This window comes from Nocardioides sp. Z50_6 (assembly GCF_058215755.1).
The window spans coordinates 224,229-280,709 of sequence record NZ_JBZAJB010000005.1; the positions used below are offsets into that span (position 1 = coordinate 224,229).

The window sequence follows — 56,481 nt, forward strand, 5'->3', positions numbered from 1 at the left end:
GCCTGCTCGACGCCGGGGACGGCGAGGTACTGGTGCTGCCGATGACCTGGGGCCGAGACCCGGGCATGGTGGCCGACACCGCCAAGACGCTCGGCTGGCTGGCCACCGGGCCCGCGGCCGGCCGGGTGGCTCTCTGCGACGGCTTCGGGACCGCCGACCACCTCGTGGCCCACCTGCGCCGGGCCGTCCTGGAGACCGGGGCGCGCAGTCCCGAGGCGGGGGTGCTCGTCACGGCTCAGGCCAGCAACCCCTTCGACGACGCCGAGCTGCACCGGCTGGGCCACCTCGTCCGCACCCACGGGGCGGGAGCCGGGGTCGAGGTCGCCTGCGTGCGTGACGCTGCCGACCTCGAGCAGGCCGTGGACCGTTGCCGGCGGCTCGGGACGGCGCAGGTGGAGGTCGTGCCGGCCGGGTTCGCCCGGTCGTGCGCCCCGGCCGGCGAGGCCGGTGGCCTGCCGGACGGCGTCACCTTCCACGGCCCCCTGCTCTCGCTCGCGGCGGCCACCCAGGTGGTGCGTCAGCGGGTGGCGGTGGCCCTGCACCTGCTCGACCACGGCCACGACGGCATCGAGGCGGGGCTGCTGGCCGACCACGGGCACGGCTACGCCCACTCCCACGGGACCGAGGGTCACGACGCAGAGCACGGCCACGGGCACGGGCACGCACACAGCGCCCCGTCGCCCCCCGCACAGCAGATGAGAAACCCATCCGAGAGCTTGGAGGCGCAGCGATGCTAGGCAGCCCGAAGTACCACCACACCGGCGACGACATCGAGATCAACGCCGGCCGGCCCACCGTCACCCTCAACGTCACCAACACCGGTGACCGGGGGATCCAGGTCGGCTCCCACTTCCACTTCTTCGAGACCAACCGCGCCCTGCTGTTCGAGCGTGAGCTCGCCTACGGCATGCACCTGGACATCCCCGCCGGCACGGGGGTCCGCTTCGAGCCGGGTGACACCCGCGAGGTGAGGCTCACCGCCTACGCGGGGTCGCGGCGGGTCATCGGCTTCAACAGCCTCGTCGACGGCGGCCTCGACGCCAGCCACACCCGGGAGGCGGCGATGGTCCGGATGGCCGAACGGGGCTTCCAGAACGGGAAGCCCGCCGCGGCGTCCCGCAAGTCGTCGGCCAAGTCGTCGGCCAAGTCGTCGGCCAGTTCATCCGCCAAGGGATCCGCCAAGGGATCCGCCAAGACCAAGAAGGGCAAGAGCTGATGGCCATCATCTCGCGCAAGGAGTACACCGACCTCTACGGCCCCACCACCGGGGACCGACTCACCCTCGCCGACTCCAACCTCGTCATCGAGGTCGAGATGGACTACAGCGAGGGGAGCTACGGGGACGAGGTCGTCTACGGCGGCGGCAAGACCGCCCGGGACGGCATGGCGGCGGACCCGGAGACCACGAGCGCCCGCGGCGGCCTCGACCTCGTCATCACCAACGTGGTCGTCCTGGATCCGATCCTGGGCGTGGTCAAGGGCGACATCGGCGTCAAGGACGGCAGGATCGTCGGGATCGGCAAGTCCGGCAACCCGCACCTGCAGAAGAACGTCGACCCGCGCCTGGTGGTGGGTGCGGTCACCGAGGTGATCGCGGGGGAGCACCTGATCGCGACGGCCGGGGCCATCGACACCCACGTCCACTACATCTCGCCGCAGCAGGCCATCCACGCGCTCTCCAACGGCATCACGACCCTCTTCGGCGGTGGTACCGGCCCCACCGACGCCACCAACGGGGTGACCACCACGCCGGGCGCGTGGCACATCCACCGGATGCTCGAGGCAGCCGAGCAGGTGCCCGTCAACATGGGCTTCCACGGCAAGGGCAACGGGTCCCTGCCGACGGCCCTGGTGGAGCAGATCGAGGCGGGTGCCTCCTCGTTGAAGGTCCACGAGGACTGGGGGACCACGCCGGCGGCGCTCAGCAACGCCCTCACGGTGGCCGACCAGTACGACGTCCAGGTCTCGGTCCACACCGACAGCCTCAACGAGGCGGGGTTCGTGGAGGACACCATGTCCGCGATCAACGGCCGGACCATCCACACCTACCACACCGAGGGCGCCGGGGGCGGGCACGCGCCGGACATCCTCAGGGCCGCCAGCCACTCCAACGTGCTGCCGTCCTCCACCAACCCGACGCTGCCCTACACGGTCAACTCGATCGACGAGCTGCTCGACATGGTGATGGTCTGTCACCACCTCTCCCACGACATCCCCGAGGACGTCGCGTTCGCCGACTCCCGGGTCCGCGCGGAGACGATCTCGGCCGAGACGGTGCTGCACGACGAGGGCGTGCTGTCCATGTTCTCCTCGGACTCCCAGGCGATGGGCCGCATCGGGGAGAGCGTGACCCGCGCCTTCCAGACCGCGCACCACAACAAGGACAAGCGGGGCAAGCTGCCGGAGGACGCCGAGGCCAACGACAACTTCCGGGTGCTGCGCTACCTGGCCAAGGTCACGATCAACCCCGCCATCACCCAGGGCATCTCCGACTACGTCGGCTCGCTGGAGGACGGCAAGATCGCCGACATCGTGCTGTGGCGGGTCGACTCCTTCGCGGTGAAGCCGAAGATGGTGATCAAGGGAGGGCTCATCAACTGGGCTCTGATGGGGGACCCCAACTCCTCGCTGCCCACGCCTCAGCCGGTCTACTACCGGCCGATGTTCGGGATGTACGGCAAGGCGCTGCAGAGCACGAGGGTGACCTTCATGTCGCAGGCCGGGGTGGACAACGGCGTCCCCCAGCAGCTCGGCCTGGAGAGCCAGGTGCTGCCGGTCAAGCGCTGCCGCACCATCGGCAAGGACCACATGGTGCGCAACGACCGGACTCCCGTCATCGAGGTGGACCCCGAGACCTACCGGGTCACCTTCGACGGTCAACCGGCCCACATCGAGCCGGCCCAGAGCCTGCCCATGAACCAGCTCTTCTACCTGGCGTGAGCCCGGTGATCGAGGTTGCTGACGAGACCCGGACGGCGAGCACCAGTCTCCTGGCCAGTCTCCAGCTCTCCGACTCCGCCTTCCCGAGCGGCTTCTACACGATGTCGCACGGGTTGGAGGGGTTCAGCCAGGCCGAGCTGGTGGAGCGCGAGGGCGTGGAGGACCTCCTCCGGGGCCTCCTGCTGCACTCGGTGGGGCCGGGTGACGCCACCGCGCTGGCCCGTGCCCACGACGCGGCCCGCGAGGGCGACTGGGACCGGGTGGTCCTCGTCGACCAGATGCTGCACGCCGCCAAGCTCAACACCGAGATGCGCAAGGCGTCGGTCCGGAGCGGCCACCAGCTCACCAGCCTCACCCAGGAGGCCTTCGGGGGGCCGGAGCTGGAGGAGTGGGCCCGCCTGGTCGGCACCAAGGAGACCCCGGGGTGCCAGCCCGTGGCCTCGGCGGTGGCCTACCTGGCCGCCGGGGTCGACGCCCGCCAGGCGGCGCTGTCGGACATGTCGGCGTTCGCCGTGAGCTTCCTGGGGGCGGCACTGCGGCTCCGGCTCACCGACCACCGGCACATGCAGGTGGTGCTGCACGCCGTGGCGTCCGACATCGCCCGCGCCGCGGAGGAGGCGGTGACGCGCCCCCTGGCCGACATGGGGGGCTTCGTCCCGATGTCCGACGTGATGTCGGCGCAGCACGAGCGCGCGGAGGCACGGCTCTTCGCGAGCTGAGACACCTCCTGGCACCGACCGGCGCCAGAGAGCAAGACACCGACGACAACGACGACAACGACGAGAGGTTGGCATGACCGAGAACATCTTGAGGATCGGGATCGGGGGCCCGGTGGGGTCCGGCAAGACCGCGCTCACCGAGGCCCTGGTCCCCAGGCTGATCGCAGCGGGCCGACAGCCGGCCGTGATCACCAACGACATCTACACCCAGGAGGACGCGCAGCACGTGCGTCGGGAGCTGGCCGGGATCCTCGACCCCGACCGGGTGGTCGGGGTGGAGACCGGCGCCTGCCCGCACACCGCGGTCCGAGACGACCCCACCATGAACCTGGCGGCGGGGGCCGAGATGGTGGAGCGGTTCCCCGCGGTCGACACGCTGATCTACGAGTCGGGGGGAGACAACCTCACCTTGACCTTCTCGCCGGTGCTGGCCGACGTCTTCGTCTTCGTGCTCGACACCTCCGAGGGCGAGAAGATGCCGCGCAAGCGCGGGCCGGGCATCACCGACTCCGACATCCTGGTCATCAACAAGATCGACATCGCCCAGTACGTGCGCACCGACCTGGCGGTGATGGAGTCCGACGCCCACCGGGTGCGCAACGACAAGCCGGTGGTGCTCACCAACTCGCTGACCGGAGTGGGCGTGGACGAGCTCCAGGACCAGATCATGGCCTGCTGGCACCGCCGTACCGGGGCCCTGGTCACGTGAGAGCCCCGAGATGAGCCGGATGCCGGTGCGCGACCCCGCCGTCGGCTACGGCGGCCCCAGGCTCCAGCCCCTGCACTACGAGCCGGAGCGGGTTCCGGGTGTCGTCGCCCGCCACCGTGGGGTGCCCGACACCCTGCCGACCGGCAGCCCCGGCAAGATCGGGCTGCTCCAGCTGGCGTACGCCCGGTGCGGCGAGCAGACCCAGCTGGTGGGGCACTACCAGAAGGCGCCCCTGCAGATCATGCACCCGCTCTACTACGACCAGCTCCGGCCCGACATGCCCTACACCTACCTGATGTCGACCGGCGCGGGCATCCTCCAGGGGGACAGGCTGCGCACCGACCTGGCCTTCGGCCCCGGGTCGTCGGCCCACATGACCACCTCGGCCTACACCAAGGTGCTCAAGATGGAGCACGACTACGCGGTGGCGCAGGTCAACCTCGACATCGAGCCGGGCGCCTACGTCGAGTACCTCCCGGACCCGATGATCGCCTTCGCCGGTGCCCGGCTCTACCAGCGCACCCGGGTGCGCCTCGCGGAGTCGGCCACCCTCCTGGCCGGGGAGACGGTCATCGCCGGCAGGCTGGGCCGGGGGGAGCGGCACCAGTACACCGTGCTGGCCGCCGACTTCGAGGTGCACCGCCCGCACGGCCGGGTGGTCGCCCTCGACCGGGTCCGGCTCACCCCCGAGGGCGGATCGACCGGCGGGGCGGCGGTCCTGGGCGACCACGACGTGCTGTCGATGCTCTACTGCTTCACCCTGACCGTCCCGGCGGCCGAGCTCCTCGAGCTCCTTCACGACGCCGTCGTGCCGGCGTACGGCGCCCGGCTCCACCTGGGCGTCAGCGAGCTGCCGGACCGGGCCGGGGTCTGGGCCCGGATCGTGGGGGACGACTCGATGTCGGTGGCCCGGGCCAACACCGCCGCCTGGCGGGCACTGCGCCTGCGGCTCACCGGGACCGAGGCTCCGGCCATCCGCAAGTCCTGAGCCGACGGCCACGGGCGCCTCGCACCACACCTAGGAGAAGCCATGTCAGGGATCAACGCCTCCACCGACGTAGCATCCAGCCTGCACGCCGTGACCTGGCGCTCGCTGTGCCACGGCATCTCGCAGATCTTCTTCCAGGCCAACCCGTGGACGGGCCTGCTCATCTTGGCGGCGTTCGCCGTTGCCGACTGGCAGATGGCGCTGCTGGCCGCGATCGGCACCGTGCTGTCGACGCTCGCCGGGTGCGCCCTGCGGGTCTCCACCGACAACGTCGCCCTCGGGATGCAGGGGTTCAACGGCTGCCTGGTCGGCGCGGCGGTCTTCGCCGCGTGCGGGGGACAGGCGTGGTCCTACGTGCTGACGGTGGTGGGAGCGCTGCTCTGTGCCCCCGCCACCGCCCTGTTCGGGTGGCTGCTGGCGACCCCGGCGCTCAAGGCGTTCAACCTGCCCTCGACCACCGCGCCGTTCTGCACCGTCGCCTCGATCCTCTACGCGGCGTCCACCTCCGTGCACGTGACCTCCTCGACGAAGCACGTGACCGACGGGACGGGTGACGCGCTGCTGCGCTCGGTGCTCACGAACGTCTCCGAGGTGGTGCTGGTCAACAGCGTGTGGGGCGGGGCACTGATCCTGCTCGGGCTCTTCATCGCCTCCTGGCAGGTCGGCCTGGCCGCCGTGATGGGGAGCGTGGTCGGGAGTGCCTGCGCGCTGGCGCTGGGGGAGAGCGCAAGCACCATCGAGGAAGGGCTGGCCGGATACGCCGGTGTACTGACGGCGATCGCACTGGCGGTCGTCTTCCACCACAGCAGCGTGGCGTCCTGGTGCTACGCCGTCGTGGGCACCGCGGTGACCGCGGTGGTCACGCTCGCCATGAACGACCTCACCACGTTCCCGCACTACACGTGGCCCTACATCCTCACGACCTGGGTGTTCCTGGTGGTCGGCGCCTCGATCGCCGCCCTGCGGCGCACGTGAGGCAGACCAACGTGCCCGCTCGCCCGCGCTCCGCTAGTTTCCTGGCATGGACGAGCCTCGCACGCCTGACCGACCGCACCCGGCGGACACCCACGACCTGATCCGGGTCCACGGAGCGCGGGAGAACAACCTGCGCGAGGTCAGCCTCGAGATCGCGAAGCGGCGCCTGACCGTCTTCACCGGGGTCTCCGGCTCCGGCAAGAGCTCGCTCGTCTTCGCCACCATCGCGGCGGAGTCGCAACGGCTGATCAACGAGACGTACAGCGCCTTCGTCCAGGGGTTCATGCCGACCCTGGCCAGGCCCGACGTCGACCACTTGGAGGGCCTGACCACCGCGATCATCGTCGACCAGGAGCGCATGGGTGCCAATCCCCGTTCCACGGTCGGCACGGCGACGGACGCCAACGCGCTGCTCCGCATCCTCTTCAGCCGTCTCGGGGACCCCTACGTCGGTCCGCCGCCGGCGTTCTCCTTCAACATCCCGACGCGTCGCGCGGGTGGGGTGATGACCACCGAGAAGGGCGGCCGGGTCGAGAAGAAGGTGGTGCGCGACGCCGTCTACCTGGGTGGGATGTGTCCCCGGTGCGAGGGGATGGGCAAGGTCAACGACATCGACCGCAGCGCGCTCTACGACGACTCCAAGTCGTTGAGCGAGGGTGCGCTCACCGTCCCCGGCTACTCGATGGACGGCTGGTACGGCAGGCTCTTCGAGGGCGCCGGGCTCCCCATGGACAAGCCTGTCCATGCCTTCACCGCCAAGCAGCTCGACACGATGCTCTACGCGGAGCCGACCAAGATCAGCGTCGACGGCGTCAACCTGACCTTCGAGGGGATCATCCCCAAGATCCAGAAGTCGATGCTCTCCAAGGACCCCGAGGCGATGCAGCCGCACGTGCGCCGCTTCGTCGAGCGAGCCGTGACCTTCCAGGTCTGCCCGGAGTGCGAGGGGACGCGGCTGAGCCCGGAGGCTCGCTCCTCCCGCATCCGCGGCAGGAGCATCGCCGACCTGTGCCAGATGCAGATCAGCGACCTCGCCCGGTGGGTGGAGGAGCTGGACGAGCCGTCCGTGGCGCCGCTGCTCAACGGGTTGGGCCACCTGCTCGACTCCTTCGTGGCCATCGGCCTCGGCTACCTCTCGTTGGACCGGCCGGCCGGCACCCTGTCCGGGGGAGAGTCCCAGCGCACGAAGATGATCCGCCACCTCGGCTCGCCGCTGACCGACGTCACCTACGTCTTCGACGAGCCCACCATCGGCCTGCACCCGCACGACATCGAACGGATGAACCGGCTCCTGCTGCAGCTGAGGGACAAGGGCAACACGGTGCTGGTCGTCGAGCACAAGCCGGAGACGATCGCGATCGCCGACCACGTGGTCGACCTCGGACCCGGCGCGGGGGACGACGGCGGCACCGTCTGCTTCGAGGGCACGGTCGAGGGACTGCGCGAGAGCGGCACCGTCACGGGTCACCACCTCGACGACCGGGCGCAGCTGAAGCCGACCGTGCGCCCGCGCACCGGAGCACTCGAGGTCCGGGGCGCCTCGACGCACAACCTGAAGGACGTCGACCTCGACGTGCCGCTCGGTGTGCTCTGCGTCCTGACCGGCGTGGCCGGGTCGGGGAAGAGCTCACTGGTGCAGGGGTCCGTCGCACCGCGCGAAGGGGTGGTGGTGATCGACCAAGGGGCGATCAAGGGGTCGCGCCGGAGCAACCCGGCCACCTACACCGGGCTGCTGGAGCCGATCAGGAAGGCCTTCGCCAAGGCCAACGGGGTCAAGCCGGCGCTCTTCAGCGCGAACTCCGAGGGGGCCTGCTCGACCTGCAAGGGAGCGGGGGTCATCTACACCGAGCTGGGCGTGATGGAGACCGTCGCCACCACCTGCGAGGAGTGCGGCGGCAAGCGGTTCCAGGCCGCTGTCCTCGACTACAAGCTGGGCGGGCGCGACATCGCCGAGGTCCTGGCGATGTCGGTCTCCGAGGCGCTCGGGTTCTTCGCCGCGGGGGAGTCCAAGGTGCCGGCCGCACACAGGATCCTGGAGCGGCTCCAGGACGTGGGCCTTGGTTATGTCAGGCTGGGACAACCCCTCACCACGCTCTCCGGGGGAGAGCGGCAGCGACTCAAGCTCGCCACCCAGATGGCCGAGAAGGGCGACGTCTACGTCCTGGACGAACCCACCACCGGACTCCACCTGGCCGACGTCGAGAACCTGTTGGGGCTGCTGGACCGGCTGGTGGACTCGGGCAGGTCGGTGATCGTCATCGAGCACCACCAGGCCGTGATGGCCCACGCCGACTGGATCATCGACCTCGGACCCGGGGCGGGACACGACGGCGGCCGGATCGTCTTCGAGGGCACACCGGCCGACCTGGTGGGCGACCCCAAGACCCTCACGGGCCAGCATCTCGCCGCGTACGTCGGGGTCTGAGGCGCCGCCCACCGGGGATCCTCAGCCCAGGGACCTCAGCCCAGGGACCTCAGCCCAGGGACCTCAGCGCAGGGTCGCCTTCAGCTTGACCTTGCCCGAGGGGCCACCGGCCACCTTGATCTCGGCCACGCCCTTCACCATGCTGCCGATCTCGTAGATGTTCCCCTCCAGGAAGAAGGGGTCGCGCCAGTAGCCCGGACCGCCGATCCCACCGCTCGAGCCGAGATTCCCCTGGGCGTCGTAGTCCTTCCACTTCAGGCCGGCCAGGGTCGAGTTGGTGCGCAGCCTGGGCACGGGGGTGATCCGGATGCAGAAACCGAGCTCGTCGCCGTTGCGGGACCCGAACGCCTGGACCGTGCCGAGCTTGGCCCCGCTGCGGGCGCGGATGGCCTTCTTCTTGCTCAGCGCCCCGCTCAGGCACTTCCCAGCCGCCCGGGCGGCGGACGAGGACGCAGCCTCGGCCGTCTCCTGGTCGGGCACCGTTGCGGCGGTGGACGGGGCGGAGGCGAGGAGCGCCAGGACGAAGGCGGCCACGGGGGCGGAGGTGCGCAGGGTCATGGAGGGGAGGGTAGCGAGGGGAGCACCCCGGCCCTCTGCTGTCTCGCCCTGGTGTCGCGGAGCCACGACGAGCATCATGGGGGAATGATCCGCGCCTCGGCCGCATCCGCGGCGCCCGCCCACCGCCTGTGGCTGGTCGCGAGCGAGATCGAGCGCTGGGGGGAGCGGCTCTCCACCGTCGACTCGGTGCGCGCCCTGGGTGAGGGGCCCGTCGCCGTGGGATCGAAGTTCGAGGTGCGTCAGCCCGGGTTGCCCAAGGCGCTTTGGACGGTCACGCAGTGGGAGCCGGGGACGTCGTTCACCTGGGTCTCGGCCAGTCCCGGCGTCCGCACCCGAGCGGTGCACTCGGTGCGCGACGACGGCGACGGCGCCACGCTCGAGCTGGTGCTCGAGTGGTCCGGCCCGCTGCGCCCGGTGGTGGAGCGGCTCCTCGGACGCAGGACCCGGGAGATGGTCGCAACCGAGGCGGAGACCTTCGCCCGGCTCGCGGAGCAGACCGGCCCCACCGCCTGACCGGTCTGCCCACATCCGCACGCGCGCGTGGCGGGCCGGCTACCAAGGGTGCCGGCGCATCTCCTCGGCGAGGGCGGGATTGCTCTCATCGAGCTGATCGACGATCTCGGCGACGACCTCGGGGGGCTTGTTCTGGCTCAGCTTGGCGCGGGCATCGAACCGGACGACCTTCATCCTGAGGCCCCGGGTGCCCCGTGCGGCTCTCCGGGTTCCTTCCGGGTCCTCGTCCAGGCTGCGACCGTGCGGGTAGTGGCGCTCGAAGTGCTCGGTGAGCTGCCGCAGGGCGGCGTAGTTCTCGGCCTCCGTCAGGATCTGCGGCGTGCCGTAGAGATGGGCCGTGACGTGGTTCCAGGTCGGGATCACCTCGCCGGGCGGGTACCAGCTCGGTGAGACGTAGTCGTGCGGTCCTTGGATGATGACGAGCACCTGGTGCTCGCCGAGCTCGTGCAGCTCGTCGTCAGGTCTGCCGAAGTGACTCAGGATGGTGATGTCCGATCCCGCCGAGGCCGCTTCGTCCAGGATGACGGGGTAGTGGGACGCGACGAGCTCGCCGTTCACCGGTGACACGAAGGGCGCCCAGGGGTGCCGCCTGATCAGCCGCTTGACCTCGTCCGGGTCAGTCATCAGGAAGGACGGTGTGTGACGCATCCTGCTACTTCACCACATCCTCTCCGGTTGCGACATCGTGGACGAAGCGCTCACGACCTCCGGCTCGAGTGGCTGCGCGCGTCGTACCGGGCCTGGCGTCGTGCCTGTCGATGTCGTCGGCGTCGCAGGGTCGCTGGGAGCACGAGCACCAGCGTCAGGGCGATGCCGATCAGACCGCCGGCCGTGTTGGCCAGGATGTCGCGCTCGTCCGGGACACGACCAGGAATCTGCCGCTGGGCAGTTTCGATGAAGGCCGTGAGGACGAGCGAGCCGATGGCCGCCAACCACCAACCCCCGGCGCCGAAGAGGAGAAGCAGGAACATCCCGATGGGCACGAAGAGGGCGATGTTGGCCAGGAACTCGACGCGGGAGTAGTCGAGCGACTCGGCGACCCCGCGACGGTGCAGGGCGTCGAGCACCCGGTTCACCAGCCTGGTCTCACGGTCGCCGATCGGTTGGGGCGTCAGGGTCAGCCAGGCGACGAAGACCAGGTAGCCACCGCTGAGGAGGCTGAGGAAGGGATGTCGGTGGAACATCCCGCAAGTCTGCCCGTCCCGTCCCGTCCGCAGCGGCAGGCACGGGCGCGAGGCGACGAGCCTTGACGACCGGCGATCACGTCCGTGTGCCCCAGCAAGCGCTGGCTGATGAGCATCGACGCCCGGCTGGATCGACTTGCTAGTAGGTTGTGACGCAGGACACATTCGCCGGCGAGCGGCGATGAATGGGGGAGTGACATGGGACGTCAGCAGAGTGGCACGTACGCGAAGTCGTGGACACCGCCCGCGTACTCGGTGGACGAGGATGGGAAGGTCCGCGGGGGGTACACGCCGGGACCGGTGAACAACTGGGGTCGCTGGGGCGACGACGACCAGCGTGGGACCGCGAACCTCATCACCGAGGCGGCCGTCCAGCAGGCTGCTTCCTCGGTGAGTCGCGGCAAGGTGTTCTCCCTGGCGATCCCGATCGACGCCGCAGCACCGGTCTTCCCCGGGCGAGCCACCCCGAAGCACTACTTCTCGATGTCGGGGTCCGACATCGTATCCGGCACCCCCTGGAACGAGCAGGCGCCCGGCTTCACCTGGAACGACGACAACCTCGACATGTGCACCCAGAGCTCGACGCAGTGGGACGGGCTGGCGCACGTCGCCGTGGAGGATACGCACTACAACGGCTACTGGTGCGGAAACACCACGGCGCACGGGGGCGCCCGCCGCCTGGGCATCGAGCACCAGCGGAAGAGCTTCGTCGGGCGTGGCGTGTTGCTGGACGTCGCAAGACATCTTGACGTGACCTGGCTCGAGGCCGGTTTCGCGATCGGCCCCGACCTGCTCGACGAGGTCGCCGCGGCCCAGCAGGTGGAGCTGAGGACGGGGGACATCGTGCTCCTGCGCACGGGCTACCTCGCCAAGTGGTGGCGGGCCGAGACGGCCGCAGAGAAGGAAGCCTGGCTCATGGGTGGCGAGCCGGGACTGGGGCAGGAGAGCATCGCCTGGCTGCGCCGCCACGACATCGCCGCGGTGGCGGCCGACACCGTCGGTCTCGAGGTCATGCCGAACGAGGACCCGAGCGACAGGCCGCTGCCGGTGCACCGAGCCGGCCTCGTCGACCTCGGCATCACCCTCGGCGAGCTGTGGGAGCTCGACGAGCTCGCAGCCGACTGTGCCGCCGACGGCACCTACGAGTTCCTGCTCGTCGCGCCGCCCCTGGTCATCACCCATGGCGTCGGCTCCATGCTCAATCCCATCGCCATCAAGTAGGGGCCCGCGGAGTCGCCGACTGTCGGCTCGGGCTCCAGGATCGGCACCCCGCTGCCGATGGAATCAAAGCGCCGATAATCTACATTATGTCACTATGCATGTTGCGGGGCCGCGGAGGGGGCTACCCCTTGCGCGCTACCACCATGTAGTTCTCCGCCTCGAGGTCGAACGTGCTCCGCTCCACCCGGAGTCCGACCCGGTGCAGCTCGGCTACGAGCTCGTCGTACCGGTAGGGCCAGCTCGACAGCAGCTCAGAACGGACGAGTACCGAACCGGCCGCGTCGACCTGCGCGACCGCGATCTCGATGTGGTGCTCATCCTCCCACCGTGGCGCGATCTCCCAGCGGTAGACCACGAGGCCGTCACGACCGCCCCGGCGGACGAGTCGGTCACCGATCTCCAGCCGGGAGCCTCTGGCCCTCACGAGCTCCCAGGTGCGCGAGGTGAGCACCAAGCGACCGCCGCGGCGCAGGAGGCGTGACATCGACTCAAGGGCAGCGACCCTGCCGCTCACGCCCACGGCATGGTGCAACGAGTTGCCGACGCAGAACACCATGTCGAAGCTGGCGTCGTCGAAGTGGTCGGGCAGCTCCTGCCAGTCCGCCCGCACTGGCCGGACAGGTGCGCTGAGCTCCTCGGACAGGTCGGCCGTCCGACGCACCATCGCCCCGCTCGCGTCGGTGGCGACCACCCGGATGCCACGACCGGCGAGACCCACAGCCAGCTGGCCGGTGCCGCACGAGCAGTCGAGGACGTGCGCGTCCGACGGCAGGAGGCTGAGGACGTCGTCGAAGGACGCGGCGAACTCGGCCGGAGACAGCTTCGCATCCGAGACGAGCCACTCGTACACCTCGGCAAGCTCGTCGTAGCCACCCACAACCCACTACCTCCGTCACGCGACAGACTCCTCGTGGCGCGCCAGTACATCAGCGGAGCACGCCGGTCCACCACCGATTTCCCGCAGGGGCAGCCCCACCCCGCACGGCCCTGTTCGGCACATGCTGTTGCTGCTCGGGTGAATCTCCCACGCCGGGCTCACTGCGTCAGGGATACCTCGGCATCGGGGAGGGTCTGTGCCACAGTTCATGCCGGATCGCCGCATCGCGTGCCGGTCGAATCTCAAGCCAGCACTGTTGCAAGGGGCTCCCCACCATGAACGGTGGAGATACGCCTTCGTCGACTACTCGTACAGGGGGAATCTCGTGGATCTGATGAACCGTGCCACCAGAGTCGTCATGGCTAGCGCTCTCGCAGCCGCAGCAGTTGTTCTCGGTGGCGGGTCGGCGAGCGTAGCCGCACTCGATGAGGCACGGGTGCCCGGAGAACTTCGACTCCTCAGCCCCATCAACGCGGCCGTGGACGACGACTCCTACATCTGGTCCTCGTGGCGAGCCAAGAAGATCATCAAGGGCACCACGCTGATCGTGAAGGTCAAGCGCTGCGACGGATCGTGGGACACCCGCCGCGTCCCTTACGTGACCGGCTCCTTCACGATGAACGTTTCGTACTCTCTTGCGCATCGCTACCCCAAGTCGGCCCCCGTGAAGGGCATCCTCGTGCACCATGACTACGCGCGCACCGTGACCCACTCGGGGCGCCTGCCCTTCGGGCGCCGCTTCGGCAAGTGCTGACGCCATGCTCGACCTGGGGCGGGGCAGCGCAACTGACACCACCTCGGCACTCGCACCCCCGCCAAGCACAGCATCTGCCGAACAGGCGCCCGGCTAGGGGGGTACTCCCCCGCTGGGCCCGGGCATCTCTTCGCGCGAGCGGCGAGGCGCTCCTGCGGGACCGGCGGACTCCGGGCTACGGTGACGGCCCGAGTCAAGAGGAGTCCCACGCGTGGAGCCGTTCTCGGTCGAGGTCCGGGAGGACGAGCGCGGCCGTACCGTGGTCGTCCCGCAGGGCGACCTGGACCTGGCCACGCAACGGATCCTCCGCGACACCATTCGCGAGCTGCTGCTCCAGGGGCGGGTGGACCTCGTGGTCGACCTCGACCACACCACCTTCCTGGACTCCACGGCCCTCGGTGCGCTGATCAGCGCCCGCCGGCGCGCTCACGCACTCAAGGGCAGCTTCGTGCTGCGCTGCCACCGCCCGCAGCTGCTCGCGGTGCTGAGGGTGACCGCGCTGGACCGTGTCTTCAGCATCGAGCAGGGCGAGGCCTGAGGCGCCGTCCGTCGGCTACGGCTCGGTGATCGGGGCCTGGAGCATCCCAGCGATCGCGTCGCAGAGGAACCGGCCCGCCTCGTGCCAACGCGCCGGGACGCCGGTCCGCTCGGCACTCCCCTCGATCTCGGCGCACGACGAGCTGATCAGGTGGGTGGTTAGGCGCGCCCGGGCCTCGACGATGACTGGGTCGAGGTGGGCGAGCCGCGTCACGATCGACCGGACGATGTCGGCCGAGACCGACTCGGAGTCTCCGGTCCTGCGGATCAGTGCCGCGGTGGGCGGATCGTGCAGCGCCTGGTCGAGGAACCGTGCCCGCCAGGTGGGGCTCGGCAGCGCAGCGAAGGTCGACGTCATCGGGATCACCAGCGCCCGGACGTCTCCCACCAGCGAGTCCGACTCCCGGAAGAGCCGCACGTTCTCCGGGGCCAGCCCTTCGCGGTGCCTGGCGACGAGCGCCAGCAACAGGCCGTCCCGTCCCCCGAAGTAGTAGCGCACGGCGGAGTGGTTGGTGTTGCCCGCAGCCTCGGCCACCTGACGGTCCGACACGGTGGGGATGCCGCGCTCGCCGAAGAGGCGCTCGGCGGCGTCGAGCAGGGCCGCCCGGGCGTCAGGACGCGCCATCCTCGCCGCCTCCTTCACGTGCTCCCTCACGAACCCCGGCGGTACGTGACGCAGGTGACCCTAGCGGAAGTACCACGTTAATAAGCCATGTGACTTACGCTGCTTCTCGGCCGTCGCTGAGGCGGACCACCGCGGACCGTCCGACCGAGGAGCCACGTGACCACCGCCAGCACGACGAAGTACCCCCCTCCCCCGCCCGAGACCCCGACCGAGCGCAAGGGGCGGATGGTCGCCCTCTTCGTGATGCCGTTCCTGATCGTCACGATGATGTACGCGACCTACGTGGGCACCATGCACGCGGCCCAGCCGCGCGACCTCCCGGTCGCCGTGGTCGGGCAGGGCGCAGCAGCGGAGCGGTTCGCCGCCGAGCTCGAGAGCGGCTCGGACGGCGCGCTGGAGGTCCGGCTGATCGATGACCTCGACGAGGTCACGACGCTCGTCGGCGGTGGCGAGCTCGCCGGCGCCCTCGAGCTGCCGGTCGACCAGAAGGGGTCGAAGGCCGGGTCGCGACCGGTCGCGACCGTGCACACCTCGATGGCCGCCGGAGCGTCGCAGGCCAGCATGCTCGGCACCCAGCTGGCGCCCGCGGCCATGGCGCAGGGCTGGGACGTGGAGACCGTCGACCTGGCGCCGCTGCCGCCGGGAGACAGCACCGGCACCATGGTGCTCTTCGCCGCGATGGGCATGATGCTGGCGGGCTACGTCCCTCTCAGCGGCATGCTGATGGGCACCCCCAACCTGCTGCGGGTGCGCCGGTTCCTGCCGCTGCTCGCCGGCTGGGGTGCGCTCACGAGCTCGCTGGTCTGGCTGATCCTGGGCCCGCTCGTCGGGGCGGTCGAAGGCCACTACCCCCTCTTCCTCGGGGTGGGCACGCTCGCAGTCGCCGCGGTCGGCACCGCCCAGCTCCTCTTCACCAAGGTGCTCGGTCCGTTCGCCGTGCTGCTGGGCATGCTGCTGTGGGTGGTCTTCGGCGTCCCGGCGTCCAACCTGGCTCTGTCGGTGCACTCGATGCCCGGCTTCATCGAGTGGCTCAACGGCGTGCTGCCACTGCCCGCCGCCGGAGGTGCCCTGCGCTCGGCCATCTACTTCGACGGCCAGGGGTTCTGGGGACACCTGGGCGTGCTGGCGGCCTGGCTGCTGATCGCCCTGGTGCTGGCCGTGCTCAAGGAGCGCCGCTCCGGGCACCTGATCATCGGCGGCCCCCTGTACACCGACCCCGACGCCCCGTTGCCCGCCCTCGCCGGCGGCCCGGTGGCTCCTTATCGTCGCCGGCTCGCCGCGGTCGCGCTCTTCCCGCTCACCATCGTCATCACCGTCGTCACCCTGATGAGCTTCTCGATGCACGAGGCCGACGTCAGCGACCTCCCGGTCGCCGTGGTCGGCCAGGCCGCTCAGGCCGAGGGGTTCGTCGAGGCACTGGAGCCGCAGCTGGGACAGTACGTCGACCTCAGCGTCGTGGAGTCCGTGGAGGAGGCGGCCGACGACCTCCGCAGCCAGGAGCTGGTCGCGGCCTACGTGCTCCCGACCAGTGCCGACGGAGACCCGACCCTGATCACTGCCGGCGGGGCCGGCGCCAGCCAGCAGACCGCCGTGCGCCAGATGTTCGGCTCGGTCGCCGAGGGCTCGGGAGCCGAGCTCACGCTCGAGGACATCGCCCCGCTGACCGGCGACGACATCGGCGGCAGCAACAGCATGTACGTCGGCATGGGCTGGATCATGGCGGGGTTCCTCTTCTTCGCGGTGATGCGCGGCGGCGCCCCCGACCTCACCCGGACGCGCCAGCTGCTCCCCCTGGTGGCCGGCTGGTCGGTGGGCATCGCGCTCTGGTTCTGGTTCCTGTACGACGTGGTCATCGGCGCGGTCAACGGTCACGCGTTCGAGCTGATCGGCTACGGCGCCTTCACCGTCTTCTGCGTCGCCTGGGCCAGCGCTTCGGTGATCCGGGCGGCGGGCCTCTTCGGGCTGATCCCGGTGATGGTCGTGGTGATGCTGGCCGGCGTCCCGGCGTCCGGCGGCGGACTCTCGATCTGGATGGTGCCGGAGGTCTTCCGGCCGCTCGCCGACGTGCTGCCGCTGCCGGCGGCGGTCGACATCGTCAGGTCGGTGGTCTACCTCGAGGGCGTCGGAGTCGGCCGCGACCTCCTGGTGATCGCGATCTGGGGCGCGGTCGGGCTGCTCCTCAACCTGCTCGTGGTCGACAGGTGGGTCAACCGACCCGGCGCCCCGGCGCCCGCGCCGATGGGCCCCCGGCACCAGCCCGACCGCTCGAAGTCGTCGGGCCCCGAGGACGACGAGGACGACGAGGACGACGAGGACGACGAGTTGGCTCCGGACCTTGCCACCCCCGGACGCTGAGGGTGGTAGCCCGGGCTCGTCGTCCGCGTCGTCCGCGCCTCAGCGGATCGGCGCGGCCAGCGGGAGGGACAGGTCGACCAGGGACCTGACCTTGGTGCCGCACGTGGAGACGACGTTGGCATCGGTGCAGTAGTAGGCCCCGGTGCGCGTCCCGGTGGCCAGGTCCTTGGCCCACGTCGAGCCGAAGTCACGCAGCCGGGCGGTCTGCGTGGCGTTGGCCGAGCAGCCGGCGCCGATCACGCCGATCGCGTCGCTGTTCTCTCCCTCGACGTCGATGTGGCAGCTGCCGCCCGTGGGCACGCCCAGGGTGTAGCGACTCCACACGAGCTGGATGCCGACGAAGGGGTTGTCCAGACCGGCCAAGGCATCGTGGGAGTTGTTGAAGAGATTGGTGAGGCTCGGGCGCGCAGTGACCGCGAGGACCGGACGGGCACCTGAGTCGGAGATCGCCTGCAGGTTCGCGGTGAAGCCTCCGGCCGCGACGGGGTCGAAGAGGATCGCGCCGGCGAAGTCCCGGTAGCCGTTGGCGTCGAGGCGACGGCCGAGCTCGCTGGCGAAGTGGCCGCCCGCCGAGTGGCCGCCGACGATGTAGCGCTGGGGCAGGGACCGGCCGGCCGGCGGGGTCAGGGCACGCCGCGTCATCAGGTCGCCCAGGGCGGAGGCGAGTGCCGGGTTGCCGGCACTCATGTCCCCGTTGACGCACAGGACCATGACGCCCTTCTCGGCGATCGCCTTGCTGGTGCCGCGCAGGTTCCCACAACCGCGGCTGAAGCCGTGGTTGAGCACCATCAGTGCAGTGGCGCCGCCCTGGGGCAGGTACCAGTCGACGCTGTGGCTCTGGCCGGCGATCACGAGCTGTGAGTTCACACAGGTGCTCGTCGAGGAGCTGTAGCTGCGACAGGCGACGTCCGCGGCCTGGGCGCCCGGCGCCACGGCGAGCAGCCCGCCGGACAACGTGACTGCGGCGAGGAGGCCGGTGATCGCGGTCTTGATCTGCTTCTTCATGCGCACTCCCGAGAAGTCGTGACGCGGCGTGATCCGCGCCACCTCGCAACCTAGGACTGCGCAACGTATAACGATATATGTGGCATCTGTCTCGGCTCGACTGTGATCCAACCGTGATCTTGGCTCGCGAGGGGTGCGGCGAGGGCCGCGTGCGCGGCTCGCCGGCGCTCTGAGGAGGACTCTCGGGACCCGTCAGACGACGACGATCTTGTCCCCGTCGGGCTCGTGGTCGGCCATCGCGGCCCTCTGGATGGCCGGGTCGTCGTAGGTGTTCCAGTAGTACGTCGCGGTCCGCCCCGAGTAGAGGCCGGTGTAGATGGTCTTCTCGAACCCGCCGTCGCCCATGGCAGCACTGCCGTCCACCATGGCGACCTGCTGCAGCGTGTGGAACGCCCGGCTGACGTTCTCCTCCTCGCTCCCCTGCTCCGGGTAGTGCGCGTTGACGTAGGCCGCCCGCACGAAACGCGACGGCGAGTAGTAGTCCCCCGGGATCCCCCGCATGTGCGATCCGGAGCCGAAGGGGCCCAGGTGCGCGCGACCGAGCACCGTCTCCTCCGGGAAGTCGGGCGAGGTGTTGAGGTAGTTGCGCAGGTTCTCGTGGTGCCACGAGAAGCCCGGCTGGTTGGCGAGGACGTCGACGTCGTCGTCGAAGACCTGCATGCCCTCGCTCGTGTGCTCCACCACGATGGCGCGCGTCGAGTCGCCGATGATCCAGTGCAGCAGCGAGCTCGGGAACTTGTCGTTGATCGGCTTGTCGACGATCACGACGTCGCGGAGCGCGGACTCGACCTCGTCGACGCTGGAGAACTGCGAGGCCACCCAGAGCGGGAACTCGAAGGCGGCGACGTTCGTCGCCCCCTCGACCGGCTCCGGTGCATAGCTCGCGTAGCCGGGGAAGTTGAGACCCGCCACGGCGAGACCGGCGGCGTTGCCGCAGTCGAAGTAGAGCGGGGTCTCCTCCTCCACGATGCCCATGCCGATGACGGCGTGCTGGATGCGAGGGACCGCACCGAACGGCGACCTGGTGTCGTAGCCGGTGGGCGTCACCACCACCCGTTCGCCGTACCCGACCGTCCAGTCGAGGTTGCGGGCCAGATAGAGATGGTCGCTTCCGTCGGAGAACCTGATGCTCGTGCACATGGCGGGCCCCTGCCTCTGGTCGTCTTCTGCAGCGTACGCCGGGAGCTGGGTGACCGACACCCTGACGAAGGACTCGGGCACGCTCGCGCGCCTCCGGCAGCGCCACGCGCGAGGCTGCTCGTCGGCGCCCTTCACGTGTGGTCTCATTGGGTCCCACATTCCAGCCGTTCCCGGGAGTCATCCGTGCGTCACCTGCTCACTTCACTCGCCCTCCTCGCCGGCCTTCTGGCGCCGGCCGCTGCCGGCTCGGTCGCCAGCGCGGAGCGCGCTCCCTCCCCGTCGACCTCGGCGTCGTCGTCCGGTGCGGCCGCGGACCAGCAGGTCGCGGCACGGCCCAAGAAGAAGAACAAGGGCAAGAAGAACCGGACCAAGGTGCGTGCCACCTGGAGCGCCGGCACCGTCCCGTTCCAGGGACTCGCCGCCGTGACCGGCACGGTCAAGGACAAGGGCAAGCTCAAGCGCAAGGTGGTGCTCCAGATGAAGCACGCCGACGGGTGGAAGAAGGTCGCGAGCACCAAGACCAACCGGAAGGGCGAGTACGCCATCCAGATCCCCACGCACTGGCTGTACTCCATGAAGGCGCGGGTGGTGACCAAGAAGAAGAAGCGCAGCCCCGGCGCCAGGTCGAAGACGCAGCGGGTCAACGTGGCCCCCGACTTCGTCCCCGCCGGCAGCCCCGACAGCTGGTCCTACCTGAACCCCTCGACCCGTCTCCGCTGGAACCCGTGCCAGTCGATCAGCTACCGGGTCAACGTCACCCAGGCCCCGGCGGGCACCGAGGACGCCATCCACAACGCCTTCGCCGCCATGGGCGCCGCCACCGGCATGCGGTTCAAGTTCAAGGGCTACACCGAGGCGATCTACCGCGGGCTCCCCGGGACCGGCCGGTGGGAGCGCGACACCGACATCGTCGTGGCGTGGGCTCGTCCGGAGCAGACCACTCTCGACTTCTCGGCCGCCCACGCCTGGGGGGGCGTGCAGGACGCCGTCTGGGGCCGCGACAAGAAGGGCAAGCTCGGCAAGGTCGTCAAGGGCGGGACCACCTTCGACGCGCTGACCCCCGGTGGCTGGCCCTACATGAAGGCCTTCGACGTCCTCCTGCACGAGCTCGGGCACGTGGTCGGCCTCGGACACGTCGAGGACCCCACGCAGATCATGGCGACCGGCGTCGAGGGTCCCTACATCTACGGGGCCGGTGACCTCAACGGGATGCGGCAGATGGGCAAGCAGAAGGGCTGCGTCAAGAAGCTCCGCGGTCGCGGCGCCGACCTCCCCTCCGCGCAGGAGTCGGGCTTCCTCGTCGCCCTCCCCTGACCCCCTCTAGCATCGGGGCATGCCCTCGATGACACGCAGCCGTCGCCTCCTGGTCGCCCCCGTCCTGCTGCTCCCCCTCCTCGCCGCCTGTGGCGAGGAGGAGGAGCAGCCCGAGGCGGGCGGCGGCACGGAGTGCACCTACGCCTCCGACGGGCGCGAGCCCTCCCGGGACGTGACTCCCCCGCCCGGCACCCCGGACGTGACCGGTGAGGTGCCGGTGACGCTGGAGACCAGCGCCGGCAACGTCGGCGCGACCCTGGACGCGGACGCGGCTCCCTGCACCGTCAACAGCTTCGTCTCCCTGGCCGAGCAGGGGTACTTCGACGACACCGAGTGCCACCGGCTCACCACCTCCCCGCCGGGACAGGCCTCGAGCCTGTCCGTGCTGCAGTGCGGAGACCCCACCGCGTCGGGCACCGGCGGGCCGGGCTACACCATCCCCGACGAGCTGGGCCGGGCCGAGTCCGACGGCTACCCCGCCGGGACGCTCGCGATGGCCAACACCGGAGCACCCAACACCGGCGGCTCGCAGTTCTTCATCGTCTACGAGGACTCCCAGCTGCCCCCGCAGTACACGGTCTTCGGCGAGATCGACGACAAGGGCCTCGAGGTGGTCCGTGAGATCGCGGCCAAGGGCACCGAGACCGGCGGCCCCGACGGCCCGCCGGCCGACCCGGTGACCATCACCTCGGTCGTCGTGGACTGAGCGTCGGTCGTGGACTGAGCGTCGGTCGCGGGCCGTGGCCCGCGACCGGCCCGGTCACGAGCCGGCTTCGCGGAACTCGACCGGCGTCCCCAGCGCCACCGTCCGGCTGACGCTGCACAGCCTGTCCCGGGTGAGCCGCAGGGCGGTCTCCATCTCGGCACGGGCGCTGCGCCCGGCCTCGTCGTCGGGGAAGGTCACGTCGAAGGTCACCCGGAGGTCACGCAACCGGTTGCCGCCCTCGTCGCGGACCTTCTCCCCCTCGCACGTCACCTCGAACGAGGTCGCCGGGGAGCGCCGCCGGGTGATCAGGTCGACGTCGATGGCGCTGCACCCCGCCAGGGCCGCGAGCAGGAGCTCGACCGGGGTGAAGTCGGGGTCGAGGCCCCCGGCGCCCATGAACGTCTCTCCCCCGCGTCCGTTGTCGGCCCGGAACCTCTGCTCGCCGATCCGGGTCAGGGTGATGGCACGGTGCGCGCTCTCGGCGGCGGGCGTGGTCGTCGTGAGGTCGGTCATCGCACGAGCATAGATCCGGGCCCGCACCGGCGACCGGGGTGCCGGGTCTACGCTCGACCGGGTGATCCCCCTCCACCAGAGCCTGCGCCGCGTCGAGGCCGAACGGCGCCACCACCTGCTCGACGTCACCTCCTACGACGTCACCCTCGACCTCGCGAGCGACGAGGAGACGTTCGGCTCGCGCACGCTCATCCGGTTCGAGAGCGCGGGCGGGCCGACGTTCCTCGACCTCAAGCCCCAGCGTCTGCTCGCCATCCGCCTCAACGGCAGTCCCCTGGACCCCGACCGGCTCGACCGTGGCCGCTTCCCCCTCGAGACCGCCCCGGGGGCGAACGAGCTGGTGGTGGAGGCCGTGATGGCCTTCCGCAACGACGGGGAGGGCCTCCACCACAGCGTGGACCCGGCCGACGGGCGCCGCTACGTCTACGGGATGTCCTTCATGGACGCCGCGCCCAGCATCTTCGCGTGCTTCGACCAGCCCGACCTGAAGGCGCCGTTCACCTTCCACGTGACCGCACCGCCGGAGTGGAAGGTGTTCGGCAACGGCGCCGCCGAGCAGGTGGAGCCGGGCCGCTGGGAGCTGACCACCACTCCCCCGCTCTCCACGTACTTCGTCACCCTGGTCGCCGGCCCCTACCACCTGCTGGAGGACGAGCACGACGGCATCCCGCTGGGTCTGAGCGCCCGGCAGAGCCTGGCCGCCGACCTGGAGCGGGACGCCGAGGAGCTGTTCACGCTCACCCGCTCGTGCTTCGACGAGTTCCACCGGCTCTTCGGGATCCGCTACCCGTTCGGCGCCTACCACCAGGCCTTCGTCCCGGAGTTCAACGCCGGGGCCATGGAGAACCCGGGCTGCGTCACCTTCCGCGACCCGATGATCTTCTCCAGCCGGGTCACGCGGGGCGTGCGCGTCCAGCGCGCCACAACGGTGGCCCACGAGATGGCCCACCAGTGGTTCGGCAACATCACCACGCCGAAGTGGTGGGACGACCTCTGGCTCAACGAGTCCTTCGCCGAGTACATGGGCAACCGCGTCACTGCCGACGTCACCGAGTACGACGACGCCTGGACGCACGTCGCCTACGCGCGCCGGCAGTGGGGCCTGGTCGCCGACCAGCGCCCCAGCACCCACCCGGTCGCCGGCAACGGAGCCGACGACGCGACCGCCGCGCTGCAGGACTTCGACGGGATCTCCTACGCCAAGGGCTCCAGCGTCCTGAAGCAGCTCAACGCGACGCTGGGCGACGAGGTCTTCTTCCGCGGCGTCATCGACCACTTCGAGACCCACCGCTTCGGCAACGCCACGATGCACGACCTCTTCGCCTCGTGGGAGCGCGCCGGCGCCGCCGACCTGAGCGGCTTCACCGACTCCTGGCTGCGCACGGCCGGGCCCGACACCCTCGAGGTCGACGCGGGCTGGACGCTGCGCCGCACACCTCCGGCAGAGCACCCCGCGGACCGGACCCACACCTTCCGCCTCGCTGTCATCGACTCCTCCGGCTGGGGGGCCCACCAGGTCCGCGTCGAGGGAGCCGAGACGCCGCTCGACCGGGCGCTCGCTCCGCAGCCGGGCAGCGCCGGCGCCGTGGTGCTGGACCCCTTCGAGGAGACCTGGGCGGTCACCCTGCTCGACGCCGAGAGCGTGCAGTCGCTCAAGACCCACCTCCCACGGCTCGACGACCAGCGGCTGCGCGCCGGGGTCTGGAACAGCGTCCGGAGCACCTTCCACCAGGGCCTGCTCTCCCCCACCGACGTGGTCGACCTCGTCGAGGCTGCCATGGTCGTCGAGGACAACGACGACGCGCTGCAGTACACGATGCCGTGGGCGATCAGCCGCGGCGCAGGCCTCAGTGACGACCCGGCGGCCGCCGGAGCCCGGATCCACCGCGCGATGCTGGCGCGCACCGCCGGCGCGGAGCCCGGGAGCACCCTCCAGCTGGCCGGCTTCCAGCCCGCTGTGGCGACGGCCCCGGACGAGGCCCAGCTCCGCGCCTGGCTGTCGGGGGACCTGCCCGAGGGGCTCGCCCTCGACACCGATCTCAGGTGGGCCCTGCTGGTCCGGCTGGCGACCCTCGGCGCGAGCGACGTCGAGGAGCTCGACGCGGCGCTGGAGAAAGAGCCCACCGCCCGCGCCCGGGTCGAGCACGCCCGGGCCCGGGCCTCCCTGCCCACCGAGGAGGCGAAGGCCTGGGCATGGGCCCGCTTCACCGGCGAGGTCGACGCGTCCAACTACGAGCTCGAGGCCGCGGGGCTGGGGATGTGGCGGGTCGGGCAGGAGCAGCTGACCGACGGGTACGCCGACCGCTTCCTGACCGCGCTGCCCTCGTTGCCCCAGGTGCACGCCGGCTGGGTGCTCGGCACGGCGGTCCGCTCGTTCTTCCCGCTCACCCACCTGTCCCAGGAGTGGGCCGAGCGGGCCGACGAGCTCACCCACGACGGGACGCTCGACCCGTCCGTGCGCCGCAACTTGGTGGACCTCGTCGACGAGCTCTCCCGGCGGATCGCGGTGCGCCGCACCTTCGGCAAGCACTGAGCGGCGAGCCCGTGCCTGCCGCCCCCGGCCCCCTCCCCCGCCGTCCCGGCCCCAGTGTCCGGACCCGGGTCACCGAGCACACCTCCGGCGAGGACCGTCCCGACCAGCGTCCCGGGGAGCGCACCCGCGAGGACAGGGTGGTCACCGAGGAGCCCCTGGAGCTGCGGCTGGCCTGGCCCTCCCGGCCGGCCGAGCGGGCCTGGGTGACGATGCGCACGCCGGGCCACGACTTCGAGCTCGCGGCCGGCTGGGCCACGCACGAGGGGATCCTGCTGCCCGGCACGCTGGAGCGGGTGGCCTACTGCACCGACCGGTCCCTGAGCCCCGAGCAGGAGTTCAACGTGGTGACCCTCACCCTCGGCTCGGCCCCGCCCGTGCTGCCCGGCCACACCCACCTGCACCCCGCCCAGGCCACCTCGGCCTGCGGGGTCTGCGGCAAGGAGAGCGTCGAGGAGGCGCTCAGGGCTCCCCAGGGCCGTCGGTGGGAGGGGGAGCTGCCCTCCCCGGCCGTCCTGCGCCGGCTGCCCGACCTGCTCAGGGAGCGCCAGCCGCTCTTCGACCGCACCGGCGGCGCGCACGCCGCCGGGCTCTTCACCGCGGAGGGCGACTGCCTGGTGGTGCGTGAGGACGTCGGTCGCCACAACGCCGTCGACAAGGTCACCGGCGCGCGGGTCCTGGCCGGCGAGGAGCCCGCGGCCGCGGTGCTGGTCGTGAGCGGGAGGGCGGGCTTCGAGCTCGTGCAGAAGGCGGTCGCGGTCGGCACCGGCGCCCTGGTCTCGGTCGGTGCCCCGACCTCTCTGTCGGTCGACCTGGCGCGCCACGCCGGCCTGCGCCTCTACGGCTTCACCCGGCCCCGGCGGGCCGTGCAGTACGCCTGAGGGCTCCCCGTGCGGCGTGGGTGCGCGAAGCTGTCGGTGGGTCGCTCTAGGTTCGTCCCGTGCGCATCCTCCACACCTCCGACTGGCACCTCGGGCGCTCCTTCCACCGCGAGGGGATGCTCGAGCACCAGGGCGTCTTCCTCGACCACCTGGTCGAGGTGGTGGAGTGCCACGAGGTCGACCTGGTGGTGGTGGCCGGAGACGTCTACGACCGGGCGCTGCCGCACGTCGACGCGGTCCGCCTCGCCGACGACGCGTTCGCCCGTCTGGCCGCCTCCCGGGCCAAGGTGGTGGTCACCAGCGGCAACCACGACTCCGCCCTGCGGCTGGGGTTCGGGTCCCGGCTGATCGACGCCGCCGGGGTCCACATCCGCACCGACGCCGGGATCGTCGGCACCCCCGTCGAGCTGCGCGACGAGCACGGTCCCGTCCTGGTCTACGGCATCCCCTACCTGGACCCCGACGCCCTGCGCGGGCCGTGGGGTCTCGAGCGACGCAGTCACGAGGCGGCCATGGCCGAGGCCATGCGCCGGGTCCGCGCCGACCTGGCCACCCGCGAGTCCGGCAGCCGGTCGGTGGTCCTGGCACACGCCTTCGTCGCCGGGTGCGCCCCGTCCGACTCCGAGCGGGACATCAGCGTCGGTGGGGTCTCGATGGTCTCCAGCGACCTCTTCGACTCCATCACCTACACCGCGCTGGGCCACCTCCACGGCGCCCAGCGGCTCAGCGACTCCGTGCGCTACAGCGGCTCCCCCCTGGCCTACTCCTTCTCCGAGGCCGACCACGTCAAGGGTTGCTGGCTGATCGACCTCGACGCCGACGGGATCGCCGACTCCCAGTTCGTCCCCGCGCCTGCGCCCCGGCCCCTGGTCCGGCTGGAGGGTGAGCTGGCGCGGCTCCTCACCGACCCGGACCTCGCCCGTCACGAGGGCTCCTGGGTCCAGGCCACCCTGACCGACCGGGTGCGCCCCCTGCGCGCCATGGACCAGCTGCGCGCCCGCTTCCCGCACACCCTGGTGCTCGCCTTCGCGCCCACCGGCGCCGACGACGAGGCCCGGCCCCGGGTCAGCACCGCGGGTCTCGCCGACCACGAGATCGCGCTCGCGTTCGTCGCGGAGCTGCGCGGGGAGCCGGCCACCGAGGAGGAGGCACGCCTGCTGCGCGACGCCTGCGAGGCCTCGCGCGACGACGTGGCCGACACCCTCGTGCCCGCGGGGGTCGAGGCCTGATGCGCCTGCACCACCTCTCCGTCGTCGCGTTCGGCCCCTTCGTGGATCCGGCCGAGGTCGACTTCGACGCGCTCAGCGCCTCGGGGCTCTTCCTGCTCACCGGTGCCACCGGCGCCGGCAAGACCAGCGTGCTCGACGCGGTCTGCTTCGCGCTCTACGGCGACGTGCCGGGCGAGCGCAGCATCGCCAAGCGGCTGCGCGCCGACCAGGCCCCCGCCCACGTCGCCCCCCAGGTGAGCCTCGACGTGACGCTCGCCGGACGCCGCTTCCGGATCGTCCGCTCCCCGGCCTGGCAGCGGCCGAAGAAGCGCGGGACCGGCACCACCACGCAACAGGCCTCGGTGACCATGACCGAGCTGGTCGGCGGCACCGAGGTCCTGCTCTCCAGCCGCCTCGACGAGGTCGGCGACCTCGTCGTGGGCCTGATCGGCATGACCATGCCGCAGTTCTGCCAGGTCGCGATGCTTCCCCAAGGGGGCTTCCAGGCGTTCCTGCGCGCCCGCGCCGACCAGCGTCAGGCGGTGCTCCAGCAGCTCTTCCACACCGCCCGCTTCTCGCGCGTCGAGGGGTGGCTCAAGGACCGCAGGCTCCAGCTGCACCGGGCGTCGCGCCGCCGCCACGACGAGGTCGTGGCCCGGGTCAACCGTCTCTCCGAGGCCGCCGGCGAGCCCCCGCCGGTCGAGTGGGACCTCGACGCCCTGGACTCCCCCGCCGCCGACGGGTCCCTGGCCGGCTGGGCGGGACGGCTGCGCGCCGACGCACGCCACCGGCTCGAGCAGGGCGTCACGACCCTGCCCGCCGCGGTCCAGGCCGAGGAGTCCGCCCGCCGGGAGCTGGAGGAGGCCACCCGGACCAGCCGTCTCCTGGTCCGCCGCGACGAGGCCCGGGAGGCTCACCGGCGGTTGCTGGCCTCCCAGCCGGCGCACGAGGAGCGCAGTCGCGAGCTGGAGGTCGCGGTGCGGGCCGCGGCGGTCGTGCCCCTGGCCACGGTCACCGAGAACGCCACCTGGGAGGCCAGCGGCGCCCGGGTGCGCCTCCAGGCGCTCCGCGACGAGCTGGGCGGCGTGCTGGTCGAGCCCCGGACCGTGACCTGCCTGGGCCTCCCCGAGGCGCTCGACCCCGACGCCCCGCTCCCCGTGCTCCGTGGGGCCGTGCGGGCGCGGCTGGAGTCCCTCGCACCTCTGAGGCAGCACGACGAGCGCTGCGGGTTGCTGGCCGACGCGGTCACCGAGGTCGACCAGGAGCTCGCGGCCGCCTCCGAGACCCGCGACGAGCGGGCCGAGCAGGTCGCCGCAGTGCCACCCCGCCTCGAGCGGCTGCGGCTGGCGCTGGCCTCCAGCACCGCCCTGGCGGAGTCCACGCAGGCACGACGGCGCGAGCTCGAGACGCTCCGTGCCCGGCTGGCCGCCCACCGCAGGGTCGAGGTGCTCCAGCGGCACCTGGAGTCGGCCGAGGAGCTGCGGCGCGGCAGCGTGGCCCGCGTCCAGGAGCTGACCGAGGTCTGGCTCGACCTGCGCGAGGCACGCCTGCAGGGCATGGCCGCCGAGATCGCCGGGGCTCTCGCCGTCGGCGGCTCCTGCCCGGTGTGCGGATCCTGCAGCCACCCCAGCCCTGCGGCCGCCGCGCCGGGAGCGCCCGACGCCGAGGCGGAGCGTCTCGCGCTCCGGGAGGTCGACGACGCCAAGGCCACCCAGCTCGTCCACGACGAGCAGGTCCAGCAGCTGCGCACCCAGCTCGAGGTGGTGCGCGCGGTTGCCGGCGAAGCGGACGAGGAGCGGCTCTCGGCCGAGCTGGAGGTCAGTGAGGCTGCGCTCCGCGAGGCGGAGGAGGCGGGCGACCGCGCCGCCGAGCTGCGCGCCGGCCTGGCCGACCTCGAGTCCCGTCTGGAGCGCGCCCGTGCCGAGCTGGAGTCCGCCACCGTCGAGGTCACTCGGCTCACCGAACGGCGCGACGGCCTTCGCCGCGAGCTGACCGATGTCACCGGTGCCCGCGCGGAGCTTCTCGCCGGGACGGGCCTGCCTGACATCGCCGGTCTGATCGGCCACGTCCAGGTCCTCGACGCCCTGGTCTCCCGGGCCGTGGAGGCCCAGGCCACCGCCGAGGAGGCCGGGCGGCGGGCCACCGAGCAGGAGCAGGCCCTGGCCCGCTGCCTGGCCGAGCACGGCTTCGACCGGGTCGACCGCGCCCGCTCCGGACACCGTGACCCGGCGACGGTGGAGCGGCTGCGCGCCCGGGTGGACGCCTACCGCGACGAGACGAGCCGCTGCCTGGCCGTCCTCGAGGAGCCCGAGGTGCTGGCCCTCGCCGACACGGACGCGCCCGACCTCGAGGTGCTGACGCGACGGCACCACGAGCTGCGCGAGGAGCTGCACCGCCTGCGCGCACGGCACGACGCGGACCAGACCCGCGCCGAGCGGATCAGCGTCCTGGTCGACGACCTGGAGGAGCTGCTGGCCGCCTGGCGGCCGCTGCGGGAGGAGCACCGGACGGTGGCCGACCTCGCCGCCTTCGTGGAGGGCAAGTCGGTCGACAACAGGCGCCAGATGCGACTCGCGGCCTACGTGCTGGCCTACCGCCTCTCCCAGGTGGTCGCGGCCGCCAACGCCCGCCTGACCACCATGAGCGACCGGCGCTACACCCTCGAGCACACCGAGGGGCGGGGCAACCGGGAGACCCGCGGCGGGCTGGGTCTGCTGGTGCGCGACGACTGGTCCGGCGAGGCCCGCGACCCGGCCACCCTGTCCGGCGGCGAGACGTTCGTGGTGTCCCTGGCCCTCGCGCTGGGCCTGGCCGACGTGATCACCGAGGAGGCAGGCGGGGCCGACCTCGACACGCTCTTCGTCGACGAGGGGTTCGGCTCGCTCGACGCCGACACCCTCGACGACGTGCTCGACACCCTCGACGCGCTTCGCGACCGGGGCCGGGTGATCGGCGTGGTGAGCCACGTCAGCGAGATGCGCGAGCGGATCCCGGCGCAGCTGCGCGTCCACAAGGGACGTGCCGGCTCGACGCTCTCCACGGCCGGGCTGTAGCCCGGCGGGCGTCGGCGCTCAGCTCCCGAGCGTCGTCGTCCAGTCCGAGACGTCCAGCTCCCACTCCTGGGCCAGTCGGGCGACCTGAGGCCGGTAGAGCACCTTCAACGACTCCACCAGCCCCTCCGGCGGGCTCCAGGACGCGTTGCTGCTGGACCGCGAGGGCCGGTCGACGTCCCGCAGCGGGATCGGGCCGAGCCCCAGGCGCGCCCAGACCGCCCCGACGGCCTGCTCCGGTGCGCGCCGGGCCTGCTCGTAGACCATCACGACCATCCGCTCGCGGCCCACCGCGTGCGCCCACATCGCCAGCTGGTCGGCGTAGAAGCCGCTGAAGGTCTGGACCGTGATCGGCACCGGGTAGGGCCACGGCGACTTGGCGCGGGTGGCGGCCAGCCGCATCGCCGACAGGAACCGCTCCACGGGGTCGCGGAGGATCACCAGGACCGGGGCTTCGGGTCCCAGCACCCGGGCGGCGGTGAACGGGGCCGAGGAGTGGCGCAGGTACTGCGGGGTCCACTCGCCCCGGGCCAGCGCGTCGGCGGGGAAGAGGTCGGCGTAGGCCGAGAGCGGCTCGACGCCGTCGCCGACCTTGTGCAGCAGGTGCTGCTCCTTCTTGCCGTTCACACCCAGCCCGACCCCGGGGTGCTGGCACAGGAGGTCGGTGAACCAGGTCGTCCCTGAGCGTTGGGCCCCGATGCCGAGCCAGGCCGGTGCGGTCATGGGCGAGACCCTACCGGGGGCACTAGGGTCCCCCCATGGACCCTGCGGAGATCGATCCGACGTTCGTGAGCCTGCCCCTGGAACGGCTCGGCCAGGTGGCCCTGGGGCGGGCGGCGGACCGGGGGGCGAGCCATGCCGACTTCCGTCTCGAGCGCACCCGCTACCAACACCTGGCCGTCAGAGACGCCGCGCTCCAGGGCGCCAGCGACGTGGAGGACCTCGGCTTCGCGGTCCGCGTCGTCCACCGGGGCGCCTGGGGGTTCGCCAGCGGCGTGGGGCTGACGGCCCAGGAGGTCCTCCGGGTCACCGACCAGGCGCTGGCCGTGGCCGAGCTCGCCTCCACCATGACCACCGTCCCGGTCGAGCTGGCACCCGAGCCGGTGCACGCGGACGCCACCTGGATCTCCTCCTACGAGATCGACCCCTTCACGGTGCCGACCCGCGACAAGGTCGACGTGCTGCGCGCCTGGACCGCGCGCCTCACCGCCCACCCGGTGGTCGACCACGCGGCTGCCGGCCTCCAGCAGGTGCTGGAGCTGAAGTACTACGCCGACCTGAGTGGCACCCGCACCACCCAGCAGCGGGTCAGGGTGATGCCCACCTTCGAGGCGATGGGCTCCGACGACCGCTCCGGCACCTTCGACTCGATGACCACCCTCGCCCCGCCGGTCGGTCGCGGCTGGGAGTACCTCACCGCCGGGGGCTGGGACTGGGACGCCGAGCTGGCCGAGGTGCCCGACCTGCTGGCCGAGAAGCTGCGGGCCCCGAGTGTGGAGCCGGGCTCCTACGACCTGGTCATCGACCCCTCCAACCTGTGGCTCACCATCCACGAGTCGATCGGGCACGCCACCGAGCTCGACCGGGCCCTGGGCTACGAGGCGAGCTATGCCGGCACCTCGTTCGCGACCTACGACCGGCTCGGTTCCCTGGTCTACGGCTCCCCGGTGATGCAGGTGACCGGCGACCGGACGGTGGAGCACGGCCTCGCCACCACCGGGTTCGACGACGAGGGCGTCCAGACCCAGTCCTGGGACCTCGTGCGCGACGGCATCCTGGTCGGCTACCAGCTCGACCGGGCGATGGCCCGGGCCAAGCCCGAGCTCAACGGCGGCCGGTCCAACGGGTGCGCCTACGCCGACTCCCCCGGGCACGTCCCCATCCAGCGGATGGCCAACGTCTCGCTGCAGCCGGCGCCGGACGGTCCCTCGACCGACGAGCTCATCGCCGGCGTGGAGCGCGGCCTCTACGTCGTGGGCGACCGGAGCTGGTCGATCGACATGCAGCGCTTCAACTTCCAGTTCACCGGCCAGCGCTTCTTCAGGATCGAGGGCGGACGGCTGGCCGGCCAGGTGCGCGACGTCGCCTACCAGGCCACCACCACCGACTTCTGGGGCTCGATGGAGGCGGTGGGCGGTCCCGGCACCTGGCGGCTCGGCGGCGCCTTCAACTGCGGCAAGGCCCAACCCGGGCAGGTGGCCGCGGTGAGCCACGGCTGCCCCAGCGCGCTCTTCCGGGGCGTCCGGATCCTGAACACCGCCGAGGAGGCCGGCGCATGACCCAGTCCTTGACCCCCCAGCAGCTCGTCGAGTCGGCACTCGCCGCGTCGACGGCCGACGACTGCACCGTCCTCGTCCAGGACACCACCAGCGCCAACCTGAGGTGGGCCAACAACACCCTGACCACCAACGGGGTGATGCACCGGGTGCAGGTCACCGTGATCTCCTTCGTGCGCTCCGGGGCGGGGACGGCCACCGGCTCGGCGTCCTCCACAGCGACCTCCACCGAGCAGGTCGCCGCCCTGGTGACCGCGGCCGATGCGGCCGCCCGCGCTTCCGGTCCCGCGGAGGACGCCGGCGAGCTGGCCGGCGGAAGGGTGTCCCCCGACTGGGACGACCACGCCCCGGGCACCGACGTGGGTGTCTTCGGCGCCTTCGCGCCGGCGCTCGGCGAGGCCTTCGGACGAGCCTCCTCCGACGGGCGCGTCCTCTACGGCTTCGTCGACCACCAGGTGACGACGACCTACCTGGGCTCCTCCACCGGGCTCCGGCTGCGCCACGTGCAGCCGACCGGCCACTACGGGTGCACCGGCAAGACCGCCGACCTGACCCGCAGCGCGTGGGTGGGCGGGGCGACCCGCGACTTCCGCGAGGTCGACGCCCTGGGCCTCGACGCCGACCTGGCCACCCGCCTGGAGTGGGCGCGGCGGCGGGTCGACCTGCCCGCCGGGCGCTACGACACCATCCTGCCGCCGACGGCGGTCGCCGACCTGCTCATCGACGCCTACTGGAGCGCCGGTGCCCGGGTGGCTCACGAGGGCCAGTCCGTCTTCAGCCGCCGCGAGGGCGGCACCCGGATCGGCGAGCGCGTCGTGGCGCCCGGCGTCCGGCTCCTCTCCGACCCCGGCTACCCGGGGCTGGGGTGCGCGCCCTTCGTGGTGGCTCCCGCCTCGAGCAACACCTCCTCGGTCTTCGACAACGGGCTGCCCCTGGCCCGGACGTCGTGGGTGGAGGACGGGCGCCTGGCGGCCCTGGTCCAGACCCGGCAATCGGCGGCGCTGACCGGCCAGCCGACGACCCCCGGCATCGACAACCTCGTCCTCGAGGTCGACGGGGGGACCGGCGACGTGAGCGACCTGGTGGCCGGGACCGAGCGGGGCCTGCTGCTGACCTGCCTGTGGTACATCCGCGAGGTGGATCCGCAGCGGCTGCTGCTGACCGGGCTGACCCGCGACGGGGTCTACCTGGTCGAAGGCGGAGAGATCACCGCCGCGGTCAACAACTTCCGGTTCAACGAGAGCCCGATCGACCTGCTCTCCCGCTTCACCGCGGCGAGCGCCACCGTCCCGGCGTTCAGCAGGGAGTGGGGGGAGGACTACTTCAGCCGCACCGCGATGCCGGCGCTGCGGGTCCCGGACTTCAACATGTCCAGCGTCTCCCAGGCCCTCTGACCCACCCCACGGGGCCCGCCGGCCGCTGGTGGCCCCGCCGCCGGGTGCGCCCGGCAGCGGCCACTACTCCAGGGCGTAGGGACTGCGCGTGTAGACGAAGGTGGCCGCCTCGAGGTGGGAGACCTCACCGTCCTCGCGGCGTACGACGTGGAGGGTCTCGCCGCGGTGGTAGCCCTCGACGCCGACCAGGCGACCCTCGCGCAGCTCGAAGCGGTCGAGACCGCCCGGCGGAGTCAGGGAGCGCAGCTCCAGTCGCCCGTTGCGCCATGACGCCTCCGTGGCGGTGTTGCCCCAGAACCACAGGCCGGGGATCCCGGCCAGCGGCTCCGGCACCGCCTCCGTCGGGTGCCACGGCTCGATCACCTCGTCGACGAAGTCCCCGTCGATGAGGTCGAGGACCGTCTGGGCCTGGTCGATCCCGGTGGTGGCGTTGGCGAGCACCGTGGCGCCGATGCCCGAGCCGGGGTCGACGAAGAGCGCGGCGAGGTAGCCCGGCATCGACCCGGTGTGCCCGACCAGGATCCCGCCCGTGGAGGTGAGCAGGCGGACGCCGAGGCCGTAGTCCTCGCTCACCGGGCGGAGCATCTCCTCCAGGGAACCGGGGTCCAGCATGTCGGGCCTGGCGCCGGAGAGGAACTGTCCCCACAGCACCAGGTCGGCGACCGTCGACCAGAGCTGGCCGGCCGGGGCCATGGCGCCGGTGTTGCTGAGCGGCTCGAGGCGGCGCACCCCGGTGAAGTGGTCGACGCTCCACCCGGGCTGGGCGTTGGGCCGCGGCAGGTAGGAGGTCTGGGTCATTCCCAGCGGGATCAGCAGGCGCTCCACGACCAGCTGGCGCCAGGAGGTGCCGGTGACCCGGACCAGGACCTCGCCGAGCAGCGCGTAGCCGAGGTTGGAGTAGTGGAAGCCCTCGCCGGGCGCGGCGACCCGGCCGGAGCCGTCGTTGGCTGCGGCCAGGGCCGCGAAGTCGCCGCCGCGGGTACGCTCCCACCAGGGGCCGCAGGGCTCGCTCTGGAGGCCCGCGGTGTGGCTGAGCAGCTGGCGCAGCGTGGCCTCGGCGTAGCCGATGTCGCCCAGGTGGCGCCCCACCGGGTCGTCGAGGTCGAGCAGCCCGGCATCGCGCGCCTGCATCACCAGCGCGGCGGTCATCGTCTTGGTGATCGAGCCGATGCGGTACTGCCCGTCCAGCCCGGCTCCCTGCCCCGAGGCACCGGCCCAGACGACTCCGTAGCGGTCGAAGACGGCACCGAGGATCGACGAGAGCCGGCCACGCGACTGCGCGAGGTCCAGGCAGCTCTGACGACGCTCGATCATTCGGCGAAGGCCTCCGGCGGCGGACAGGAGCAGACCAGGTTGCGGTCGCCGTACGCCTGGTCGATGCGCGCCACCGGCGGCCAGTACTTGTCGGGGTCCGGGCCGGTGGGGAAGGCGCCGAGCTCGCGGGGGTAGGGACGGTCCCACTCCCCCACCACCGCGGCCGCCGTGTGCGGGGCTCGGCGCAGCGGGGACTCCTCGGGGCGCCACTCGCCGGCACCGACCCGGTCGATCTCGGCGCGGATCGCGATCATCGCCTCCACGAACCGGTCGATCTCCGCGAGGTCCTCGGACTCCGTCGGCTCCACCATCAGGGTGCCCGCCACGGGGAACGACATGGTGGGCGCGTGGAAGCCGTAGTCGACCAGGCGCTTGGCCACGTCGTCGACCGTCACCCCGGTCTCGCGGGTGAGCGGCCGCAGGTCGAGGATGCACTCGTGGGCCACCAGCCCCGAGTGACCCCGGTAGAGCACCGGGAAGTGCTCCTCCAGGCGGGCGGCGACGTAGTTGGCCGCGAGCACCGCGTGCGCGGTCGCCCGGGTCAGTCCCTCGGCCCCCATCATCCGCACGTAGGCCCAGGAGATCGGCAAGATGCCGGCCGACCCGTGGGGAGCCGCGCTGATCGGCCCGATGCCCTCGCGGCGCGACACCTCCGGGTGCTCCGGGTGCGAGGGCAGGAAGGGCGCCAGGTGGGCGCGTACCGCCACCGGCCCGACCCCGGGGCCGCCCCCGCCGTGCGGGATGCAGAAGGTCTTGTGCAGGTTGAGGTGGGAGACGTCGCCGCCGAACTCGCCGGGCCGGGCGTAGCCCAGCAGCGCGTTCAGGTTGGCCCCGTCGACGTAGACCTGCCCGCCGTGCTCGTGCACGACGTCGCACAGCTCGGTGATCGAGTCCTCGTAGGCGCCGTGGGTCGAGGGATAGGTGACCATGATGGCGGCCAGGGTCTCCGCGTGCTCGGCACACTTGAGGCGCAGGTCTTCGAGGTCGACCGAGCCGTCCTCCCCCGCCTTGACGACCACGACCCGCATCCCGGCCATCACCGCCGAGGCGGCGTTGGTGCCGTGGGCCGACGACGGGATCAGGCACACGTCGCGCACCGGTGCGGACCCCTGGTGCCGCGCCTGGTGGTAGCCGCGGATCGCGAGCAGGCCGGCCAGCTCGCCCTGGGAGCCGGCGTTGGGCTGGACCGACACCTCGTCGTAGCCGGTGACCTCGGCCAGCCACGACTCGAGGTCGGCGACGAGGCGCTGGTAGCCGGCGGCGTCCTCGGCGGGGGCGAAGGGGTGCAGGTCGGCGAAGCCGGGCAGGCTGATGGGCTCCATCTCGGTCGTGGCGTTGAGCTTCATGGTGCACGAGCCCAGCGGGATCATCCCGCGGTCCAGCGCGTAGTCGCGCGCGGAGAGCCGGCGCAGGTAGCGCAGCATCTGGGTCTCGCTGTGGTGGGTGGAGAAGACCTCGTGGGTGAGGAACGGCGTACGACGGCGCAGGGCCGGCGGCAGCGCGTCGTCGCGCGCCGGGGCCCCGGCGTCCGCGGTCTCGACCCCGAAGGACTGCCTCACCGCGGCCAGGGTCTGGTCCGTGGTGGTCTCCGAGAGGGAGAGCCCGACCCGGTCGGGGTCGACCAGGCGCAGGTGCAGGCCGAGCTCGCGGGCGCGGGCGACCACCTGCCCGGCGGCGCCCGGCACCCGCACGGAGAGGGTGTCGAAGAACTCCGGGTGCTCCACCTCGAGCCCGGCCGCGGTCAAGGACTCCGCCAGCCGGACCGCCTGGGCGTGCACGCGCCGAGCGATGTCCCGCAGGCCGTCGGGCCCGTGGTAGACGGCGTACATGCCGGCCACCACGGCCAGCAGCACCTGGGCGGTGCAGATGTTGGAGGTGGCCTTGTCGCGCCGGATGTGCTGCTCGCGGGTCTGCAGGGCCAGCCGGTAGGCGCGGTGGCCCTCGGCGTCGACCGAGACCCCGACCAGGCGGCCGGGCAGGTGACGCTCGAGACCGGCGCGCACAGCCATGTAGCCGGCGTGGGGCCCGCCGTAGAAGAGCGGGACGCCGAAACGCTGGGAGGAGCCCACCACGACGTCGGCGCCCAGCTCGCCGGGCGCCTCCAGCAGGGTGAGGGCCAGCAGGTCGGCCGCCACGACTGCCAGCGCGCCCCGCTCGTGGGCCTGGACCAGCAGGGGCCGGGGGTCGAGCACCCGGCCCGAGGCGCCGGGGTACTGCACCAGCAGGCCGCTGAGCTCGCCCTGCGGCAGACCGTCGGAGAGGTCCGCGACGACCACCTCGATGCCCATGGCGCGGGCCCGGGTGCGCACCACCTCGCGCGTCTGCGGCAACGCGTCCGCGTCGACCACGAAGGGGCCGGCGGCCTTGCGCTGGGCGCGGCGCACCAGGGTCATCGCCTCGGCCACCGCCGTGCCCTCGTCGAGGAGGGAGGCGTTGGCGGTGGGCAGGCCGGTGAGGTCCGCGATCACGGTCTGGAAGTTGAGCAGCGCCTCCAGCCGGCCCTGGGAGATCTCCGGCTGGTAGGGGGTGTAGGCGGTGTACCAGGACGGGTCCTCCAGCACGTTGCGCCGGATCACCGCCGGCGTCACGGTGCCGTGGTAGCCCAGCCCGATCAGGCTCTCGGCGACCCGGTTCGCGGCGGCGAGGCTCCGCAGCTCGGCCGCGGCGGCCGCCTCCGAGACAGGCTCCGGCAGCCGCAACGGCTCGGCGGAGCGGATCGCCGGCGGCACGGCGGCGTCCATCAGGCTGGTCAGCGAGTCGTGGTCCAGCACCTTCAGCATGGTCGCGACGTCGTCGTCGCGTGGGCCGATGTGACGCTCCACGAAGGGGGCGACTCCGGACGACTGGGGCGGGGTGGGCTGGTCGGGCATGTCACGCTCCGGGCTCGGACGAGGACTGGTCGTCCTCCCCCTCTGTCACGCCCCGTCCCGGCGACGCTTCAGAGCTGCCTGACCACGCGGTCCTTGGTGCCTGAGAGGTTCCGGGGAGGAATTGCCCCTTCGGCGCTGGTGCGGCTGCCACCAGGACTCTCCCGCGCGGGATCGTCAGCGACAGCGAACCTACCATCAGAGCGCGGGGAGGCTGCTCGCTCAGCCCGTACGACGGGCGGCCCGGCGAGCGGCAAGCTCGTCCCCGGGCAGCGGAGCGGTGTCGGAGGCCGCGCGCTCGCTGGGGAGCTCGGAGAGGGTGCCCTCGATCTCGCGCCAGACACCGCCGATGGCGATGCCGAAGACGCCCTGGCCACCCTGCAGGAGGTCGATGACCTCGTCGTTGCTGGTGCACTCGTAGACCGAGGCCCCGTCGCTCATCAGCGTGACCCGGGTGAGGTCGTCGGTGCCCCGGGCGCGCAGGTGCTGGACCGCGGTGCGGATCTGCTGGAGCGAGATGCCGGCGTCGAGCAGCCGCTTGACGACCTTGAGGAGCAGGATGTCGCGGAAGGAGTAGAGCCGCTGGGACCCCGAGCCCGTCGCCCCGCGGACGGTGGGCTCCACCAGTCCGGTGCGCGCCCAGTAGTCGAGCTGGCGGTAGGTGATCCCGGCCGCGTTGCACGCCGTGGGACCGCGGTAGCCGGCGTCGCTGGGCAGCGGGGAGACGTCGTCGGTGAAGAGGAGACCCTGCTCCTCGGCGACCTCCGCGGCACGCTCCGCCTCGAGGCCGTCCACCTTGTCCTGCTTGTTCTCGTCAACGCCCACTGGGGACCCTCCGTCGTCTACTCCGCTCAGCGTAACTCCCTTGGGGGAAGGACGCCGTGGTCTTGCCCCGAGGGCACCACAACGTTGGAGTTACAACGAAGACAGTTCAAGGTAAGCCCCCACCCGCGGGTGGTCAACGCGCCACGCGGTGTGTCGCAACCCTCAACCTCAAGATGAGGGTGAGGGATCAGCCGCCCTCGGGCGCCTCGAAGTCCTCGGGCGTGACCTGGTCGAGGAACTCCCGGAAGCGCTCGACCTCGTCCTCCTGCTCGGCCGGCACCGCGAGGCCAGCCTCGTCCAGCACACCCTCGTCGACGACGATCCGGGCCCCGGTGCGCAGCGCCAGGGCGATCGAGTCGGACGGCCGGGCGCTCACCTCCGCACCGGAGTCGAAGACCAGCAGCGCGTAGAAGACGTTGTCGCGCACCTCGGTGATCCGCACCTCCGCCAGGGGCGCGCCGGTCGCCTCCAGGACGTCCTTCATCAGGTCGTGGGTGAGGGGACGGGGTGGGACGACCCCCTGCTGGGCGAAGGCGATCGCGGTGGCCTCCACGGCCCCGATCCAGATCGGCAGGTACCTGTCCCCCGCCACTTCGCGCAGCAGCACGATGGGCTGGTTGGAAGGCATCTCGACCCGGACTCCGATGACGTCTACCTCGCGCACACCGCCACCCTACTCCGCACCGGTGGGAGGGTCAGGATCCCTGCAGCCCGTTCTTCACCAGGGTCGCGTGCAGCCGCACCGAGAGGGCCGCGATCTCGCTGACGGCCTCCTCGGCCCGGGCCCGGGCGGCCGCGTCGCGGCCGCGCTTGAGCGGAGCCACGACCTGCTCGACGAGCCCCACCTCGCGGTCGGCGGAGGTCTTGAAGGCGCGCAGGTGGCGGGGCTCGAAGCCGAAGTCGGCGAGCTCCCGGGCGGTGCGGGCGATGACCAGGGCGTCCGTGTCGTAGTGACCGGTCCCCGGGCGAGGGGTGATCAGCCCGAACTGCTCGAGCTGGCCGAGGAGCTCCTCGCTGACCTCGGCGATCTTGAGCAGCTCGCGACGCGAGAGCCGGACGTCGGAGCGGCGGGAGAAGGACTCGGGCGACGGGAGCCCGTCGCTGGCCAGCGCCACCTGGGGAACGGTGGGGACCACCGCCTCGATGGGCGGCGGCTCCAGGCCGCGGTCGATGGCGTCGAGGTGCTCCCCGATCACCTTCAGCGGCAGGTAGTGGTCACGCTGCATGCGCAGGACGTAGCGGAGACGCTCGACGTCCTCGTGGGAGAACTTCCGGTAGCCCGCCGGGGTCCGCTCGGGCTTGATGAGGCCCTTGTCCTCGAGGAACCGGATCTTGGGGATGGTGATCCCCGGGAAGTCGGGGCGGAGGACGTCGAGCACCTGCCCGATGTTCATCCGCCCCCGGGAGGGGCGTGAGGAGGGAGCGGAGGACGCTGGGGAGACCACGCTGACGCGCCTCAGCCGGTCACGTGACCGGCGAAGAAGACAAGGCGGTACTTGCCGATCTGCACCTCGTCGCCGTCCGTCAGCTCCACCGAGTCGATCCGGTCCCGGTTGACGTAGGTGCCGTTGAGGCTGCCGACGTCGCTGACCCGGAACGTGTCCCCGTCACGACGGAACTCCGCGTGCCGGCGGGAGACCGTGACGTCGTCGAGGAAGATCTCGGACTCGGGGTGACGCCCCGCGGCCACCATGTCGGTGTCCAGGAGGAAGCGACTGCCCGCTCCGGGGCCGCGCTGGACCACGAGCAACGCCGAGCCGGTCGGCAGGGCGTCGACGGCGGCGGCGTCGACCGGGCTCAGCGCCCGGTCGGAGCTCTCTGCCCGCTCGTGGGGGATCGAGATGGTCGTGGTGGCGTCCGGCGCACCGGCGTCGCCGGAGGCCTCTGCCGCTCCCCCCGCGATCGGCGACCCGCACTGCGCGCAGAACCGTGCGTCGTCGGGATTTGGCTTTCCGCAGGCCGTGCAGAACGGCATGTGTCCTCCGCTTCCGTGTCCGGGGCCGCACCTGAGGGCCTCACCCTCAAGGCCCGGCTGAGGGTGAAGGTTCCTACGAAACTATCAGTTTGTGCAACTGAGCGGGGCTCAACTCGGGTCGAGAGCGTCCTGGTAGGCGGCCGAGTCCATCAGCGCGTCGAGCTGCGCGGGGTCGGCCGGCGCGACCTCGAAGAGCCAGCCGGCGGCGTAGGGGTCGTTGTTGACCAGCTCGGGCGTCGCGTCCAGGGAGTCGTTGCGCGCCACGACCTCCCCGCTGACGGGGGCGTAGATGTCGCTCACCGACTTCGTCGACTCCAGCTCGCCGCAGGTGTCCCCCGCGCTCACCACCTCGCCCACCTCGGGCAGCGAGACGTAGACGATGTCACCCAGCGCGTCCTGGGCGAAGTGGGTGATCCCCACCCGCACCGTGCCCGAGCCCTCCGTGCTGCGCACCCACTCGTGCTCCGAGCTGTACTTCAGGTCCTCGGGGTACATCGCGCTCTCCTCTGGCTCGAGGGTCCCGACGGACCCGGGGCGGTGGTCGTCGAGGCTACTGCCCCTGCGCGGGACCGGCGAAGTCGGTCCGGGGCAGGTCGCGGACCGACTCGATCACGATCTGGCCCGGCTCCTCGATGGCCACCTCGGCGCCGTCCTGGCCGCGCAGCGCCGCGATCGGGCCGCTGGGGAAGTTGACTCCGCCCGCCAGGGTGCCGGGCTCGCCGATGGCCTCGATCACGTAGGGGGGCTCCAGCGGCACGCCGTCGACCGTGACGACGCCGTCGACCTCCTCGAACGAGCTCTGCGCGACGAGGCGGACCGTGTCGTTGATCTCGATCGCCTCCGCGCCCGCGGTGCGCAGCTCCTGGACCATGTCGAGGAGCCGGTCGGTGCGCACCGGCGTCTCGTCCTCGGTGATCGTGATGCGCAGCCCGGGACCGCTCACCGGGACGAGCCCGGCCAGGATGTTGAGGGTCTTCAGCTTCTCGGCCGCCTGCTCCAGCGCCGCCTGCCGGGCGTTGGAGTCGGTCTGCAGGTTGCGGCGCTCCCCCTCGAGCCGGGCGATCTCGCGCCGGGCCCGGTCGGAGGTGCCGGTCAGGCCGTTGAGGATCTCGATCAGGTCCTCCTCCCGCCGCCCGGCGTAGGTGTCGTCCAGCTCGGTGCTGCGCACCTGGGCGACGGCGGCGAAGCCGAGGACCGCAAGGAGGACCGCGACCACCACCTGTGAGCGCGAGGGTCTCTTGAGGGCGCCCCTCAGCCGCTCGCGGGCGCCGTCCGGCTCAGGCATGGAAGAGATGGCGGCGGATCGCCGCGGAGTTGGAGAAGATCCGGATGCCCAGCACGACGATCACCCCGGTCTGGAGCTGGCTGCCGACGCCCAGCTTGTCGCCGAGGAAGACGATGCTCGCGGCCAGGACGACGTTGCTGACGAAGGAGACGACGAAGACCTTGTCGTCGAAGATGCCGTCGAGGAACGCGCGCAGGCCGCCGAAGACGGCGTCCAGGGCGGCCACGACGGCGATCGGCAGGTACTGCTCGAGCCCCTGGGGGATGTCGGGCTGCAGCAGCAGCCCCGCGACGATGCCGAGCAGCAACCCGAGGGCGGCGATCACTGTCCCATCTCCTTCATCTGTGCGGACCGCTCGGGCCCGCGCTCACGGGCGTTCGGCAGCGGTCGCATGCGCGCCGCCGGCAGCTCGATGTCGTCATCATCCTCGATCTCGAAGACGAACTCCAACGAACGCGCCAAGGCGTAGAACACCGCGCCGTGGGTGGTGCGCAGCAGCCTCGCCTCCAGCGTGTCGGGGTCACCGATGGCCGAGACGACGTAGGGCGGCGAGAGCGGCCGCACGTTGACGTGGATCGCCGATGCCGAGTTCTGGATCGAGGAGAGCGCGGTGAGCCGCTGCCCGTTGATCGCGATCGCCTCGGCGCCGGCGGCCCAGAGACCGTCGACCAGGAAGAGGAGGTCGTCGTCCTTGAGCACGTCGTCACCCACCGCCCCCGGGGCCGAGTCCACCGTCACCCGGACGCCGGGGCCGCGCACCGCGAGGTAGCCGGTGCGCACGCCGAGGCGGCTCACCCGCTGGCTGACCTCGGTCTCCCTCTCCCGCAGACCGCGCAGGCCCTCCTCGGCGGCTGCGTTGCTCACCCTCAGCTCGCCCGCCCTGTCCTGGAGCTCGCGCACGTCGGTGCGCCCCTCCTGGATCCGCGAGACGAGGCTGGCCCGGCCCAGCGCGTCGACGTCGGCGTTGCGCGAGGTCTGGACGGCCGCGACGGCCACCAGCACCCCGAAGACACCGACCACCGCCGCCGTCACCAGACGCCGCCTGCGGTGCTGGTCGGCGTCCTCGGGGACCGGCCGCTGCCGCCGCCGCTCGGCGGCGTGCTGGTAGTCCTCGTCCATCGACTGCTCGGTGATCAGGGAGAGCAGCGGGAGGGTCACGTGCTGTGGCAGGGGGGCCGACTTCCGCTCCGGGGGGTCGCTCATCGTCGTGCCTCCGGCCGCGGGAGGGGTGGGGTGGTCAGCAGCAGGGTGCGGACCTGCCAGGCGTAGAGGAGCCCGGCCCACCAGTAGAGGCCGATCCCCCAGAGCGCGAAGGCCCAGCCGAAGACGTTGGCCAGCGTCGCCACCACGCCGTCGCCCTCGCCCAGGAAGAGCAGCGGGAACGCATAGAGGAGGTTGAAGGTCGCCGCCTTGCCCAGGAAGTGCACGGGCAGGGAGGTGTAGCCCCTGGTCCGCAGCAGCGGCACCAGCCCCCACAGCGCCAGGTCCCGCAACGGCAGGGCGAGGGCCACCCACCAGGGGATGACGTCGCGCAGGGCGAGCCCCACCACCACCGCGAGGATGTAGAGACGGTCCGCGACGGGATCGAGCAGCTCACCGAGCTCGGAGCGCTGGTCCAGCACCCGCGCGAGGTAGCCGTCCAGGTAGTCGGTGATGCCGGAGAGCATCAGCAGCGCGAGAGCCCAGCCGTCCGCCTCGGGTCCGAGGACCAGCCAGAGGAAGACCGGGATGCTCGCCAGCCTCAGCAGGCTGAGGATGTTCGGGACCGTCCACACCCGGTGAACCCTATCCAGCAGTTCCAGCCCCGCGCTCACACCGGCTCGTCGTGGTGCGCAGCATCCCGGATCTCCCCGACCAGCTCCTCCAGCACGTCCTCGAGCGTGACCAGCCCGAGCAGCGTCCCGTCCCGGCCGATGACCCGGCCCATGTGGGCGCCGCGCCGCTGGAGCGCCTCGAGCGCGGTGTGCAGGGGCACCTCGGGACGGACAGTGGCGAAGGGGCGGATCCACTTGTCGTCCACCACCCGCTGGCGTCGGGCCTCGTCGGTCTCCAGCACGTCCTTGATGTGCAGGTAGCCGAGCAGGTCGCCGTCCTCGCTCTCCACGGGGAAGCGGGAGTAGCCGGTGGCGGCGCAGACCTCCTCCACCGTGGCCACGGTGCTCCCCCGCGGCACGGTGGTCAGGCTCCGGGGCGGCATCAGCACCGAGGTCACCGACTTCTCGGTGAAGCCCAGGGCGCCGGCGAGGCGGTCGTACTCGTGGGCCTCGATGAGCCCCTCGCCGCGTGACTCCTCCACCAGGGCCGCCACCTGCTCGCGGGTGTAGGTGGAGGTCACCTCGTCCTTCGGCTCGATCCGCAGCATCCGCAGGATGGCGTTGGCGCACGCATTGATCGTCACGATCACCGGGCGCAGCAGGGCCACCACCACCATCATCGGCGGGCCCAGGAGCAGCGCCGAGCGCTCGGGCCCGGCGATGGCGAGGTTCTTGGGGACCATCTCGCCGAGCACCACGTGCAGGTAGACCACGAGCGTCATGGCGATGACGAACGCGACCGGATGCACCAGGCCCTCGGGGACCCCCAGCCGGGCGAAGAGCGGCTCCAGCAGGTGGGCGACCGCCGGCTCGCCGACGGCACCGAGACCTAGCGAGCAGATGGTGATGCCGAGCTGCGCACCGGCCATCACGACCGAGATCTGCTCCATCGCCCGCAGGGTGGTGCGGGCCATCGCGGAGCCGGCCTCGGCGCGCGGCTGGATCTGGCTGCGCCGCGCGGAGATGAGCGCGAACTCGGCGCCGACGAAGAAGGCGTTGAGGCCGAGCAGCAGCACGGCCAGGAGGATGGCGACCAGATCGCTCACGAGTCGACCCCCTCGCTCCGGGCCGGCGCCGCGGAGGGCGGGGTCAGGGACACCCGGTCCACCCGCAGCCCCTCCATCCGCTCCACTGCGAGGGTGACCGGGCGCTGCTCGACCTCGCCGTCCTCGTCACGGACCGGGACGACGACGTGCACCGTGTCGCCGGCGGACGGCACCCGCCCCAGCTCGCGCACCACCAGGCCGGCCACGGTGTCGTAGTCCTCGTGCTCGGGCAGCTCGATCCCGGTGGCGTCCTCGACCTCGTCGGGGCGCAGCAGCCCGGAGAGCGACCACGTCCCGTCGCGGCGGCGGCGGGCCCGGTCGCCCAGGCGGTCGTGCTCGTCGGAGATGTCGCCGACGATCTCCTCGACCACGTCCTCGAGGGTGACGATCCCGGCCTGACCGCCGTACTCGTCCAGGACCACCGCCATCTGGAAGCCGTCCTGGCGCAGCAGCGCCAGCAGCGGGTCGAGCCGCAGGGAGTCGGGCACCACGATCGGCTTGACCATGATGTGCTTGACCCGCGTGGTCGGGCGCTCGTGCACCGGGAGTGCGACGGCGTGCTTGATGTGCACCGTGCCGACGACGTTGTCCTCGGCGTCCAGCACCGGGAAGCGGGAGTGACCGGTCTGTCGGGCCAGCGCGATCACCTCGGCGGCCCGGTCGCCGGCCTCGACGCTGGTGGTCCGCACCCGCGGGGTCATGATCTCCCCCGCGGTGCGCGTCCCGAACTCCACCGAGCGCTCCATCAGCTCAGCGGTCTCGGCGTCGAGGGTCCCCTCGTCGGCCGAGCGCTGGACCAGGGAGGCGAGCTCCTGGCTGCTGCGCGCCGAGCGGAGCTCCTCCTGCGGCTCGACGCCCAGCCGGCGCACGATGGCGTTGGCCGAGTTGTTCAGGCCCCGGATCGGCCAGGCCATCACCGTGGTGAAGCCCCGCATGAACCCCTGGGTGGCCCGCGCGGTCGCCAGCGGCACCGCGATAGCGAGGTTCTTGGGCACCAGCTCGCCGACGAGCATGGTGAAGAAGGTGGAGAGGACGAGCCCCAGCGCCACCGCCAGCGGGGTCACCCAGGACTCCGGCGTGCCGAGCGCCAGCAGCGGTCCGTCGACCAGCTGGGCGACGGCCGGCTCCGCCAGGAACCCGATCGCCAGGTTGGTGATGGTGATGCCCACCTGGGCTCCGGAGAGCTGGGTGGACAGGGTGCGCAACGCCTGCTGGACCCCGACCGCTCCCCCGTCGCCCTGCTCCACGAGCTGGTCGACGGCACTGCGGTCCACGGTGACCAACGAGAACTCCGCGGCCACGAAGAGCCCGCAGGCGATCATCAGCAGCAGCGAGACCGACAGGAGGATCCACGGCGTCACCGCGGGACACCTCCGCGCCGGGCCCGGGCAGGGCCGGGGCGTGCGGGACCGCTCACGATCGAGGGCGGGAAGGGATGGCTACTTTGAGGGCCGTCCATGAGCTGTGTGGCATTCCTTCGGATCCGGGCAGACGATGGGGTCACTCTAGCGACCTCGCCGTATGGTTGGCGTCTTCGGCCCGGCCGCCCGGGTCGACCGGAACCACTTCGGAGGCGGGAAGCTCCACGTCGTCATGCCCAGAGCCTGGAAGCACGTCGCGACCGGCGCCGCTCTCGTCCTCCTCGCGGGACTCGGCGCGTCCGTGGCCGACCGCACCGGCGCCGAGCCGCGCGACGCGGCCGGCGGCGAGCCGGCCGACCGGCCCAACATCGTCCTGGTCATGACCGACGACCAGTCCGACGCCGAGCTGCGGTGGATGCCGCTGACCCGCGCGGCCCTGGGCGAGGGGGGGATGGAGTTCACCGACGCCCTCTCCCCCCACCCCCTCTGCTGCCCGGCACGCGCCGAGCTCCTCACCGGGCAGTACGCCCAGAACAACGGCGTGCGGCACAACAACGGGCCGCACGGCGGCTTCGACTCCATGGACCCGGCCAGGACCCTGGGCGACTGGTTCGCCGCCGCCGGCTACCGCACCGCCTTCGTCGGCAAGTACCTCAACAAGTACGGGCCCGGCGACGGCGCGCAGCCCGGGTGGAGCCGCTGGGCCGCCCTGAGCCGCGGCATCTACGACTACCGGAACTTCAGCCTCGACGTCGGTGGGGGCGAGCAGCCCTACCGCGACGCCTACGTCACCGAGGTCCTGGAGGACACGACCAACCGGATGGTCCGGGAGCTCGCGGCGACCGACGAGCCCTTCCTGCTCCTGTCCTGGCACCTGGCCCCGCACTACCGGTTCGACGAGCGGGGCCGGCGTACCCCACCCCCGGCCGCCGCGCAGGACCGGGGCCGGTTCGCCGACCTCCGGCCGCCGTCCTTCGACAAGCCGAGCTTCAACCGCGACCAGGTCGACGCCCGCGGCCGGGTCGAGGTGCGCCGGACCGTACGGCGCCCCGCGCACCTCAGGGCCGAGTTCCGGGCCCGGGTCCGCAGCCTGCAGGCCGTCGACCGAGCGGTCGCCAGCCTGGTGGAGACGCTCAAGGAGACAGGAGCGTGGGAGGACACCTACCTGTTCTTCACCTCCGACAACGGCTACCTGCTCGGCGAGCACCGCCGGGTGGGCAAGAACATGCTCCTCGAGGAGGCCCTGCAGGTTCCGCTGCTGGTCGCCGGCCCCGACGTCCCGCCCGGCTCGGTCTCCACGACCCCGGTCACCCTGGTCGACCTGCCGGCCACCTTCGCCGACCTGGCCCAGGTGGAGCCGCGGCGACTCCAGGACGGGGTCTCCCTCGCGCCGCTGCTGCGCGATCCGTCCCTCACCCCAGGGCCCGCGACCGGGGCGCCCGCGCGAGACACCCTGCTGGTGCAGACGGGCCGCAGCGACGGGGACGGCTGGGACGTGCGCGGCGTCCGCACCGACCGGTACCTCTACGGCTCCCGCGAGGACGGCAGCGGCGAGGTGCTCCACGACCTGCTGGTCGATCCCTTCCAGCTGGTCGACCGCGCCCCGGACCCGGCCTACGGGCCGGTCCTCGCCGAGCTGCGGGCGCGCCGGGACGAGCTGCTCACCTGCGCCGGACCGGCTTGCAACCGCCGGTTCGGACCCCTGCCGGAGCCCGACCCGCCGCCGGGCCGCGGAACCGGTGCCAGCGGCGACTAGCGTGCTGCCCATGACCGACGTCGCGATCGCCGCTCCCAACGAGGCCTCGGCCGATGCCGGGGAGCAGGTCGCCCGCCTGGGCGGCAACGCCGTCGACGCGGCCGTGGCCGCCGTCCTGGTCACGATGGTCAACGAGGTCGGGCTCGTCTCTCTCAGCTCGGGCGGGTTCGTCACCGTCCAGCCGCCGGGCGACCGGGCCGCCTACACCGTGGACGGCTGGATGGACATGCCCGGCCGCGGTCTCGACGTTCCCCCGGGCACCGGGACCTGGGACGTCCACAGCCAGTACGGCGGCGGCGTGGACATCACCATCGGGCCCGGCTCCGTGGCCGTCCACGGCGCGGTCCTCGCCCTGGGCGAGGCGCACGCCCGCGAGGGCGCACTTCCTTGGTCCGAGGTGGTCGCCCCGGCAGTGGAGGTCGCCCGCCACGGGTTCCGGCTCGGCGCGGCCTCCCGCTACTACCTGGAGTACGTCCACGAGAGCATCTTCGGCTGGGACCCGGTCAGCGCCGCGACGATCCACGACTCCCAGGGCAACCTCACCACCGACCCGCTGGCCATCCCGGACCTCGTGTCCTCCCTCGAGCTGATCGCCCGCTCCGGCCCGCACGCCCTCAACTCCGGCGAGCTGGGCCAGGCCATCGGCGCCGACGTGCGGGCTCGGGGCGGCCTGCTCGGGCCCGAGGACCTGGCCTCCTACCGGCCCCTGACCAGGACCTCGATCCTGCAGCGCACCGGTCCGTGGGTCCTCTCCACGACGCCGTCGCCGTCGGTGGGCGGGGTCTGCGTGGCGGCGATGCTCCGCCTACTCGACGGTCGGCCGCGCCACGGGTGGGACGAGGACGAGGTGGCCCGGCTGATCCGCGTCCAGCGGGCGGTGCTGGGCCACCGGCACGCCCATCTCGACCGGGCCGAGGACCCCGAGGCCGCCGCGCAGGAGCTCCTGGCCATGCTCGACGGCACCGGCCCGGAGGTGCTCGGCTCGGGTTCCACCGCCCACGTCTCGACCGCCGACAGCGACGGGCGGGCCTGCGCGGTCACCGTGTCGTCGGGCTACTTCTCCGGGATGGTCGGGGAGGGCACCGGCATCTGGCTCAACAACAGCCTCGGCGAGCAGGAGCTCAACGCGCGCGGCCTGCACGCGGCCCCGCCCGGCACCCGTCTCCAGTCCAACATGGCACCGACCGTGGCCAGGCACGACGACGGCTCCGTGCTGGCCGTCGGCTCCCCGGGGGCGAGTCGCATCTCCACCGCCGTGGTGCAGGTGCTGGCCGGGTTCGTGGGCGGGATGGGTCTCCAGGAGGCTGTCCACCACCCGCGGGTGCACGTGCACCGGGCCGGGACGCCCGAGGAGGAGGTCCAGGTCGAGTCGGCCCTGTCCATGTACTACGGCGGGGTCGGCGTGGCCCTGGCCCATCCCGACGGGCGGCTCCAGGCGGCCGCCGACCCGCGGCGCGAGGGCGCAGTGCGTCTGGTGCTCGACTCCTCAGCCGGCGACGGCTCGTAGCCGTTCCCGCAGCTGGGTCCGCGCGGGGTGGCTCTCCTCGAGGGTGTCGAGGGCGGCCGCGACCTCGTCGGCTGAGTGGGCGGGACGCACGTCCTCCGCGTCGCCGGCGGCGACCCAGCCCACGCCGGGCTCGAGCCGTCGCACCACCCGGGCGGGCACACCGACCACCACGCAGTGGTCGGGCACGATCCCCCGCACCACCGAGCCCGCGCCGACCACCACGTTGCGTCCGATCTCGGTGCCGGGGAGCACGATCGCCCCGTGGCCGATCCAGCTCCCCGACCCGATGCGCACCGGCTGGTGGGCGCCCAGCTGCATGCCGATCGGGGTCTCGGGGTCCTGGTAGCCGTGGGAGGCGTCGGAGACGAACACGTCCTGGCCCAACCACACGTCGTCGCCCAGGACGATCGACTCGTGTGCCGTCAGCGTGGAGCGGGCGCCGACCACGCACCTGTCCCCGATGACCAGCCCCCGCTCGGGACGGCTCGGGTCGTCGGCGGTGTAGCCGACCGAGAGGGTGCAGCCCCGGCCCACCAGGGTCCCCTCCCCGATGTGGACCGACTCCAACCCCATCAGGGAGCCGGGCGGGAACGCCACGCAGCTGCCCGGGCCCAGGGAGCCGAAGGCGTCGCCCCGGTCGGTCCCCGGGGCGATGGCGCCGTACCACTCGACCAGCTCGTGCGCCCGGTGCAGGGCGCGGTTGACGAGGCGTCGCAGGGAGGTCACCGCGCGAGGTTACCTGCCGGTGACCACGCTGGTGGCCGAACCCAGGGCCGCCGGGTGGGGAGCCGACGGCAGCGCCAGCCCGCGGCGCCACGACCCGTGCACCACCACGGCGCCGACGACGGCCCCGACCACCCCCAGGCCGAGGTCGGCCAGCGTGTCGACGTAGGCGAAGCGACGCTCCTCCGAGCCGCTGATGAAGGCGAAGTACTCCCCGATCTCCCACGCGACCGCCCCGGTCGACCCGATGGCGAGCGAGCGCTCCAGGCACCGGCCCAGGCTGGTGCCGCGGGGCAGGCTCAGCATCACCGCGGCGGCCCCGATGAGCACCAGGTTGAAGAAGTGCATCCAGTCGTCGAACCAGACGATCTTGTCGTAGAGGTCCAGCCGGTTGCCGAGGACGTCGGAGAAGCAGGTGACGGTGACCAGCAGGTCGGCGAGCCACGGGAACGGCGCCCGGTCGCGCCAGAAGACCCACCACAGCACGGGCACCGTGAAGGCCAGCATCGGGTAGGCGATGGAGCGCGCCTCGGCAGCCTTGCCCTCCAGGTTGGCCCACGCCGGGTCGATCACGGTGAAGGCCAGCATCAGGAGCAGCAGGCCCTTCAGGACCAGGTCGAGCTGCCGGACGACTCCCGTCGGGGACACTGGGCTGGGGTTCGTCTCGACGCTCACGCGGCGCGATGCTACCCGGGCCCGCGCGTCTGGGCGGCATCTCCAGCGGGGCTGGTGCTACACCTGAGCAATGGGCCCCTCACACCTCTTCCTCGCCCTCGAGCTCGGTGGCACCTTCGCCTTCGCCCTCAACGGCGCTCTGATCGCGATCCGGGTGGCCCGGCTCGACCTGGTCGGGGTCCTCACCCTGGGCATGCTCACCGCCCTGGGCGGCGGGATCCTGAGGGACGTGCTGCTCGGCTCGCAGCCGCCGGCCACGTTCCTCGACTGGCGCTACCTGGCGGTGGCGGCGACGGGCAGCCTGATCGCCTTCCTCTTCGGACCGCACCTGGACCGCTTCGTCGGCACGGTCCTGGTGCTGGACGCCGCGGGCCTGAGCCTCTTCGCGGTCACCGGGGCCAGCAAGGCACTGGAGTTCGGCGCGGGGGTGGGCCTGGCCCAGGCGGTCATCCTCGGCGCCGTGACGGCGGTGGGTGGCGGCACGCTGCGCGACGTGCTGCTCGGCCGGGTCCCGGTCGTGCTGCGCAGCGAGCTCTATGCCATCCCCGCGATGGCCGGGGCGCTGGTGGTCGCGCTCGCCGAGCAGGCCGGCCGCTACGGCGCCGTCGCGGCGGTGGGCGGCGCGCTCCTCTGCTTCGCCATCCGGATGGTCGGTGTCCGGTACCAGCTCAACGCCCCCACCCCGCGATGGCACTGAGGGCTACGGTGCCTCCATGGCAGGCGCTGAGTGGGTGCTGCACGTCGACATGGACCAGTTCCTGGCGGCCGTGGAGCTGCTCCGGCGCCCGGAGCTGGCCGGCCTTCCCCTCGTGGTCGGGGGACGTGGCGATCCCACCGAGCGCGCCGTCGTCTCGACCGCCTCCTACGAGGCGCGGCAGTTCGGCATCCGCTCCGGCATGCCGCTGCGCACGGCCCTCGCACGCTGCCCCCAGGCGGTCTTCCTGCCCGTGGACCGCCCCGTCTACGAGGCGGCCTCCGAGACGGTGATGGCGACGCTGCGGGCCCACCCGGGCGCCGTGGTGGAGGTGCTGGGCTGGGACGAGGCGTTCGTGGGCCTGCGCACCGACGATCCGGAGGCGGCCGCCCGGCAGCTCCAGGCCGAGGTGCTCGAGGCCACCGGGCTCCACTGCTCGGTCGGCATCGGCGACACCCTGCTCCGCGCCAAGATCGCCACGGACTTCGGCAAGCCGCAGGGGACGTTCCTGCTCACCGAGGAGAACTGGTCCAAGGTGATGGGCGAGCGCCCCACCACCGCGCTGTGGGGCGTGGGACCCCGGATCGCGGCGCGGCTGAAGGCCCTGGGGATCACCACGGTCCACGAGCTCGCCGCCGCGCCGGAGGAGGTCCTGGTGGCGGAGTTCGGCCCGGCCATGGGGCCCCACTACGGTCGTGCGGGCCGTGGGCGCGGGCGCACCCGGGTCGACGACACCCCGTGGGTGCCGCGGGCCCACGGACGGGAGACGACCTACCAGCGAGACCTGGTCTCCCCCGACGAGGTGGGTGCGGCCCTCGCCGCCCTCGCCGCCCAGGTGGTCGCCGACATCCGCAAGGAAGGGCGCCCCTGTGCCCGGGTCGGGCTCAAGGTCAGGTTCGCCCCGTTCTTCACCACCACCCGCGTCCGCAAGCTGGCCGCCCCGACCTACGACGTGGAGATCATCCTCGCGACGGCGCTCGCGCTCCTCCAGGAGCTCCACGACGACCGCCCGATCCGGCTGCTGGGGGTCCGCGCCGAGATGGTGCCGGCCGACTCCTGAGCGATCGGGGCGGCGGGCGGCTCCTGTCCGGCGTGCGGGCCCGGCGACTATGGTCGAGGACAGTCCGTCAGCCCGTCGTCGCTCGAGGAGACACCATGCACCCGACCCACGTCCCGATCAGAGTCGCCACCGGCGCGTTCATCCTCAACTCCGGGATCGGCAAGCTGGGTGCCGACGAGGGCACGGCGCAGTACCTCCACAGCGCCGCCGCCGGCGCCTACCCCCAGGTCTTCGAGGACATGGAGCCCCAGCGCTTCGCCAAGATCCTCGCCTACAGCGAGATCGCCGTGGGAGCCGCGCTGCTGGCCCCGATGGTCCCGGCCACGGTGGCCGGTGCGGCCCTGACCGGCTTCGGCTCCGCCCTGGTGGGCATGTACCTGCGGACGCCGTCGATGACGCTGGACGACGGGATCCGCCCCAGCCCCGACGGCATCGCGGTGGCCAAGGACGTGTGGCTGGTGGGTGCCGGGCTGACCCTGCTCAGCCAGGGAGTGCTGGGCGCGGCCAAGTCCGGGGTGAAGTCGTCACGCCGGGCCGTCCGCAAGGCCGTTCCCTTCACCGACTGATCGTCCGCCCCCGTCGTGGCGGATGCCGGACGACGTGACCGACCGGCCCACGCGGTCCCCGCGCGGGTGCTGGCGCTGTGCGTGGCCCTGCTCCTCGCGCAGGGCGCCGTGGTGGCCCTGCTCCTCGGGCCCGCCGGACCCCGGCTCCACGACGCTCCCCTGTCCATCGTCGCTCCGGGGGTCGTGAGCACCTCCCTGGTGGAGCGGGCCGACGACCTCCCCGGTGCCCCGCTGGCGGGGGTCGCGGCGACGGATCGCGACAAGGCGGTCCGGGACGTGGCCGAGGGCCGCGTGGTCGGTGCCCTGGTGATGGACCTGGCGCACACCGAGGACGAGCTGGTCCTCCACCGCCACCGGGCACCGCAGCTCAACCAGGCCGTCGAGGAGCAGGTCGCGCAGGTGCTGCGGGCCAACGGCCGCACCCTGAGCGTCTCTGAGACCTCGCCCTCCGACGTGAGCCGGACGACGCTGTCCAGGGTCGGCGTCGCCGCCAGCGTGCTCGGCCTGGTGGTCGCCATGGGGATCTACTTGCTCCTCGGCCCCTCGCCGGCCCGGCTGCGCGACGGCGTGCGCCGGGTGGCCGTGCTCGCCGTGGCGAGCCTGCTGCTGGGCACGCTCGCCGCCCAGGTGCTCGGCCCGGTGAGCGGGACGCAGCGGGCGGAGCTGGCCGTGATCCTGGGGGCGGTGATGCTGCTCCCCGCCGTGCTGACCCTGGCGCTCGGCACCCTGCTGGGGCTGGTCGGCATGGCGCTCAGCTTCTCCGCGTTCGTCGTCCTGGCCACGCCGCTGCTCGTCGGCCTGGACCCCTACCTGATGCCCCGGCCGTGGCGGCTGGTCGAGGCCTGGACCCCGTCGGGAGCCACGCGACAAGCGCTGGAGGGGGTGGCCCTCTTCGAGGGCGGCGGGGTGGCGCGCGCCGGGCTGGTGCTGGCCGCCTGGTTCGCGGTGGCCGTCCTCGCCCTGGTGGCGTCCCGTCGGGAGCGGACGCGCGTGGTGGCGACCCCCCAGGCAGGTGTACCGGAGCCGGGCGCCGGCGGCCGCCACCGGCCGCGCCGACCGTCGGTCCCCCGCTCGTGGCGAATGCGGGTCGGGGTCCTCGTCCTTCCCAGCGCCGGGCTGCTGGCGGTGCTGCTCACGCTCGTCACCCCTGGGGACCTCCCGGCGGCGGCACCCGTCGCTGACGGCGCCACCCAGACCCGGTGCGTGGCCACCGGCCGGCTGGACTCGGTCGCCGACCTCAACCGCCTCTCGCGCCAGGTCCGCGGCACCGGGGCTTTCCGGGGAGGCGACGTCGGTGCGAGCGCGGTCCTCCAGGACGGGAGGCGCCTGCTCGTCTTCGGCGACACCCTGCGCCGCGTCGGGGACACCCCCGAGACCTTCGTCCGGAACTCGATGCTGTTGCTCGACGGGGGATGCATCCACGCGGTGCTCCCCGCCGACGGCGGCGCCGTGATCCCGGACCGCCCGGGATCCGGGTCCGGGGTCGGGGACCGGGACGGGGACGGGGAGAGGGTCGGCTACTGGCCGATGTCGGTCAACGTGAGCCCCCGGCCGGGCTACGACCTGGTCGGCGTTGCCGCCCAGCGGGTCCGCAAGACCGGCACGGGCCCGTTCGACTTCGAGAACCTCGGGGGCGCCGTGGCCGTCTTCGTGGTGGCGCCCGGCCGGCCGCCGCAGCTCGTCTCGGTCACCGACCTCGGCCCGGACCGTGCCGACGTCACCCGCCCGACCTGGGGTGCGGCGTCGGTCGTGCGGGACGGCTGGGCCTACGTCTACGGGACTGCGAGCAGCCCCGAGGACCTCACCTTCGGCTACTCGCTCCGGGTGGCGCGGGTCCGCCCCGACCAGGTCCAGGACCTCGACGCCTGGCGCTACTGGGACGGCGTGGGCTGGTCGGCCGAGGAAAAGGACGCGGTCGAGCTCGTCGGCGCCCAGGGCGGGACGTCGCAGACGCTGTCGGTCTTCGAGCGCGACGGCACCTGGTACGCGCTGAGCAAGCGTGACGAGTTCCTGGGCTCCCAGGTCGTGGTGTGGACCGCGCCCCACCCGTGGGGTCCCTTCGACCAGGGCACGGCGGTGGCCGACCTGCCCTCCGACGTCGAGACCGGGCACCTGCGGTACATGCCGCTGGCCCACCCCGACCTGCTGCCCCGCCCCGGCAGCGTGGTCGTGTCCTACAGCCGCAACCGCACCTCGCTCGGGGAGGTGCTGGCCGACCCGATGGAGTACCGCCCGCGCTTCCTGCGGGTACGCCTCCCCTAGGTGTGATGCCTAGGCCCGGTCAGCCGGAGGCGGCCTCGAACTGCGCGCGGTAGAGCCGTTCGTAGGCCCCCCGGGCGGCGATCAGCTCGTCATGGGTGCCCTGCTCGACGATGGCGCCGGCCTCCATCACCAGGATCAGGTCGGCGTCGCGGATGGTGGAGAGCCGGTGGGCGATGACGAACGACGTACGGTCGGTGCGCAGGGCGGCCATCGCCTGCTGGAGGAGCAGCTCGGTCCTGGTGTCGACCGAGGAGGTCGCCTCGTCCAGGATCAGCAGCGCCGGGTCGACGAGGAACGCCCGGGCGATGGTGATCAGCTGCCGCTCGCCCGCCGACAGGTTGGACCCCTCCTCCTCCAGGACGGTGTCGTACCCCTCGGGCAGCGAGTGCACGAAGCGGTCGACGAAGGTGGCCCGGGCCGCCTCCAGCACCTGCGCGTCGTCGGCCTCGGGCCGGCCGTAGGCGATGTTGTCGCGGATCGTGCCCTTGAAGAGCCACGAGTCCTGGAGCACCATCCCGATGCGCCCGCGCAGCTCGGCGCGCGGCAGCCGGGAGATGTCGTGGCCGTCGATGGTGATCCGGCCGCCGTCCAGGTCGTAGAAGCGCATCAACAGGTTGACCAGGGTGGTCTTGCCGGCCCCCGTCGGCCCGACGATCGCCACCGTCTGCCCCGGGCGGGCGATCAGGGAGAGGTGGCGGATGAGCGGCCGCTCGGGGTCGTAGGCGAAGGAGACGTCGGAGAAGACCACCTCACCGCTGGTGATGCTCGCCGGTGACGGCGGCGGGTCGTCAGGCTCCTCCTCGGTGTCGAGGAGCTCGAAGACGCGCTCGGCCGACGCCACGCCGGACTGCAGCAGGTTGGCCATCGAGGCGACCTGGCTCAGCGGCTGGTTGAACTGGCGGGCGTACTGGATGAACGCCTGCACCTCCCCCAGCGTCAGCGTCCCGTTGGCCACGCGCAGTCCGCCCAGCACGGCGATCACCACGTAGAGCATGTTCCCCACGAACATCATCGTCGGCATGATCAGCCCGCTGATGAACTGTGCCCCGAAGCTGACCCGGAACAGCTCCTCGTTCTCCTCGGCGAAGGTCCGCTCGATCTCCTCCTGGCGCCCGAACACCTTCACCAGCGCGTGGCCGGAGAAGGCCTCCTCCACCTGGGCGTTCAGCGCGCCGGTACGCCGCCACTGCGCGACGAACCTGCCCTGGGAGCGCTTCATGATGGCCCGGGTGAGCACCAGCGACAGCGGCACCGAGACCAGGGAGACCAGCGCCAGCGTCGGGGAGATCGCGAACATCATCGCCAGCACCGCGAAGAGCGTCAGGACCGCGGTCAGCAGCTGGCTCATCGTCTG

At 72.1% G+C, this 56,481-nt stretch carries 52 protein-coding genes and 1 riboswitch (2 of these 53 running past the window's edge); of the genes, 27 read left to right on the plus strand and 25 right to left on the minus strand.

Annotation, left to right across the window (positions count from 1 at the left end; translation table 11 throughout):
• From AC4BGE_RS13825 to AC4BGE_RS13860, 8 genes are all read left to right on the plus strand, one after another.
• A protein-coding gene (locus AC4BGE_RS13825; protein ID WP_490572218.1) for a sirohydrochlorin chelatase crosses the window boundary here: on the plus strand, positions 1-737 show its 3' portion. It extends 151 nt beyond the left edge of the window; 737 of the gene's 888 nt are visible here — the last part of the coding sequence; the start codon falls outside the window, past its left edge; its stop codon occupies positions 735-737.
• Positions 731-1,216, plus strand: coding sequence for an urease subunit beta (locus AC4BGE_RS13830; protein ID WP_490575653.1), 486 nt, complete (start codon positions 731-733; stop codon positions 1,214-1,216). The genes AC4BGE_RS13825 and AC4BGE_RS13830 overlap by 7 nt, the downstream gene beginning before the upstream one ends.
• A complete protein-coding gene (gene ureC, locus AC4BGE_RS13835; protein ID WP_490575654.1) occupies positions 1,216-2,940 on the plus strand; it encodes an urease subunit alpha in 1,725 nt (574 codons plus the stop codon). Before AC4BGE_RS13830 ends, ureC begins: the two co-directional genes overlap by 1 nt.
• Positions 2,937-3,659, plus strand: coding sequence for an urease accessory protein UreF (locus AC4BGE_RS13840; RefSeq protein WP_490572215.1), 723 nt, complete (start codon positions 2,937-2,939; stop codon positions 3,657-3,659). The genes ureC and AC4BGE_RS13840 overlap by 4 nt, the downstream gene beginning before the upstream one ends.
• 73 nt (positions 3,660-3,732) lie before the next feature.
• Positions 3,733-4,368 carry an urease accessory protein UreG gene (ureG, locus tag AC4BGE_RS13845; protein ID WP_490572214.1) on the plus strand — a complete coding sequence of 212 codons (636 nt, stop codon included), beginning with the start codon at positions 3,733-3,735 and terminating at the stop codon, positions 4,366-4,368.
• Between the two features lie 10 nt (positions 4,369-4,378).
• A complete protein-coding gene (locus tag AC4BGE_RS13850; RefSeq protein WP_490572213.1) occupies positions 4,379-5,356 on the plus strand; it encodes an urease accessory protein UreD in 978 nt (325 codons plus the stop codon).
• 42 nt (positions 5,357-5,398) lie between these two features.
• On the plus strand, positions 5,399-6,331 hold the full coding sequence (locus tag AC4BGE_RS13855; RefSeq protein WP_490572212.1) for an urea transporter: 933 nt from the start codon (positions 5,399-5,401) through the stop codon (positions 6,329-6,331).
• Between the two features lie 46 nt (positions 6,332-6,377).
• Positions 6,378-8,756, plus strand: coding sequence for an ATP-binding cassette domain-containing protein (locus AC4BGE_RS13860; RefSeq protein ID WP_490575655.1), 2,379 nt, complete (start codon positions 6,378-6,380; stop codon positions 8,754-8,756).
• Positions 8,757-8,819: 63 nt separating this feature from the next.
• Here the strand turns inward: AC4BGE_RS13860 and AC4BGE_RS13865 are convergent, their stop codons facing one another.
• Positions 8,820-9,314 carry a hypothetical protein gene (locus tag AC4BGE_RS13865; protein WP_490575656.1) on the minus strand — a complete coding sequence of 165 codons (495 nt, stop codon included), beginning with the start codon at positions 9,312-9,314 and terminating at the stop codon, positions 8,820-8,822.
• Between the two features lie 84 nt (positions 9,315-9,398).
• On the opposite strand from AC4BGE_RS13865, the gene AC4BGE_RS13870 reads away from it, so the two are divergent.
• Positions 9,399-9,827: an SRPBCC family protein gene (locus tag AC4BGE_RS13870; protein WP_490575657.1), complete on the plus strand. Its 429-nt coding sequence runs from the start codon at positions 9,399-9,401 to the stop codon at positions 9,825-9,827.
• A gap of 39 nt (positions 9,828-9,866) precedes the next feature.
• Here AC4BGE_RS13870 and AC4BGE_RS13875 read toward each other — a convergent pair whose 3' ends face one another.
• Positions 9,867-10,475 carry an FMN-binding negative transcriptional regulator gene (locus tag AC4BGE_RS13875; protein ID WP_490575658.1) on the minus strand — a complete coding sequence of 203 codons (609 nt, stop codon included), beginning with the start codon at positions 10,473-10,475 and terminating at the stop codon, positions 9,867-9,869.
• A gap of 50 nt (positions 10,476-10,525) precedes the next feature.
• Positions 10,526-11,011, minus strand: coding sequence for a VanZ family protein (locus tag AC4BGE_RS13880; RefSeq protein WP_489966022.1), 486 nt, complete (start codon positions 11,009-11,011; stop codon positions 10,526-10,528).
• Between the two features lie 300 nt (positions 11,012-11,311).
• Between AC4BGE_RS13880 and AC4BGE_RS13885 the strand changes: the two genes are divergently transcribed.
• Complete coding sequence (locus tag AC4BGE_RS13885; RefSeq protein WP_490575659.1) at positions 11,312-12,232, plus strand: cyclase family protein; 921 nt, start codon at positions 11,312-11,314, stop codon at positions 12,230-12,232.
• 121 nt (positions 12,233-12,353) lie between these two features.
• On the opposite strand, the gene AC4BGE_RS13890 is transcribed toward AC4BGE_RS13885, so the two are convergent.
• Positions 12,354-13,109, minus strand: a complete 756-nt coding sequence (locus AC4BGE_RS13890; RefSeq protein ID WP_490575660.1) for a class I SAM-dependent methyltransferase — start codon at positions 13,107-13,109, stop codon at positions 12,354-12,356.
• 436 nt (positions 13,110-13,545) lie between these two features.
• On the opposite strand from AC4BGE_RS13890, the gene AC4BGE_RS13895 reads away from it, so the two are divergent.
• Positions 13,546-13,863 carry a hypothetical protein gene (locus AC4BGE_RS13895; protein ID WP_490575661.1) on the plus strand — a complete coding sequence of 106 codons (318 nt, stop codon included), beginning with the start codon at positions 13,546-13,548 and terminating at the stop codon, positions 13,861-13,863.
• Positions 13,864-14,074: 211 nt separating this feature from the next.
• Positions 14,075-14,401, plus strand: a complete 327-nt coding sequence (locus tag AC4BGE_RS13900; RefSeq protein ID WP_490575662.1) for an STAS domain-containing protein — start codon at positions 14,075-14,077, stop codon at positions 14,399-14,401.
• A gap of 15 nt (positions 14,402-14,416) precedes the next feature.
• Here AC4BGE_RS13900 and AC4BGE_RS13905 read toward each other — a convergent pair whose 3' ends face one another.
• Positions 14,417-15,025 carry a TetR/AcrR family transcriptional regulator gene (locus AC4BGE_RS13905; protein WP_490575663.1) on the minus strand — a complete coding sequence of 203 codons (609 nt, stop codon included), beginning with the start codon at positions 15,023-15,025 and terminating at the stop codon, positions 14,417-14,419.
• A 156-nt stretch (positions 15,026-15,181) separates the two neighbouring features.
• Between AC4BGE_RS13905 and AC4BGE_RS13910 the strand changes: the two genes are divergently transcribed.
• Complete coding sequence (locus AC4BGE_RS13910; RefSeq protein WP_490575664.1) at positions 15,182-17,380, plus strand: hypothetical protein; 2,199 nt, start codon at positions 15,182-15,184, stop codon at positions 17,378-17,380.
• A 39-nt stretch (positions 17,381-17,419) separates the two neighbouring features.
• On the opposite strand, the gene AC4BGE_RS13915 is transcribed toward AC4BGE_RS13910, so the two are convergent.
• Both AC4BGE_RS13915 and bsh read right to left on the minus strand, forming a co-directional pair.
• On the minus strand, positions 17,420-18,385 hold the full coding sequence (locus AC4BGE_RS13915) for an alpha/beta hydrolase (RefSeq protein WP_490575665.1): 966 nt from the start codon (positions 18,383-18,385) through the stop codon (positions 17,420-17,422).
• A gap of 192 nt (positions 18,386-18,577) precedes the next feature.
• The gene (gene bsh, locus AC4BGE_RS13920) at positions 18,578-19,525 is read right to left on the minus strand and encodes a choloylglycine hydrolase (RefSeq protein WP_490572199.1); all 948 of its coding nucleotides are present in this window, start codon (positions 19,523-19,525) and stop codon (positions 18,578-18,580) included.
• A 183-nt stretch (positions 19,526-19,708) separates the two neighbouring features.
• Here bsh and AC4BGE_RS13925 point away from each other — a divergent pair, with 183 nt between their 5' ends.
• Both AC4BGE_RS13925 and AC4BGE_RS13930 read left to right on the plus strand, forming a co-directional pair.
• Entirely contained in the window at positions 19,709-20,839 is a 1,131-nt protein-coding gene (locus AC4BGE_RS13925; RefSeq protein ID WP_490575666.1) for a matrixin family metalloprotease, read from the plus strand.
• A 19-nt stretch (positions 20,840-20,858) separates the two neighbouring features.
• Positions 20,859-21,545, plus strand: coding sequence for a peptidylprolyl isomerase (locus AC4BGE_RS13930; protein ID WP_490572197.1), 687 nt, complete (start codon positions 20,859-20,861; stop codon positions 21,543-21,545).
• Positions 21,546-21,599: 54 nt separating this feature from the next.
• Here AC4BGE_RS13930 and AC4BGE_RS13935 read toward each other — a convergent pair whose 3' ends face one another.
• Entirely contained in the window at positions 21,600-22,058 is a 459-nt protein-coding gene (locus AC4BGE_RS13935) for an OsmC family protein (protein ID WP_490572196.1), read from the minus strand.
• Between the two features lie 61 nt (positions 22,059-22,119).
• Here AC4BGE_RS13935 and pepN point away from each other — a divergent pair, with 61 nt between their 5' ends.
• From pepN to AC4BGE_RS13955, 4 genes are read left to right on the plus strand one after another with little or no spacing between them, the layout of a single operon-like run.
• Positions 22,120-24,591: an aminopeptidase N gene (gene pepN / locus AC4BGE_RS13940; protein ID WP_490575667.1), complete on the plus strand. Its 2,472-nt coding sequence runs from the start codon at positions 22,120-22,122 to the stop codon at positions 24,589-24,591.
• An 11-nt stretch (positions 24,592-24,602) separates the two neighbouring features.
• Positions 24,603-25,469, plus strand: a complete 867-nt coding sequence (locus tag AC4BGE_RS13945) for a formate dehydrogenase accessory sulfurtransferase FdhD (RefSeq protein ID WP_490575668.1) — start codon at positions 24,603-24,605, stop codon at positions 25,467-25,469.
• A gap of 59 nt (positions 25,470-25,528) precedes the next feature.
• Positions 25,529-26,698: an exonuclease SbcCD subunit D gene (locus AC4BGE_RS13950; RefSeq protein WP_490575669.1), complete on the plus strand. Its 1,170-nt coding sequence runs from the start codon at positions 25,529-25,531 to the stop codon at positions 26,696-26,698.
• Positions 26,698-29,730: an AAA family ATPase gene (locus AC4BGE_RS13955; protein ID WP_490575670.1), complete on the plus strand. Its 3,033-nt coding sequence runs from the start codon at positions 26,698-26,700 to the stop codon at positions 29,728-29,730. The genes AC4BGE_RS13950 and AC4BGE_RS13955 overlap by 1 nt, the downstream gene beginning before the upstream one ends.
• Before the next feature lie 18 nt (positions 29,731-29,748).
• Here the strand turns inward: AC4BGE_RS13955 and AC4BGE_RS13960 are convergent, their stop codons facing one another.
• Complete coding sequence (locus tag AC4BGE_RS13960) at positions 29,749-30,450, minus strand: sulfotransferase family protein (RefSeq protein ID WP_490572191.1); 702 nt, start codon at positions 30,448-30,450, stop codon at positions 29,749-29,751.
• Positions 30,451-30,485: 35 nt separating this feature from the next.
• On the opposite strand from AC4BGE_RS13960, the gene AC4BGE_RS13965 reads away from it, so the two are divergent.
• Positions 30,486-32,006 carry a TldD/PmbA family protein gene (locus tag AC4BGE_RS13965; RefSeq protein ID WP_490575671.1) on the plus strand — a complete coding sequence of 507 codons (1,521 nt, stop codon included), beginning with the start codon at positions 30,486-30,488 and terminating at the stop codon, positions 32,004-32,006.
• Positions 32,003-33,397, plus strand: coding sequence for a metallopeptidase TldD-related protein (locus AC4BGE_RS13970; protein WP_490572189.1), 1,395 nt, complete (start codon positions 32,003-32,005; stop codon positions 33,395-33,397). Before AC4BGE_RS13965 ends, AC4BGE_RS13970 begins: the two co-directional genes overlap by 4 nt.
• Positions 33,398-33,460: 63 nt before the next feature.
• Here AC4BGE_RS13970 and AC4BGE_RS13975 read toward each other — a convergent pair whose 3' ends face one another.
• The 13 genes from AC4BGE_RS13975 to AC4BGE_RS14035 form a co-directional block, all read right to left on the minus strand.
• Positions 33,461-34,711, minus strand: coding sequence for a serine hydrolase domain-containing protein (locus AC4BGE_RS13975; protein ID WP_490575672.1), 1,251 nt, complete (start codon positions 34,709-34,711; stop codon positions 33,461-33,463).
• Positions 34,708-37,581, minus strand: coding sequence for an aminomethyl-transferring glycine dehydrogenase (gene gcvP / locus AC4BGE_RS13980; RefSeq protein WP_490575673.1), 2,874 nt, complete (start codon positions 37,579-37,581; stop codon positions 34,708-34,710). Before gcvP ends, AC4BGE_RS13975 begins: the two co-directional genes overlap by 4 nt.
• Positions 37,582-37,658: 77 nt before the next feature.
• Positions 37,659-37,755: riboswitch (glycine riboswitch) on the minus strand.
• A gap of 45 nt (positions 37,756-37,800) precedes the next feature.
• Positions 37,801-38,373, minus strand: coding sequence for a MerR family transcriptional regulator (locus AC4BGE_RS13985; RefSeq protein ID WP_490572289.1), 573 nt, complete (start codon positions 38,371-38,373; stop codon positions 37,801-37,803).
• 217 nt (positions 38,374-38,590) lie between these two features.
• A complete protein-coding gene (locus tag AC4BGE_RS13990) occupies positions 38,591-39,031 on the minus strand; it encodes a bifunctional nuclease family protein (protein WP_490575674.1) in 441 nt (146 codons plus the stop codon).
• 67 nt (positions 39,032-39,098) lie between these two features.
• Complete coding sequence (gene ftsR / locus AC4BGE_RS13995) at positions 39,099-39,797, minus strand: transcriptional regulator FtsR (RefSeq protein WP_490572185.1); 699 nt, start codon at positions 39,795-39,797, stop codon at positions 39,099-39,101.
• 62 nt (positions 39,798-39,859) lie between these two features.
• Positions 39,860-40,378 carry a zinc-ribbon and FHA domain-containing protein gene (locus AC4BGE_RS14000; RefSeq protein ID WP_490572184.1) on the minus strand — a complete coding sequence of 173 codons (519 nt, stop codon included), beginning with the start codon at positions 40,376-40,378 and terminating at the stop codon, positions 39,860-39,862.
• A 108-nt stretch (positions 40,379-40,486) separates the two neighbouring features.
• Entirely contained in the window at positions 40,487-40,873 is a 387-nt protein-coding gene (gene gcvH / locus AC4BGE_RS14005; protein WP_490572183.1) for a glycine cleavage system protein GcvH, read from the minus strand.
• A 55-nt stretch (positions 40,874-40,928) separates the two neighbouring features.
• Positions 40,929-41,663, minus strand: coding sequence for a DUF881 domain-containing protein (locus tag AC4BGE_RS14010; RefSeq protein ID WP_490572182.1), 735 nt, complete (start codon positions 41,661-41,663; stop codon positions 40,929-40,931).
• Entirely contained in the window at positions 41,656-41,988 is a 333-nt protein-coding gene (locus AC4BGE_RS14015) for a small basic family protein (RefSeq protein WP_490572181.1), read from the minus strand. The genes AC4BGE_RS14010 and AC4BGE_RS14015 overlap by 8 nt, the downstream gene beginning before the upstream one ends.
• Positions 41,985-42,866, minus strand: a complete 882-nt coding sequence (locus tag AC4BGE_RS14020) for a DUF881 domain-containing protein (protein ID WP_490572180.1) — start codon at positions 42,864-42,866, stop codon at positions 41,985-41,987. Before AC4BGE_RS14020 ends, AC4BGE_RS14015 begins: the two co-directional genes overlap by 4 nt.
• A complete protein-coding gene (clsA, locus tag AC4BGE_RS14025; protein ID WP_490572179.1) occupies positions 42,863-43,438 on the minus strand; it encodes a cardiolipin synthase ClsA in 576 nt (191 codons plus the stop codon). The genes AC4BGE_RS14020 and clsA overlap by 4 nt, the downstream gene beginning before the upstream one ends.
• A 35-nt stretch (positions 43,439-43,473) precedes the next feature.
• Positions 43,474-44,523, minus strand: coding sequence for a hemolysin family protein (locus AC4BGE_RS14030; RefSeq protein ID WP_490572178.1), 1,050 nt, complete (start codon positions 44,521-44,523; stop codon positions 43,474-43,476).
• Positions 44,520-45,884, minus strand: a complete 1,365-nt coding sequence (locus AC4BGE_RS14035; RefSeq protein ID WP_490575675.1) for a hemolysin family protein — start codon at positions 45,882-45,884, stop codon at positions 44,520-44,522. Before AC4BGE_RS14035 ends, AC4BGE_RS14030 begins: the two co-directional genes overlap by 4 nt.
• A gap of 232 nt (positions 45,885-46,116) precedes the next feature.
• Here AC4BGE_RS14035 and AC4BGE_RS14040 point away from each other — a divergent pair, with 232 nt between their 5' ends.
• Positions 46,117-47,640 carry a sulfatase family protein gene (locus AC4BGE_RS14040; protein ID WP_490575676.1) on the plus strand — a complete coding sequence of 508 codons (1,524 nt, stop codon included), beginning with the start codon at positions 46,117-46,119 and terminating at the stop codon, positions 47,638-47,640.
• A 10-nt stretch (positions 47,641-47,650) separates the two neighbouring features.
• The gene (locus AC4BGE_RS14045) at positions 47,651-49,147 is read left to right on the plus strand and encodes a gamma-glutamyltransferase (RefSeq protein WP_490575677.1); all 1,497 of its coding nucleotides are present in this window, start codon (positions 47,651-47,653) and stop codon (positions 49,145-49,147) included.
• Here the strand turns inward: AC4BGE_RS14045 and AC4BGE_RS14050 are convergent.
• Both AC4BGE_RS14050 and AC4BGE_RS14055 read right to left on the minus strand, forming a co-directional pair.
• Positions 49,127-49,873: a DapH/DapD/GlmU-related protein gene (locus tag AC4BGE_RS14050; protein ID WP_490572174.1), complete on the minus strand. Its 747-nt coding sequence runs from the start codon at positions 49,871-49,873 to the stop codon at positions 49,127-49,129. The two genes, AC4BGE_RS14045 and AC4BGE_RS14050, sit on opposite strands and share 21 nt — an antisense overlap.
• Positions 49,874-49,882: 9 nt before the next feature.
• Complete coding sequence (locus AC4BGE_RS14055; protein WP_490572173.1) at positions 49,883-50,545, minus strand: DUF2238 domain-containing protein; 663 nt, start codon at positions 50,543-50,545, stop codon at positions 49,883-49,885.
• 70 nt (positions 50,546-50,615) lie between these two features.
• Here AC4BGE_RS14055 and AC4BGE_RS14060 point away from each other — a divergent pair, with 70 nt between their 5' ends.
• The 4 genes from AC4BGE_RS14060 to AC4BGE_RS14075 all read left to right on the plus strand — a co-directional run bounded on the left by AC4BGE_RS14060 (position 50,616) and on the right by AC4BGE_RS14075 (position 55,127).
• The gene (locus AC4BGE_RS14060) at positions 50,616-51,242 is read left to right on the plus strand and encodes a trimeric intracellular cation channel family protein (RefSeq protein WP_490575678.1); all 627 of its coding nucleotides are present in this window, start codon (positions 50,616-50,618) and stop codon (positions 51,240-51,242) included.
• Between the two features lie 16 nt (positions 51,243-51,258).
• Positions 51,259-52,299 (plus strand): DNA polymerase IV, encoded by a 1,041-nt coding sequence (locus AC4BGE_RS14065; protein ID WP_490575679.1) that lies wholly within the window; start codon positions 51,259-51,261, stop codon positions 52,297-52,299.
• A 95-nt stretch (positions 52,300-52,394) separates the two neighbouring features.
• Entirely contained in the window at positions 52,395-52,865 is a 471-nt protein-coding gene (locus AC4BGE_RS14070) for a hypothetical protein (RefSeq protein WP_490572170.1), read from the plus strand.
• An 81-nt stretch (positions 52,866-52,946) separates the two neighbouring features.
• On the plus strand, positions 52,947-55,127 hold the full coding sequence (locus tag AC4BGE_RS14075) for a DUF5005 domain-containing protein (protein WP_490575680.1): 2,181 nt from the start codon (positions 52,947-52,949) through the stop codon (positions 55,125-55,127).
• Positions 55,128-55,146: 19 nt separating this feature from the next.
• Here the strand turns inward: AC4BGE_RS14075 and AC4BGE_RS14080 are convergent, their stop codons facing one another.
• On the minus strand, positions 55,147-56,481 hold the 3' portion of the coding sequence (locus tag AC4BGE_RS14080) for an ABC transporter ATP-binding protein (RefSeq protein ID WP_490572168.1). 633 nt of this gene lie beyond the right edge of the window; the window shows 1,335 of its 1,968 coding nt (coding positions 634-1,968); its start codon lies beyond the right edge, outside the window — the gene reads right to left on this strand; it ends in the stop codon at positions 55,147-55,149.

Excerpts from the sequence above, each read along its gene's own strand:
- AC4BGE_RS13850 (WP_490572213.1), top strand. The coding sequence starts at position 4,379 with ATGAGCCGGATGCCGGTGCGCGACCCCGCCGTCGGCTACGGCGGCCCC.
- AC4BGE_RS13955 (WP_490575670.1), top strand. The coding sequence starts at position 26,698 with ATGCGCCTGCACCACCTCTCCGTCGTCGCGTTCGGCCCCTTCGTGGAT.
- AC4BGE_RS13990 (WP_490575674.1), bottom strand. The coding sequence starts at position 39,031 with ATGCCTTCCAACCAGCCCATCGTGCTGCTGCGCGAAGTGGCGGGGGAC.
- AC4BGE_RS13930 (WP_490572197.1), top strand. The coding sequence starts at position 20,859 with ATGCCCTCGATGACACGCAGCCGTCGCCTCCTGGTCGCCCCCGTCCTG.
- AC4BGE_RS14000 (WP_490572184.1), bottom strand. The coding sequence starts at position 40,378 with ATGCCGTTCTGCACGGCCTGCGGAAAGCCAAATCCCGACGACGCACGG.
- gcvP (WP_490575673.1), bottom strand. The coding sequence starts at position 37,581 with ATGCCCGACCAGCCCACCCCGCCCCAGTCGTCCGGAGTCGCCCCCTTC.
- AC4BGE_RS14010 (WP_490572182.1), bottom strand. The coding sequence starts at position 41,663 with ATGCCTGAGCCGGACGGCGCCCGCGAGCGGCTGAGGGGCGCCCTCAAG.
- bsh (WP_490572199.1), bottom strand. The coding sequence starts at position 19,525 with ATGTGCACGAGCATCAGGTTCTCCGACGGAAGCGACCATCTCTATCTG.
- AC4BGE_RS13975 (WP_490575672.1), bottom strand. The coding sequence starts at position 34,711 with ATGATCGAGCGTCGTCAGAGCTGCCTGGACCTCGCGCAGTCGCGTGGC.
- AC4BGE_RS14070 (WP_490572170.1), top strand. The coding sequence starts at position 52,395 with ATGCACCCGACCCACGTCCCGATCAGAGTCGCCACCGGCGCGTTCATC.
- AC4BGE_RS13870 (WP_490575657.1), top strand. The coding sequence starts at position 9,399 with ATGATCCGCGCCTCGGCCGCATCCGCGGCGCCCGCCCACCGCCTGTGG.
- AC4BGE_RS14020 (WP_490572180.1), bottom strand. The coding sequence starts at position 42,866 with ATGAGCGACCCCCCGGAGCGGAAGTCGGCCCCCCTGCCACAGCACGTG.
- AC4BGE_RS13915 (WP_490575665.1), bottom strand. The coding sequence starts at position 18,385 with ATGAAGAAGCAGATCAAGACCGCGATCACCGGCCTCCTCGCCGCAGTC.
- AC4BGE_RS14065 (WP_490575679.1), top strand. The coding sequence starts at position 51,259 with ATGGCAGGCGCTGAGTGGGTGCTGCACGTCGACATGGACCAGTTCCTG.
- AC4BGE_RS13960 (WP_490572191.1), bottom strand. The coding sequence starts at position 30,450 with ATGACCGCACCGGCCTGGCTCGGCATCGGGGCCCAACGCTCAGGGACG.
- AC4BGE_RS13875 (WP_490575658.1), bottom strand. The coding sequence starts at position 10,475 with ATGCGTCACACACCGTCCTTCCTGATGACTGACCCGGACGAGGTCAAG.
- AC4BGE_RS13860 (WP_490575655.1), top strand. The coding sequence starts at position 6,378 with ATGGACGAGCCTCGCACGCCTGACCGACCGCACCCGGCGGACACCCAC.
- AC4BGE_RS13965 (WP_490575671.1), top strand. The coding sequence starts at position 30,486 with ATGGACCCTGCGGAGATCGATCCGACGTTCGTGAGCCTGCCCCTGGAA.
- AC4BGE_RS13905 (WP_490575663.1), bottom strand. The coding sequence starts at position 15,025 with ATGGCGCGTCCTGACGCCCGGGCGGCCCTGCTCGACGCCGCCGAGCGC.
- gcvH (WP_490572183.1), bottom strand. The coding sequence starts at position 40,873 with ATGTACCCCGAGGACCTGAAGTACAGCTCGGAGCACGAGTGGGTGCGC.
- AC4BGE_RS14060 (WP_490575678.1), top strand. The coding sequence starts at position 50,616 with ATGGGCCCCTCACACCTCTTCCTCGCCCTCGAGCTCGGTGGCACCTTC.
- ureC (WP_490575654.1), top strand. The coding sequence starts at position 1,216 with ATGGCCATCATCTCGCGCAAGGAGTACACCGACCTCTACGGCCCCACC.
- AC4BGE_RS13830 (WP_490575653.1), top strand. The coding sequence starts at position 731 with ATGCTAGGCAGCCCGAAGTACCACCACACCGGCGACGACATCGAGATC.
- AC4BGE_RS13855 (WP_490572212.1), top strand. The coding sequence starts at position 5,399 with ATGTCAGGGATCAACGCCTCCACCGACGTAGCATCCAGCCTGCACGCC.
- AC4BGE_RS14045 (WP_490575677.1), top strand. The coding sequence starts at position 47,651 with ATGACCGACGTCGCGATCGCCGCTCCCAACGAGGCCTCGGCCGATGCC.
- AC4BGE_RS14040 (WP_490575676.1), top strand. The coding sequence starts at position 46,117 with ATGCCCAGAGCCTGGAAGCACGTCGCGACCGGCGCCGCTCTCGTCCTC.
- AC4BGE_RS13865 (WP_490575656.1), bottom strand. The coding sequence starts at position 9,314 with ATGACCCTGCGCACCTCCGCCCCCGTGGCCGCCTTCGTCCTGGCGCTC.
- AC4BGE_RS13935 (WP_490572196.1), bottom strand. The coding sequence starts at position 22,058 with ATGACCGACCTCACGACGACCACGCCCGCCGCCGAGAGCGCGCACCGT.
- ureG (WP_490572214.1), top strand. The coding sequence starts at position 3,733 with ATGACCGAGAACATCTTGAGGATCGGGATCGGGGGCCCGGTGGGGTCC.
- ftsR (WP_490572185.1), bottom strand. The coding sequence starts at position 39,797 with ATGAACATCGGGCAGGTGCTCGACGTCCTCCGCCCCGACTTCCCGGGG.
- AC4BGE_RS13970 (WP_490572189.1), top strand. The coding sequence starts at position 32,003 with ATGACCCAGTCCTTGACCCCCCAGCAGCTCGTCGAGTCGGCACTCGCC.
- AC4BGE_RS13880 (WP_489966022.1), bottom strand. The coding sequence starts at position 11,011 with ATGTTCCACCGACATCCCTTCCTCAGCCTCCTCAGCGGTGGCTACCTG.